We start from the raw sequence: 56,700 nt of genomic DNA, 5'->3' as shown, positions 1-56,700 counted from the left end.
GCCGGTTACCGCATCGGCGAGGTTCCCGGCGTCGACGCCTGCGATGGTGACGCCCTGATGCACTCGCTGATCGAACGCGGCGGCCAAGACCCGGACTGGGTCACCGACGGTCAGCTGGCCGGCAACCCGATCCGGATCCCCGCAGCGCAATACCGGGAATGGTTCGCCACGCTGCCCGCTGAGCTGACCGAGGCGATGATCACCCACTGGGGTCCGCCGCCGGGTGAACTGTTCGTGGACCGCAGCCGTGACGCGGCTGGCGAGATAGTGGTTGCCGCAATGCAATCCGGCAACATCGTGATCCTGGTCCAGCCGCCGCGCGGATTCGGTGAGAACCCGGTGGCCATCTACCACGATCCCGATCTGCCGCCGAGTCACCACTACCTGGCCACCTATCTGTGGCTGCGGCACGGGTTCGGTGCGCACGCCGCCGTGCATCTGGGCAAGCACGGCAATCTGGAGTGGTTGCCCGGCAAGACCGTTGGCATGTCGGCGGCCTGCGGGACCGACGCGGCACTGGGTGATCTGCCGCTGATCTACCCGTTCCTGGTCAACGACCCGGGGGAGGGCACTCAGGCCAAGCGCCGGGCCCACGCCACCCTGGTCGATCACCTGATTCCGCCGATGGCCCGTGCGGAAAGCTACGGCGACATCGCGCGGCTGGAACAACTGCTCGACGAACACGCGAACATCGCCGCACTCGACCCGGGCAAGCTGCCCGCCATCCGCCAGCAGATCTGGACGTTGATGCGCGCGGCGAAGATGGACCACGATCTGGGCCTGGCGCAGCGGCCAGAGGATGACTCCTTCGATGACATGCTCCTGCACGTCGACGGCTGGCTCTGCGAGATCAAGGACGTCCAGATTCGCGACGGCCTGCACATCCTGGGCACCGCGCCGGCCGGTGAGGCCGAGCTCGACCTGGTACTGGCCATCCTGCGGGCACGCCAACTCTTCGCCGGTGAACAGCACCTGCCCGGCCTGCGTCAGGCCCTCGGGCTGGCCGAGGACGGTACCGCCGATCGGGCCGCCGTCGACGAAGCCGAGCAGCAGGCTCGGGCGCTGCTGGCCGGGCTGCAGGCCACCGGCTGGGATGCCGGCCGGGTCGGTGAGCTGACCGACGACGCGGCTGTCGCGGCGATCCTGCGGTTCGCGGCCACGGAGGTGGTACCGCGGCTGGCCGGCACGGCCGCGGAGATCGACCAGATCTTGCGCGCGTTGGACGGCCGGTTCATCGAGGCGGGGCCGTCCGGTTCGCCGCTACGCGGTCTGATCAACGTGCTGCCCACCGGGCGCAACTTCTACTCCGTCGACCCCAAGGCTGTCCCGTCCCGGCTGGCCTGGGACACCGGTGTGGCCATGGCGGATTCGCTGCTCGAACGCTACCGCGCCGACCACGGCGACTGGCCGCGATCCGTCGGGCTGTCGGTGTGGGGCACCTCGGCGATGCGGACCTCGGGCGACGACATCGCCGAAGTCCTTGCGCTGCTGGGCGTCCGGCCGGTGTGGGACGACGCCTCCCGTCGCGTCGTCGACCTGGAGGCCATCTCACTGGCCGAACTGGACCGTCCGCGCATCGACGTGACGGTGCGGATCTCGGGCTTCTTCCGGGACGCCTTCCCGCACGTCGTCACGATGCTCGACGACGCGGTGCGCCTGGTCGCAGGCCTCGACGAGCCGGTCGAGCAGAACTTCGTCCGGGCCCACGCGCAGGTCGACCTCGCCGAACACGGTGACGAAAGGCGCGCCACGACGCGCATTTTCGGCTCAAAGCCGGGCACCTACGGGGCCGGCCTGCTGCAGCTGATCGACAGCCGCAACTGGCGTGACGACGCCGACCTGGCGCAGGTGTACACCGCGTGGGGCGGGTTCGCCTACGGCCGCGGACTCGACGGCAAACCGGCGGGAGACGACATGTCCACCCAGTACCGCCGAATCGTGGTCGCCGCCAAGAACACCGACTCGCGCGAGCATGACATCGCCGACTCCGACGACTACTTCCAGTACCACGGCGGCATGGTCGCGACCGTGCGCGCACTCACCGGGCGGGCGCCCGAGGCCTACATCGGCGACAACACCCGTCCCGACGCCGTGCGCACCCGCACGCTGTCCGAGGAGACCACCCGGGTCTTCCGCGCCCGCGTGGTCAATCCGCGGTGGATGGCCGCGATGCGCAAGCACGGCTACAAGGGTGCCTTCGAGATGGCTGCGACGGTGGACTACCTGTTCGGCTACGACGCCACCGCGGGGGTCATGGCCGACTGGATGTACGAGCAGCTCACCGAGTCCTATGTGCTGGACCCGGAGAACCGCAAGTTCATGAACGAGTCCAATCCCTGGGCGCTGCACGGCATGTCGGAGCGGCTACTCGAGGCTGTCGGGCGCGGCATGTGGGAGAACCCCGATCAGGCGACGCTGGACGGGCTGCGGCAGGTGCTGCTGGAAACTGAGGGTGATCTCGAAGCGCGCTAGATTGGCGAGATGCCGCTTACGTTTGCCGAGGTCGTCCAGGCTAAATACATCACGTTGACCACGTTCACCAAGGACGGGCGGCCCAAGCCGACCCCGGTGTGGGTTGTCCCAGAAGGGGACACCGCGTTGGTGATCAGCGAGAAGAACGCGTGGAAGGTCAAGCGCATCCGCAACACCCCGCGGGTGACCGTCGCGATCTGCGATATGCGGGGCAACGTGAAGAGCGAAGCCGTGGAGGGCGTGGCGAGCGTGCTCGACGAGTCGCAGACCGAACGCGTCTACCAGGCGATCGGCAAGCGCTACGGGATCGTCGGCCACGTCTTCAACTTCTTCAGCAAGCTGCGCGGCGGCACCAACCGCACGATCGGCCTGGAACTGCGGGCTGCTTGACGCGGATGCCCCCCACCTTCCACGACGTCGCGCAGGCGAAGTATCTGTTGCTCACCACGTTCACCAAGGACGGGACTCCCAAGCCGACGGCCGTCTGGGGAGTGCCCGACGGCGACCGTCTGCTGGTCATCACCGACCGGGTGTCCTGGAAGGTCAAGCGGATTCGCAACACCCCGCGGGTCACCATCGCCGAGTCCCATTCGCTCGGTAAGCCCAAGGGTGTGGCGGTGCAGGCGACGGCCCGGGTGCTGCCCGACGCGGAGACCCGCGCCGTCTACAACAAGGTGCTGCGTCGCTACTGGCAGCACTCGTGGTGGTTCTACCTGCACAGCCTGGTCCGGGGCGGTATCGACAAGGTCCACGTCGCCCTCGAGATCACTGCGCACTAGAACTCACAGGCTGCTATCAGGCTGGCCGGAACCCGCCGTCGCGCCGACTCGTTGCCCATGCATGGTGCTGCGGACGTTTTTCGTGTACGCCCTGGTCGAGATCGCGGTTCTGGCTGCCTTGACCTGGTCTGTCGGGCTCGGGTGGACGTTGCTGATCCTGCTCGCCACCTCGGTGGTCGGCGTCGCGCTGGCCGGTTCCCAGGTCAAGCGCCAGATCCTCAAGCTTCAGCGCACCCGCACCGATCCGCACGGCGCCGTCGCCGACGGCATGCTCGTTGCGCTCGGCACCGTTCTGGTTTTCATCCCCGGGCTGGTCAGCACCGCGCTCGGCGCGCTGATGCTGCTCCCGCCGACCCGCAGCGTGGTGCGTCCGGTGGCCGGGGCGCTGCTCACCCGGGGCATCGCCCGCCGGGTCAGCGTCGTGAACCTGACCGCTCCCGGTTATCCCGGCCGCGGCGACTACATCGACGGCGAGATCGTGGAGGACCAGGTCTACGGCCCGGTCCACGACGCCAACATCGTCCGGCGCTACTGACCCCCTCCGGCCACCTCGCCGCTGCGGGGCAGACTGATCCACCGTGACCACACTGCTGCTCGGCGGGCGCATTCACAGCCCGTCGCATCCGGATGCCACCGCGATGGCGGTCCGTGACGGCGTCGTCGCCTGGCTGGGCAGCGACGACGTGGGCCGTTCGCAGTTCGGCAACGCCGAGATCGTCGACCTGCAGGGCGGCTTCGTAGCGCCGGCTTTCGTGGACAGTCACATCCACCTGACGTCAACCGGCCTGCTGATGACCGGGCTGGACCTGACGGCGGCGACCTCCAAGCAGCACTTCCTGCGGATGGTCGCCGAGCATGCCGCGGCCCATCCGGGCCAACCGATCTGGGCACACGGCTGGGATGACACCGGCTGGGCGCGCGACGACGCCCCGAGCACCGCGGAACTCGACGCCGTCACCGGCGCCGTGCCGGCCTATCTCGCCCGCGTCGACGTGCACTCCGCCGTGGCCTCCACGGCACTGCGGGACCTGGTGCCCGGGCTGGCGGCGGTCGCCGGATACGACCCGCACCGTCCGCTGTCGGCCGACGCCCACCACCTGGTCCGAGGCGAGGCCCGCCGACTGCTGACCGCCAGGCAGCGCACCGATGCGCGGCTGGCCGCGCTTGATGCACTGGCCGCCGCGGGAATCGTTGCCGCGCACGAGTGCGCCGGACCCGATATCGGCGGCTTCGACGACTGGCAGGAGCTGCGCACCACCTCCCACGGCGTCGAGATCATCGGCTATTGGGGCGAGGCGGTGTCCAGCGCCGCACAGGCCAGGGCGCTCATCGAGGAGACCGGTGCGCGCGGGCTGGCCGGTGATCTGTTCGTCGACGGCGCGCTCGGCTCGCACACGGCCTGGCTGTGCGAGCCGTACGCCGACGCCCCGGACACCACCGGGAATTGCTACCTGGACGCCGACGGCATCGCCGAGCATCTGATCGCCTGCACAGATGCCGGCGTGACGGCGGGATTCCACGTGATCGGCGACGCCGCGGTGGGTGCCGTGGTCGACGCCGTCACCCGGATTGTCGAGCGGTTCGGGGCGCCTGCGGTGGCCCGCTGCGGGCACCGGCTGGAACACCTGGAGATGGTGACCGCCGAGCAGGCCGCCGTCCTCGGCCAGTGCGGGATCACGGCCAGCATGCAGCCCAATTTCGACGCGCTGTGGGGCGGCCCCACAGGCATGTACGCCCGCCGCCTCGGTTCCGGCAGAGCCGCCCCGCTCAACCCGTTCTCGCTACTAGCATCGGCAGGCGTGCCCATGGCGTTCGGCTCAGATGCTCCGGTGACCAGCATCAATCCCTGGGCCACGGTGCGTGCGGCCAGCCATCATCAGACTCCCGGAAGTGCGATCTCCGTGCGGGCGGCCTTCGCCGCCGCTACCCGAGGTGCCTGGCGGGCCGGCGGCGAGAACGACGGGATCAGCGGCACCCTCGTGCCGGGCGCCCCAGCGTCCTATGCGGTCTGGGAAACGGGTCCGACCGAGGTCGCTGCTCCCGCCGACAGCGTGCAGCGCTGGTCCACCGACGCGCAGTCCCGGGTGCCCGCACTGCCGCGGCTGGATCCCGGTGAGCCGCTGCCGCACTGCCGTCAGACCGTCCATCGCGGTGTCGTCCTCCATGGGTAGCCGGCTGGTGACATGGTTGCGCACCGCACTGCCGCCGCGGATGATGCGGTTGCTGGTCGCGGTGACCGCCGGGTTGTTGCTGTGCATCAGCTTCCCGCCGATCGGCTGGTGGTGGTCGGCAGTGCTGAGCTTCGCGATGTTCAGCTGGGTTCTGGTGCACCCCAGGACGACAGCGGTCGGCGGTCTCGGGTACGGGTTCTTGTTCGGGCTCGCGTTCTACATCCCGCTGATTCCGTGGATCAGCGGGCTGGTGGGCCCGGTGCCGTGGCTGGCGCTGTCCGCGATGGAGGCCTTGTTTCCGGCGCTATTCGGCGTGCTTGCCGTCGTGGTGCGCAAGCTGCCGGGCTGGCCGTTGTGGCTCGCGCTGGTGTGGTCGCTGCAGGAGTGGCTGAAGGCGACGGTGCCATTCGGCGGATTCCCTTGGGGCGTAGTCGGTTTCGGGCAGACCAATGGTCCGTTCCTGTCGCTGGTCCAACTCGGCGGGGTGCCGCTGCTGTCGTTCGGCGTCGTGCTGCTCGGCACGTCGCTGGCCGCGCTGACACTCGAGATCGTGCGCTGGATGCTGCGCGGCGGCACTGAAAAGCCAGCAGAACACGTGTCGCTGCCCGGCGTGCTGCTGCCCGGACTGTGCATCACCGCAGTACTTCTGACCACCGCGGTGGTCGCCCCGCAGGTGCGCCGCGCCGCCGGTGGCGCAGGCAACGAGCCGACGGTCACCGTCGCGGCGATCCAGGGCAATGTGCCGCGACTCGGGCTGGATTTCAACGCTCAGCGTCGCGCCGTCCTGGACAATCACGTCCGCCAGACCGTCCAGCTGGCCGACGAGGTGCACGCGGGCAGGGCGCCGCAGCCGCAGTTCGTGATCTGGCCGGAGAACTCCTCGGACATCGACCCGTACACCAACACAGACGCCGCTGCGCAGATCAGCGTCGCCGCGCAGGCGATCGGTGCGCCTATCCTGGTCGGCACCGTCGCGGCGCGCCCGGACTGGACGCCGGAGAACCCTTTCGCGTCGAACACCGTCGTCGTCTGGGACCCGGTCACCGGGCCGGGGGAGCGGCACGACAAGCAGATCATCCAGCCGTTCGGCGAGTACCTGCCGTGGCGGGGCTTCTTCCGGCATCTGTCGTCGTTCGCCGACCGTGCCGGATACTTCGTGCCCGGTAACGGCTCGGGGGTGGTGCACGCCGCAGGGGTGCCGGTCGGGGTGGCGACCTGCTGGGAGGTCATTTTCGACCGGGCGCTGCGTGAGTCGGTCCTGGACGGCGCACAGGTGCTGGCCGTTCCGACCAACAACGCGACCTTCGACCAGAACATGAGCGAGCAGCTGCTGGCCTTCGCCCGCGCCCGCGCCGTCGAGCACGACCGCTACGTGGTGGTGGCCGGCACCGTCGGGATCAGCGCGGTGATCGCGCCCGATGGGCATGAGCTGAGCCGGACCCAGTTCTTCACGCCGGGCTATCTCGACATGGCCGTACGGCTCAAGACCAGCCTGACGCCGGCCACCCGCTGGGGGCCGTGGGTGCAATGGGTGCTGGTCGGGGCCGCCCTTGCCGTTGTCATGGCCGTCATACTGCACAATGGTTGGTTCATGCGTCCGTTGCGCCGCAGAAAGCGGCAACGGGACGCAAACAGCATGTCCGGGGGCGGAGACGACGGCGATAACCCGCCGGAGCAGGGCGAATCATCCTCAGCTCTGGCCGGACAGCACGACAAAGGAGAGTCATGACCGACCGGGGCAACACGGGCGCCGAGCCGCCCAGCCAGCGCACCCTGGTGATCATCCCCACATTCAACGAGCTGGAGAACCTGCCGCTGATCGTGGGCCGGGTGCACAAGGCCTGCCCGGACGTCCACGTGCTGATCGTCGATGACGGCAGCCCCGACGGCACCGGCGAGCTCGCCGACGAGCTGTCGCTGGCCGACCCGGATCGCGTCCACGTCATGCATCGCACCGCCAAAGACGGCCTCGGTGCGGCCTACCTCGAGGGGTTCGCCTGGGGATTGGGCCGGCAGTACAACGTGCTGGTCGAGATGGATGCCGACGGCAGCCATGCCCCCGAGCAGTTGTATCGGCTCCTGGACGCGATCGACAACGGCGCGGATCTGGCCATCGGATCGCGCTATGTGCCCGGCGGCACGGTGCGCAACTGGCCGCACCGGCGGCTGGTGCTGTCCAAGACCGCCAACACCTATTCGCGGGTCCTACTCGGCGTCGACATCCACGACATCACCGCCGGCTACCGCGCCTACCGGCGCGAGGTACTGGAGAAGATCGACCTGTCGGCCGTCGATTCCAAGGGGTACTGCTTCCAGATCGACCTGACGTGGCGCACGATCAACAGCGGTTTCACGGTCAAAGAGGTGCCGATCACGTTCCGCGAGCGCGAACTCGGGGTGTCGAAGATGAGCGGCTCGAACATCCGCGAAGCGATGGTCAAGGTCGCCCAGTGGGGCATCAGCGGGCGCATGGACCGCGCCCGCGGCGTCGTCCGCTAGATCAGCTGCCGCGACGTTTGGACTTGATCAGGTCCAGACGCTCCTTGAGAAGCTCTTCGAGCTCCTCGACCGAACGCCGTTCCAGCAGCATGTCCCAGTGCGTCCGCGGCGGCTTGACCTTCTTGGGCTCGGGCAGGTCACCGTCGATGAGGGTGCCGTCCAGGCCGTTCTTGCAGGGCCAGGTGCCGGGGATCTCGGCGTCGTCGGCGAACGGAACCTCGAATTCCTCGCCGTTCTCGGTGCGGTACCGCGCGATCTGACGCGGCGCCAAGTCGTGGTTGCGGTCGGTCTCGTAGCTCACGGCTCCGAGCCGGCTGCCTCTCAAGACACGATCAGCCATCGTCAACTCTCCTCAGCGTCTATCTAGGGCCTGGGCCCTCTACGAAGTCCGGATAGTGAACGCAAGACCACACACTGCGGTTCCCGACTCGACCCACCATGATACCGGGATCGCTTCGCCAATCCGTCTACAGTCACAAGGCGTGACGCGTCGTACCCGCTCCCAGTCGTGCCGGTGGTGTGGCCGCGAGGTGGCTGACGCCGGGATGGGGCGCCGCAGGCAGTACTGCAGGCAGTCCTGCCGTCAGCGCGCCTACGAACAGCGGGCCCTGGTCAAGGGCAGCGCGATCCCGGAGGATGCGGTCGTGCTCTCCGCTGACGAGGCCGCTGAGCTGTCCGATCGGGTCTATCAGGTGCGCTGCGCCGCCGAGGATGTCGCGACCGCGGTCGACGAGGGCGCGGCGACCCACGAGCTCCGCGAACTGTGCGACGCGCTGGTCCAGGCCGCCAAGGCCGCCGACGGGTGGCGCTGATGAAGGCATCGGTCGTCGTCGGTCCCGGCACAGCCGAAGTCGTCGATGTCCCGCGCCCCGACGTCGGGCCGGCCGACGTGTTGATCAGGATGCGAGCCTGCGGTGTCTGCGGATCCGACGGCTTCTACATCAGCATCGGCGGCGTGCCACCCCGGCAGGGGCGTATGCCGCTGGGCCACGAACCGGCCGGCGAGATCGTCGAAGTCGGAGCCGACGTCACCGGTCTGGCGGTCGGCGATCACGTCGTCATCAATCCGATGGCCCGGGCCTCCAACATCATCGGCAACGGCGGTGACAGCGGCGCGCTCGCCGACTACCTGCTGATCGAGAACGCCGTCCGCGGCGTCAGCGTGGAGGTCATTCCGGACCACATCCCGTGGGAAGTCGCCGCACTCAACGAACCGATGGCCGTCGCCCGGCACGCCGCCAACCGGTGCAAACCCAGACCGGGGGACAAAGTCGTCATCTTCGGTGCCGGGCCCATCGGCCTCGGTGCGGTCCTGGCCTTCAAGGCGCTCGGAGCGAGCCACATCGTGGTCGCCGACCTGATCCCGGCGCGCCTGGACAAGGCGCTGCAGATCGGTGCCGACGCCGTCATCAACTCCGCCGACGACGACGTGATCGCCAAGCTCGTCGAACTGCACGGCACCGGAGACGCCATGTTCGGCGGCAGGGCCGGGACCCACATCTACCTCGACGCGGCCGGAGTGCCCGCGGTGATCAACACCGCGCTGGCCGCCGCCCAGCGCGGCGCCACCATCGGTGTCGTCGCCGTGCACAAGGAGCCGGTCCCCATCGAATTCATCAATGTGATGAGCAACGAGATCACGATCCTCGGATCCATCGGATATCCCGACGAAATATTCGAGGTGACAAGGGATCTCGTCGAAAACTGGGCGACGTATCGGCTGATAGTCAGCCACACGGTACCCTTCGGCGACGTCGACGAGGCACTGCGGCTGGCGTCCACGCCCGGCGCCGCCGACAAGGTCGTCGTCACCTTTCCCGACGACGCCTGACGGGGCGCACAGCGTTTTCGCAGCTAAGATCGGAACGTGCTCCCGGAGTCACCTCCACAGGTGCCCGCCGAATCGGGCGTTTATCGCTTCGACGACTTCGTGCTGGACACCCCCAATTACGAACTGCGTTCCGGGGACACGGTCGTACGGGTCGAACCGCAGGTCTTCGATGTGCTGGCGCACCTGGTCGCCAATCACCAGCGGGTGGTCACCAAAGAGGAACTGTTCGATTCGGTGTGGGGCGGCAAGTTCGTCGGTGAGGCGGCGCTGACCAGCCGGATCAAGGCCGCTCGCCGTGCACTCGGGGACGACGGGGAGTCCCAGACCTATATCCGGACCGTGCGTGGCCGCGGCTACCGCTTTGTCGGGACGCTGGCGACGTCGGCAGATCCGGTGGTCGCCGCGGCGCCGCCCCAGCACATCTCGTTCTGCCGGGCCGCTGACGGTGTGCGGCTGGCCTATGCGACCGCAGGCGACGGGCCGCCGTTGGTGCGGGCCGCGAACTGGATGACACATCTGGCCTACGACATCGAAAGCCCGGTGTGGCGGCACTGGGTCAGCGACCTGTCTGAAGGTCACACGTTCATCCGCTACGACGAACGCGGGTGCGGACTCTCGGACTGGGAGGTGGGCGAGTTCACCTTCGCCGACTGGGTGGCCGATTTGGAGTCGGTGGTGGATGCCATTGGACTGCAACGCTTTCCGCTGCTCGGGGTGTCACAGGGCGGTGCGGTGGCGATCGAGTACGCGGCGCGGCATCCGGAAAAGGTAAGCCACCTGGTGCTGTGCAGCGCGTATGCGCGCGGGCGCGGCGTGCGCGCGGTCAGCCAGGAGGAACAACGCGCCGCGGCACTGGACCTGGACCTGGCCCGGGTCGGCTGGGGCAAGGACGACCCGGCATTTCGCCAGGTGTTCGCCGCGCAGTTCCTGCCGGACGGGAGCCGCTCGGACTGGGCCGATTTCGACCAGCTGCAGCGGCGCACCACCTCGCCGGAGAACGCCGTGCGGTTCCTCACCGAGTTCGCGGCGATCGATGTCCGCGACGCCGCCAGGCGGGTGCAATGCCCGACGCTGATCATGCATTCGCGCAACGACCACCGGGTGCCGATGCAGTTCGGTGAGGAACTCGCCGAACTGATCGGCGGATCCCGGCTGGTGGCACTCGCCAGCAACAACCACCTGCTGACCGGGGTCGAGCCGGCCTGGCAGGTGTTCTGCGACGAGGTCCGCCGATTCCTGGCGATCTCCCCCTAATCTCCACACATTCTCCAAGTACCTAACCGATCGTTACTCGAAGCTGGTGACATGAGAAAACACCTACGCACCCTGCTGGCCGGCGTGATCGCGACTGTCGCCCTCGGCACCGTCACTGCCTGCTCCGGGGGGTCCACCACGACCGCGAACTCCCCGACACCGTCATCGAGCGCCGCGGTCGTCAAGGATTTCCCGCAGTCGGCGCACTACATCGCCGACATGCCGATGTCCGACGGCAAGACGATGACGATCGGCGTGGCGGTGGAGGGCGACAAGATCGCCGCCTACGCCTGTGACGGCAGCACCGACGAAGCGTGGTTCTTCGGCACGCAGAAGGACGGCGCCCTGGACATCACATCCAAGTACCAGGACACGCTGAAAGCGTCGTTCGACGGATCCGCGGTCGTGGGGCAGCTGACCATGAACGACGTCGACTACACGTTCACCGCGGCTTCGGTGGCTCTGCCGTCGGCCATGTACACCGCGGCGGCCAATGGTGTGCGCGCGTCCTGGGTGGTGAGGCCCGACAACACCATCACCGGCGTGCAGTTCCGGTCGACCGACGAGGACGACACCTCGGACCTCGTACAGGCCAACGAGCAGAAGTTCCGTGACCAGGTGCGCCAGCGCCGTCTGGCCCGACTGCTGCAGCCCGCCCCGCCGCTGGAGTTCGGCACCTGGCGCTCGACCGTCAACGGCGTTCCGGTGACGGCGATCCGGGTCGACGGCGACACGCGGCTGAGCTGATCCCGCTCCGAGTAAGCCCGCCCGGGACACCCGTCCCGGGCGGGCTTCTTTTCGTCACCGCGAATCAAACCCTTAACCCCGTGGCGGTCGATTCCTAGGGTTGGTGGACGCGACGAATCTTGCGATGTCGCACGCCCACAGCCACCTACGTGCCAGCTCGGGGAGACCCACACCGTGACGATGCAAGCCGCGCCGGTCCTGCCGGCGGGACCCCACGCGCCGGCTCAACGCCGGCACCGGAAGTGGACTTTTCTGCGGTGGGGCACCCCGGTGGTTCTGCTGACGTTGTGGCAGCTGGGCAGCGCCCTGGGAATCATCTCCCAGGAAGTCCTGCCCGCTCCCTCGCTGATCGCCGAAGCCGGGCTCGAGCTCATCCGCGACGGCCAGCTCGCCGACGCGCTACAGGTCTCCGGGCTGCGGGTGATCCAAGGGCTCTTGCTGGGCGGTGTGATCGGGATCGGGCTGGGGACCGCGGTCGGTCTGTCGCGCTGGACCGAGGCGACGGTCGACCCGCCGATGCAGATGTTGCGGGCACTGCCGCACCTGGGCTTGATTCCGCTGTTCATCCTGTGGTTCGGGATCGGCGAGCTGCCCAAGGTGCTGTTGGTCGCGCTCGGCGTCAGCTTCCCGCTCTACCTCAACACGTTCTCGGCGATCCGGCAGGTCGATCCGAAGTTGTTCGAAACCGCTGACGTGCTTGGATTTTCATTTCGGCAGCGGTTCAGCCACATCATTTTTCCCAGCGCAGCCCCGCAGGTGCTGGTGGGGCTACGCCAGTCGCTGGCGATCGCCTGGCTGACCTTGATTGTCGCCGAACAGATCAACGCCGACAAAGGCATCGGCTACCTGATCAACAACGCGCGTGACTTCCTGCGCATCGACACCATCATCTTCGGCCTGATCGTCTACGCGCTGCTGGGCATCACGACCGACGCCATCGTCCGCTCGCTTGAGCGCCGAGCCCTGAGGTATCGGTCATGACCGTGACACACGAACACAAGACCGGGTTGGCCGCCGAACTTCGCCACATCGACAAGTGGTACGGCGAGCATCGCGTCCTGGAGGATGTCTCGCTGACCGTCGGCGCCGGCGAGATCGTCGCGCTCGTGGGACGCAGCGGCTCCGGCAAGTCCACCATCCTGCGAGTCCTGGCGAATCTGTCCGAGGATCACAGCGGCGAGCGGGTGGTCGCGGGCGCGCCGGCACTGGCCTTTCAGGAGCCGCGGTTGTTTCCGTGGCGCTCGGTTCGGACGAATGTCGCCTACAGACTGACCCGATTTCGGTTGCCCCGCGATGAGGTGGCGGCGCGGGCCGAGCAGGCGCTGGCCGATGTCGGCCTGGCCGACCGGGCCGGCGCGTGGCCGCTGACGCTGTCGGGCGGCCAGGCGCAGCGGGTATCACTGGCCCGGGCGCTGGTGGCCGAGCCGCAGCTGCTTCTGCTCGACGAGCCCTTCGGTGCATTGGACGCGCTCACCCGGCTGTCCATGCACGCGCTGCTGCTGGAGCTGTGGCGCCGGCACCAGTTCGGCGTGCTGCTGGTCACCCACGACGTGAATGAGGCTGTGGCACTGGCTGATCGAGTACTCGTCCTGGATTCTGGCCGGGTCGTGCATCAGACCGAGATCGCTGATCCACGGTTGCCGACGGGAACCCCGTCGGCAGCCAACGAGAGTCACCGAGTCGAATTGCTCGAGCAACTCGGCGTTCAGATCTGACAGGAGCAGGCTTGTATCCCAGAGTGTTTCACCGTGTGATGGTCTTGTTGGCCGTTCTCGGCCTGCTGACGGGTTGCGTATCGCACCAGGAGAACCCCGGCGCGGCACAGGCGCCGCCGACGGTCGCGCTGACCGAGCTGTCGGACCTGACCTTGCAGGTGGGCGATCAGAAGGGCGGTACCGAATCACTGCTTCGCGCCGCCGGCGCGCTGGACAACCTGCCGTACAAGATCGCCTTCTCCACCTTCACGTCCGGGCCGCCGCAGATCGAGGCCGCAACCGCGGGCAAGATCGACTTCGCCATCACCGGCAACACGCCGCCGATCTTCGGCGCGGCCTCCGGTGCGAAGGTGAAGGTGGTCTCGGCCTACAACGGCGGCGGGATCGGCGACCAGATCCTGGTTGCCGCGGACTCGCCGATCACTTCGGTGGACCAGTTGCGCGGCAAGAGCATCGCGGTCGGCAAGGGCAGCTCCGCGCACGGCAACGTGCTCGGACAGCTGGCCAAAGCGGGGCTGACGCCCGCCGAAGTCAATCTGGTGTTCCTCCAGCCGGCCGACGCGCTGTCGGCGTTTCGGGCCGGTCAGGTCGAGGCGTGGGCCATTTGGGATCCGTTCACAGCGCAGGCCGAGCAGCAGCTGAAGGTACGGTCGATCGCCCAGGCCAAGGGCGTCACGAACGGCTACTGGTTCGGGGTTGCCTCCGATGCCGCACTGGCGGATCCGAAGCGCAACACCGCGCTGGCCGACCTGCTCGTGCGGTTTGCCAAGGCCGCCAAATGGGCTCAGGATCACCCGCAGGACTGGGCCGAAAAGTATGCTGCCGCTGTGGGATTGGATCCCAAGGCCGCCGAGGTGGCGCAGGGCCGGAGCCTGCGGCTGCCGACCGCGCTGAGCGACGAGGTGGTTGCAAGCGAGCAGAAGATCGCGGATCTGTTCGCCAAATCAGGGCAGATCCAGGCTGCCCCCGATTTTTCCAAGTGGGTCGACCGCCGCTACGCCAGCGAGCTGGAGCCCGTTCTCATCAGCTCCAACTAGAGGAGAATCGTTTTGTCTGCCAAGTTCTTCTGGTTCCTGCCCACCAACGGTGACAGCCGGTCGATCGTGGGGGCGTCGCACGCGTCGGCGCACCACACGATTCCCGACGGGTACCGCGCGCCGACCCGGCGGTACCTGGCCGAGGTGGCCAGGGCGGCCGACCGGCTCGGCTTCGAGGGAGTGCTCACACCGACCGGAACATGGTGCGAGGACGCGTGGTTGACGGCGTCGTCGCTGCTGGCCGAGACGGAGCGGCTGAAGTTTCTCGTGGCGTTCCGGCCCGGGCTGGTACCGCCCACCCTTGCCGCGCAGCAGGCGGCGACGTTGCAGCGGTTCTCCGACGGCCGCCTGTTGCTCAATGTGGTCAGCGGTGGCGACGACCTCGAGCAGCGGCGGTTCGGTGACTGGCTCGGCCACGACGAGCGTTACGCGCGCACCGGGGAATTCCTGCAGATCGTCAAATCGGTCTGGAGCCAGGAGTCCTACGACTTCGATGGCGAGTACTACAAGGTCCGCGACGGTCGCGTGTCGCAGCCGCCGAACCCGTTGCCGGAGTTCTACTTTGGCGGGTCATCCGCGGCGGCGCTGCCCATTGCCGCCGAGCACGTGGATGTCTATCTGACGTGGGGTGAGCCGCCGCAGGCCGCAGCGGCCAAGATCAACGAGGTGCGCACGCTGGCGCGGGCGCGCGGTCGCGATCTGCGCTTCGGCATCCGGCTGCACACGATCACCCGCGACACGTCGGAGGCCGCGTGGGCGGTCGCGCAGGAATTGGTGGATGAGCTGACGCCCGATCAGATCGCACAGGCCACCACGCTGCATGCCAGCTCGGAGTCCGAGGGGCAGCGCCGGATGACCGCCCTGCACGGCGGGCGCACCGACAATCTGGAGATCTACCCGAACCTGTGGGCCGGCGTCGGCCTGGTCCGCGGCGGAGCCGGAACGGCGCTGGTCGGCAGCCACCAAGAGGTCGCCAACCTGATCTGGGAGTACCACACGGTCGGGTTCGACGAGTTCATCCTGTCCGGCTATCCGCATCTCGAGGAGGCCTACTGGTTCGCCGAGGGCGTCTTCCCGTTGCTGCGTGCGAAGGGCGTGCTCGCCGCCTGAACGCGGGCGCCGACGCCGAGATCCCGCCATCCGCTACTATCTGCGTATGAATGCAGATAAGCAGCTGGCTGATGACCACGCGCATCTGGTGGTCGAGGTCTTCCGCATGTTGGCCGATGCCACCCGCGTGCAGCTGCTGTGGGCACTGATCGACGGTGAGCTCAGCGTCAACGACCTCGCTGAATGCGTCGCCAAGCCGGCACCGTCGGTATCCCAGCACCTGGCCAAACTTCGCATGGCACGACTGGTCCGCACCCGCCGCGAAGGCACCCAGGTGTTCTATCGACTGGAAAACGACCACGTCCGTCAGCTCGTCACCGACGCGGTCTACAACGCCGAGCACGCGGCAGGCGGGACACCCGCGCACCACCGCGGCGTTCACGAATTGCCGGGCCGGGGGAGCGCCTGATGGGCGCCAGCCACGACCACAGCCACGACCACGATCATCCGAAGGGGTTGCGCGGGGCCATCACAGAGATCTTCGCCCCGCACTCGCATGACGCGGCCGACAGTCTCGACAACGCGCTGGAGGCCAGTGCTGCCGGCATTCGCGCAGTGAAGATCAGTCTCGTGGTGCTGGGTGTCACGGCGCTCGCGCAGATCGTCGTGGTCCTGATCTCCGGGTCGATCGCCTTGGCCGCCGACACCGTTCACAATTTCTCCGACGCCCTGACCGCGATACCGCTGTGGATCGCGTTTGCGGTCAGCACCAAGGCCGCAACCCGTCGCTACACCTACGGCTTCGGGCGCGTCGAAGACCTGGCCGGGATGTTCGTCGTCGCGATGATCAGCGTCTCGGCGATCGTTGCGGGGTACGAAGCCATCGGGCGGTTGATCAATCCGCGACCGATCGAACATCTCGGCTGGGTGGCGCTGGCCGGACTGCTGGGCTTCGTCGGCAACGAATCGGTTGCGCTGTACCGTATTCGGGTCGGACGCCGAATCGGGTCAGCCGCGTTGGTCGCCGACGGGTTGCACGCTCGCACCGACGGCTTCACATCCTTGGCGGTGGTGATCGGTGCGGGCGGTGTCGCCCTCGGCTTCCCGCTGGCCGATCCGATCGTCGGGCTGGTGATCACCGTGGCCATTCTGGCGGTATTGCGCACCGCGGTCCGGGATGTGTTCCGCCGCTTGATGGATGGCGTAGATCCCACGTTCATCGATACCGCAGAGACCACCCTGGCCGCTCGGCCCGGAGTGCGGTCGGTGCGCAGCGTGCGGATGCGCTGGATCGGTCACCGGCTGCACGCCGATGCCGAACTCGACATCGATCCTGATCTCACACTGGCCGAAGCGCACCAAATCGCCCACGGCGCCGAACATGCGCTCAGTCACGCGATCCCGAAACTGGATAACGCTGTGGTGCACGCCTATCCGGCGCATACGCATCAACAAACGTACTGAATGCCGATTCCCGGTGGCGGCGTCACCTGGCGCGCGCAGGCGTAGGCGTCGACTCCGTCGGCGGACAGGCGCACCGCCGACTGCTTGGCGTAGTTGACGCAGACCAACGCATCGGCATCGGTCCGGCACCGGTAGTCGGCGAACGACAGCGAAGTGTCATACGGCAATTCGCGGCCCTGCCCATACGTGAACCGGCCGGGATCGCCGTGCGCCGAACCGACCTGGACTCCTGCGCCGTCGAAATCGACCCAGCCGCCCTTCCACTGTCCGTACACATCGGGCGGGCGTGGCGGCGGATCGGTGAGCTCCACCAGGCAGGCCAACCCCGGCGAGCCATGGTTGGCATCGGTCATGCAGGTTGTGCCGGCCGGTGTCGTGAACGCGATGTCGTCGCCGAGTTCGGTCGTGACCGAGCCGCGCAACGCGATGTGGTACTGAGCGGCGTCGATCGGCGGCCCGGCCTCGATCCACTTGATGGCCTCGGCGATCGGCGCGCCGGCCGCGGGCGCCGGTACCGCGGAGGTGGTCGGCGTGGCGGAGGGCGACGCCGACGATGACGTGGCAGAGCGTGACGGTGTGATCGGAGTCAGTTGGGTCTGCTTCGCCTGGCCGCCTGTCGACCCGGAACATCCCGCGACCAGCAGCGACGCGGTGAGCAACACGGCGATTCGCATCCCGACAGGCTAGCGGCCTTGTCCCGTCCGGGTTGTCAGGCGCGTCGAGGAGCCAGATGTTCGCTACCGTCGTGTGATGCACGAACACACCGTCCGCGCCACCACGGGCAGCGGCGTCGTCGAGGGGTTCACCCGCAGCGGAGTGAACAGGTGGCGTTCGATTCCCTACGCCCGCCCGCCGGTCGGGGCCTTGCGATTCCGCGCGCCGCAACCGCCGCAGCCCTGGCGCGGTGTGCGGTACTGCCACGGCTTCGCCAACTGTGCCCCCCAGCAGCGGCGATACACGATGTTGGGGGTGGGCAAGTATCAGCCGATGGGCGAGGACTGCCTGACGCTCAATGTGGTGACTCCGCAATGGGCGGGCGCCGAGCCCGATCACGAACCGCTGCCGGTGATGTTCTTCATCCACGGCGGTGGCTATCTGATGGGCAGCTCGGCCACCCCGATTTACGACGGCGCCGCACTGGCCCGCCGGGGTTGCGTCTATGTGTCGGTGAATTACCGGCTTGGCGCGCTCGGCTGCGTGGACCTGTCGTCGCTGTCGACGCCGCAGACCCCGATCGACAGCAACCTGTTCCTGCGCGATCTCGTGATGGCGCTGCGCTGGGTGCGTGACAACATCGGCGCGTTCGGTGGCGATCCCGCCAACGTGACGATCTTCGGCGAGAGCGCAGGCGCCCATGCCGTCGCGACGCTCTTGGCCGTTCCGGACGCCGAAGGCCTTTTCGCCCAAGCCATTTCCGAAAGTCCCGCCTCCGGGCTGGTGAGCGGCCCGGAGACCGCCGCCAAGATCGCCGGCAAGTTCGCCACCCTGTTGGGTGCGGGTCCTGACAACGGTGCGGAAACACTGATGCAGGCCCGGCCGCGGGATCTGGTCGACGCGCTGGACACGCTGCTTGCCCGCAGCCTCACCGAGATGGACGGCGCGTTCTCCCTCGGCCCGACCTACGGCGACGAGGTCCTGCCCGATGATCCCGTCGCCGCGATGCGGGCGGGCGCGGCCCACAAGGTGCCGCTGATCGTCGGAACCAATGCCGACGAGGGCCGGCTGTTCACCCGATTCATGAAGCTGCTGCCGACTACCGAATCGGCGATCGAGCGTCTGCTGTCGGGCGCCGATCCGCAAGCGCGGGAACGGATTACCGCCGCCTACCCGGGCTATCCGCGCGCGGATGCCTGCGTGGCGCTCGGTGGCGACTTCGCCTTCGGGACGGCCGCCTGGCAGATCGCCGAGGCGCACACCGCCCATGCACCCACCTACGTGTATCGCTACGACTACGCGCCGCGGACCTTGCACTGGTCGGGTCTGGGCGCCACTCACGCGACCGAGTTGTTGGCCGTCTTCGACATCTACCGCACCCGGTTCGGCTCGGCCCTGACAGCCGCCATGGATCGGCGCTCGGCGCTGACGGTCAGTCGCGACCTGCAGACGAGGTGGCGCGGTTTCAGCCGCACGGGCGTGCCGGGCGACGACTGGCCGCGCTACACCGATCCGGAGCGCCCGGTGCTGGTGTTCGATCGGCGCACCCGGGTCGAGTACGACCCACACGCTCATCGCCGCACAGCGTGGGAAGGGTTCTCGCTCGCGAGCCGCTAGCCTGACCAGGCGCGAGTTGACACCCGTCAAGAAATGGCGGGAAAACCCTTCGTCGGGCCGCTGATCTGTCCTAGGTTGGTCGCGTGCAGACCAATGACATCGTCATCGAACGGCCCAGTGACCTGACCGCGCAGTGGCTCGCCGCCGCCATCGGGGCTCCGGTGACCGGATTCACCATCGACCGTATCGGCACCGGCCAGATGAGCGAGTGCTATCGCGTCGGACTGAGCTGCGACGACGGCGCCGACGGCCCGGCCTCGATGGTTCTCAAGGTCGCCGCCACCGATCCGACGAGCAGGCAGACTGGCCTCGCTCTGGGGCTCTACGAGCGTGAGGTGAAGTTCTACTCCGACATCGCACCGCGCCTTGGCGGCCCGGTCGCCGAGTGCTATCACAGCGCATACGACCCCGAGACGGGCATCTTCTCGCTCCTGCTCGACGACGCGGCTCCCGCCGAGGTCGGTAACGAAATCCAGGGCGCCACAGTCGCAGACGCCGTGTTGGCATTGACCGAGCTGGGCCGTCTGCACGCTCCCGTGATCGGCAGCGATCACCTGGCGCACGCCGACTGGCTTACCCGTGCGGCGCCGCTCAACCAGGCATTGGTCGCTTCGCTGTGGGCCGGGTTCGCCGACCGCTACGCCGATGCGATCACCCCGGATCAGCGGCTGGTGTGCGAGCGGCTGGTGGAGAGCTTCGATGCCTATCTGGCCGAGGAAGCCGTGTCCGACCGGATCAAGGGTCTGGTGCACGGCGACTACCGGTTGGACAACCTGCTGTTCGGCCGGCCCGGGTCGCGGCGTGATCTGACCGTCGTCGACTGGCAGACGGTCACCTGGGGGCCGGCCATGACCGACGTTGCCTACTTCATCGGATGTGCGGTCGCCGTCGAGGACCGACGCGCCCACTACGACGAACTGCTGCGCGCGTATCACCAAGGGCTGGGCCATGATTCGCCGCTGACGCTCGAGGATGTGCGCGACGGTGTGCGCCGCCAGAGTTTTGCCGGCGTGATGATGGCGGTGGTGTCGTCGATGCTCGTCGAGCGTACCGATCGCGGGGACGAGATGTTCTTGACCATGCTCGACCGGCACACGAGTCATGTGCTCGACACCGGGGCCCTGGATATCCTGCCCGCACCCGAGGCGCCGCAGGCATTGATACCCGACCCCGCGGACGAGGGCGCCCACCCGCCGGGCGAGGAGCCGCTCTGGAACGAAAGCTGGTACTGGGATTTCGCCGATCCGGCGCAGGGTGTCGGCGGCTGGATCCGGCTCGGCCTGGTGCCCAATCAGAACGTGGCGTGGATCAATGCGCTGGTGTGCGGGCCCGAAGTGCCGACCGTCGCGTTGGTGAACTTCGAGGCTCCGCTGCCCACCGACCCGGCACTGGCCCGAGCAGACGGTGCCGAACTGCGCCACGGCGCGATCACGCCGCTTGCCACCTACCGCGTCGAAGTCCGCGGCACCGCAGCAGAATACGACGATCCATCAGCTCTGCTGCGTGACGAGCCCGGCCGGCCGGTCGAGCTGGCGATGGACCTCACCTGGACGTCGGTGGGCATTCCGTATGCGTACCGCATCACCACGCGCTACGAAATCCCTTGCACGATAACCGGAACCGTCACGATCGGCGGTCGCGTTCTCGAGTTCGAGGCTGTCCCGGGGCAGCGCGACCACTCCTACGGGGTACGTGACTGGTGGAGTATGGACTGGGTCTGGAGTGCGCTGCACCTCGAGGACGGCACGCATCTGCACGGTGTCGACATCCGCATTCCGGGCATCTCGCCGGTCAGCGTCGGCTACCTCCAGCGCTCCGGCGACCCGGTCACCGAGACGACGAGCGTCACCGCAGATGCGACGTTCGCCGACAACGGATTACCCCTGACCACGACCATCGTCTATGAGCCGGGACCGGTGCAGGCGACGGTCGACGTCCGCGGTCATGCTCCGGTCCGGCTGGTCGGCCCCGACGGCCAGATCAGCCAATTTCCACGGTCCTGGGTCACGGTCGAGACCGCGGACGGCAGAAGCGGTGTCGGCTGGGTGGAGTGGAACCGCAATCTCTGATTCGGAGATCACGGAAATATCAGCCTGCTCTCAGCCGCTCGATTTACGCTGCCGTCAAAGCCGATGTGGGGGTGACACCGTGGCGGACAACCTAGAGCCGAGCAGGGGGTCGGTCTTCGCGCAAGTCATCGTGCTGCCGTTGGGTACCGCCCTGTCCGGCGTGCTCACCTGGTTCCTGTTCGGAAACCTCTACGGCGCATTGGTGTTTGTCGTTCTGTTCGTCATCGGCGCCGTGACCGAGACCGTACGGCAGAGGCGCGCCAAGTCTCAGCTGGACCAAGCCGACGTCGCGATGGGGGACTACATCTCGCGATTGCGGGACGCCGCACACGATTCGGGCGTGGACTTGAATGCGCCGCCGCGGGAAGGCGTCTAAAGTCCCGCCGCGTTGTCGTCGAGGTCGTCGCGGCGCAACGCCATCGGGGTCGTCGCCGGAAGATCGCCTCCGGCGATGACCTGCCGGGTGATCGGCGTGAGTGCCTGGAACAACCGCTCCACCGCCGCATCGTCGAGGGCACTCAACGCACCGAGCGCAAGAGTGTCGGTCCGCAACTCGATGTGCTCCTTCAATGCGCGCCCGGCGTCGGTGAGAGTGCATGTGGGCGTCAGTAATCCGCGCTCCCCGAGCGAGCGAACGCAGGCGTCCCACTCCTCGTCGGAATAGTCCCGGCTGCGTTTGATGAAATCGGCAGGCACCGCCCCGGCGGCGACGTGGAAGACGTTGGACTCACGGCCACTGATGCCCTCGCTCACCAGGGTCGCCACATGGCCGTCCCCGCGATGCTCGCGCAGCAGTGTCGTCGCGTGCCACAGGCTTGTCAGCGGGGTGTCGGGCCACTCCAGCGCCAGGTTGGCCGCGAACAGCGGCCGGCCGTCCGGTGGTGCGTTGCGGGCTGCCACGCCGGCCAGTTCGGCGGCCTCCGCCAGCCCCGGTGTCTCGTCGCTCAGGCCGTAGCCGCGCAGCGCCGCGACCGCGGTGTCCGACCGTACTGCCACCATGTCGGCCGGCGTAGCGATGTCCCAGATCGCCGGCACTGCTTTGCGCACCCGCTCGGCCGAGAAGTTGTAGAAGACCGCGGCCACCACTTCGGCAGGCGCCCGGCCCAGCGGCGCGGACCGGGCGGCGAAGTAGCCGCGCCAGAATCCGACGAACCCCATGGCGTCCAACGCGGTTCGCACGCCCGGAGCGAAGTAGGTGATGCCGTGAACCGGTTCGTAGCGGTCGAAGAAGCGACGCGCCAACTCAGGTGATCTGCTCACCCCTGTAGTCAACCACCACAGCTGAACCCCTCAGTGCACGCCCGCTTGGTATCTTGCACGCGGACGTGCGGAAACCCGCGCCGCCAGGCGAATTCTGGGAGGTCATGATGCGACGGATGATGGTGTTGCCGCGGCTCGGTGCCATGCTCGCAGCCGTTGGCCTTGCCGGTGCGGCGCTGGCCGGCTGCTCGTTCAACGTGAGCACCGGTGTCTCGGTGTCGAAGACGGATCTCGAGAAGGACATCTCCCAGCGCCTGGAGAAGGAGGGCCAGAAGCCGCAGACGGTGACCTGTAAGGACGATCTGAAGGGCGAGGTCGGCAAGACCACGCGCTGCGAGGTGGTGCTGAGCAGCGACAACAGCTTTGAACCCGTTGTCACCGTCACCAAGGTCGAGGGCACTACGGTGAGTTACGACATGGAGCCGGCGCTGTCCAAGGCGCAGCTGGAGAAGGGTGTGTCCACCCTGCTGTCCAACGCCTCCAGCGTCACGGTCGACTCGGTGAATTGCGATGGTGGCTTGGAAGGAAAGCAGGGCACCGAGACTCATTGCGACGTCACGGCCGACGGCGTCACCTCGAAGCGCACCGTCGTCGTCACGCGGGTCGAGGGCCTGATGATGTACTTCAACGTCCTGCCGGTGCTCGAGAAAGCGCAGGTCGAGAGCTCGCTGCTGGATCAGCTCGCCACCCAGTTGGGGAGCAGGCCGGATTCCGCCGACTGCACGGACAACCTGGAGGGCAAGGTCGGCAACTCCATCACCTGCACGGTGGTGGCCGGCTCGGAGACCCAGGATTTCACCTTGACCGTCACCGCTGTCAAAGGTGACCGGATCGACTTCAACTACAAGCCCGCGGCCTGATTCAGCTCGGCCGAGGGGAGAGGTCCTCGGCCAGCGCGGCGGCCGATTCGTCGATGATGGCGCGCATGGCGCGTTCGGCGGCCACCTCATCGCGCAGCCGAACCGCCCGCGCCACCTCGTCGTGCAGTTCGATCGCCTCCGGGTTGGGCCGGGTGGGCATCATGCCGTGATGGGTTCGCCCGGCAAGCACCTCGGCGACAACGTCGTTGAGCGCACGGAACATCTCGTTACCACTGGCCTCCAGCAGGGTGCGGTGAAAGATCTTGTCCGCCAGCAGATATGCTTCCAAATCGCCGGCGCGGCCATGGACCACCATGTCCGAGACGGCGGCGGCCATGATGCGGCACTGATGCGGGTCGGCGCGCCGTGCGGCCAGTGCGGCTGCCGCCGGTTCGAAACCACGTCGCAACTCCGACAACGACATCAGTTGCGCGGCGCGGTCACCGGCGTCCAGCCGCCAACGAATCACCCTGGGGTCGAACACATTCCACTTGGTGGACGGCTGGATCGTGATACCCACCCGCCGCCGGGGAGCGACCATCCGCATGGACTCCAGGACCCGGATGGCTTCGCGGGCCACCGAACGGGACACGCCGTGTTCGGTGCTGACGCCGTCGAGGGTCAGCACCTGGCCGGGTTGGTAGCGCCCCGAGACGATGCCTTCACCCAGCGCGGTGAGCACATTGCTGTGCAACTCGCTCACCATCGGCTCGGACGTCACGGATACATCTTGTCATACGCAGCGCAAATGACATTAAAAACAGATTCAACACGCTAAAACCTTGCAAAGGTAAGACTATTAATGAATGCTGTGTGGCATGGAGCACAGCGGGGTAGACGCAGGCATGGAAGACGGGGCCTCACCCATCGTCGTCATGGGGGTGTCCGGCTCGGGAAAATCGACCGTCGGCGCGGCGCTGGCCCAGCGGCTGCGCGTGCCGTTCGCCGACGCCGATGACTTTCACCCGCCGGCCAATATCGCCAAGATGACCGCAGGACACGCACTGGACGATGACGACCGCTACCCGTGGCTGGAGGCCATCGGCGAGTGGCTCGCCGGGCACAGTGCGGGTGGCGTGATGAGCTGCTCGGCACTCAAACGCAAGTACCGTGACCAACTGAGGCGACACTGCGCCGACGTCAGATTCCTTCACCTGAGTGGAACGCACGACGTCATCGCCCGCCGGCAGGCAAGCAGGCCCGGCCATTTCATGCCCGCGGCCTTGCTCGCTTCGCAATTCGAAACCCTCGAACCCCTCGATGCCGACGAGCACGGCATCAGCATCGACGTCGATCAGAGCATCGATTCGATCGTCGACACCTACGTATCCCGTGTTGAAGGAGATGGACGCCGATGAATCTGCACGCCACCTTATTGGCCGAGGCGCCAAAGCTTGCGACACCGGTGGCGCCGGGTTGGCAGCTCATCCTGGCGTTCCTCGCGGGCATCGCGGTGATCGTCGTCCTGATCACGCTCATTCACCTGCATCCGTTCCTGGCGTTGATTTTTGGTGCGCTGACCGTCGGCATCGTCGCCGGTGAGAACTTGGAGAAGGTGCTGAAATCGTTCTCCGACGGTTTCGGATCCACCGCCGCCGGGGTCGGTATCCTGATCGCCCTCGGCGCGATGTTCGCCAAACTCCTCGCGGATTCCGGCGGCGCCGACGAGATCGTCGACACGATCGTCGGCCACGCGTCCCCGCGCGCCCTGCCGTGGGCGATGGCCTTGGTGGGAGCGATCATCGGCCTGCCGATGTTCTTCGAGATTGGCCTTGTCCTGCTGATGCCGGTCATCTACCTGGTCGCGCGGCGCTCCAACCTCTCGCTGATCACGATCGGAATCCCTGCGCTGGCGGGACTTTCGGCGATGCACGGTTTCGTCCCGCCGCATCCGGGGCCGTTGACCGCGATCAGCCTGCTGCACGCCGACCTGGGCCTGACACTGGCTCTGGGTGTCGCGGTGGCGATTCCGACGATCATCGTAGCCGGACCGTTGTTCGGGAAGCTGGCCGGCCGCTGGGTCGTCGTGGCGGCGCCAGATACCTTCGCGTCCGGGTCGGCAGCGCTGGGGCCCGAAGGTGAGGTGATTCCCGACGAGAACACCGGTGTTCGCCGCCCGTCGTTCTCGATGACCATGTTCAGCGTGCTGCTGCCCGTGGTCCTGATGCTGGGCAAGGCCCTCGTGGACATCTTCATCGACGACGAGAACCAATGGTTCCGAGTCACTTTCGACGTCCTCGGCACCCCACTCGTCGCGCTGCTGATCGCCGTCATCGTCGGCATCTTCACCCTCGGCCGGGGGGCCGGGATGTCCAGGGCAGACGTGATGAAATGCGTGGAGTCGGGTCTGCCCCCGGTGGCGGGCATCATCCTGATCGTCGCCGCGGGTGGCGGCTTCAAGCAGGTCCTGGTTGACAGCGGCATCGGCACACTGCTGGCGGACTGGGCCAAGAGCGCCAACGTCTCCGTGATCTTGCTGGCCTGGGTGCTCGCCGTGCTGATCCGGCTGGCGACCGGCTCCGCGACGGTGGCCACCATCACCGCCTCGGCCCTGGTGCTCGAGTTGGTGAATGGCCTCGGCACGAGCCAGGTGTCGCTGGTCGTGCTTGCCGTCGGGGCCGGCTCGCTGTTCTTCTCGCACGTGAACGACGCCGGATTCTGGTTGGTCAACCAGTACTTCCGGATCACGGTTGGTCAGACCATCAAGACCTGGTCAGTGATGGAGACGATCTTGTCGGTGGCGGGTCTGCTCGTCGTCCTGCTGCTCAGCCTCGTGATCTGACCGCAGTTTTCAGCCCTGGAGGACCTGCGTGCCACCGGCAAGTTCGTCGTGCTTGCCCTGCTTGGTCGGGCTGTTGTTGATCGTCACGCCGATGACGATCTCGGCGACGAACCCGAGCAGCGGGCCCACGAACGGGATGATCGACAGCAGCATGAACGAATTGCGGATGGCCGACTGCTGGGCGGTCGGCTTGGCCGCGCCGCCCGGTCCCTGGACGCGCAACCCGAGGATCTTCTTGCCCGGCGTCCACCCCTGGCTGACTTCGAACCCGACGAAGTAGGCGAACGGGATGAGGGCCAGAACCACGCCCGCGATGAAGCTGTAACTGTCAGAGCCCCAGAACGGCAAGGACACCAGGAACACCACGATGCCGGTGATGATCCAGTCGATGACGCGGGCGCCGAGGCGAATCCACACCCCGCCCGGCTGGCCGGCACCCGGCACCGGCGGCGGGTAGCCGCCGCCGTAACCCGGTCCGCCGAACTGCTGAGGTGGCGGATAGCCGGGCGCACCCTGCGGGGGTGGCGGCGGGTATCCGCCGGCCGGACCTGCCGGTGGCGGCGGGGGGTAACTGGACGGCGGCGGATAGCTGCCGGGCTGGCCGGTCGGCGGCGGAGGGGGATAGCCTCCGGGCGGCCCGTACGCGTTGGGGTCGTAGTCACCCGTGGTCATGATCGCTCCCTCCGCTGAAGTAAGTCCGGCCCAATCTACCTTGGCGCGGTGACTCCGCAGGGGCTTGGCTTCGGCGCGATCGAAACGGCTCAGTGCCTGGCTAACTTCTTAGCTTGTTTCTTCGCTTGCTTACTGGCCTTCTTCGCGCGGGCGCGGGTGGTGTCGACCACATCGCTGCTCTGATCCCTAGCGGCATCGGCAAATTCGGCTCCGCGCTCGCGGGCGACCTCGGCGAGCTCGGCTCCGCGCTCGCGGGCGATCTCGGCGAATTCGGCACCCCGTTTGAGGGCGGTCTCGAGAAGTGGGGCGGTGCGCTCTCCGGCGGCCACCGCCAGTTCGCGGCCGCGCTCCGCGCCGACCTGCAGGCCATGGCCGACTTTCGGGCCCACCTTGTCCAGCAGCTCGCTGTCCAGCAGGCCCTGACTCGATCCGGGCAAACCGCCCGAGACGGCCTCGGTGACCTTGCGAGCGGCGCGACGCCCGCGCCAGCCCAGTGACGGTTTTCCTGCGGTGTCGGCAGAGGCGATGATCAGCCCACCGACCAGGCTGAGATCGGTCAGGAACGCGCGGCGCTTCTCGGCCTTGAGTTGTTGGTCGGGCTCGTCCCAGAACATGTGCGCACCGAGGTTGGCCGGAATCACGGTGCCCGCCAACGCCGCCGAGGCGAGCCGGGGCAATCGTCCGGACGCCAGCAGCAACCCGCCGCCGATCTGGACGGCGGCGTTGATCTTCGCGAACGTCTCGGCGTCGCGGGGCACGCCCGAGCCGACCGGGTCGGGTAGCTTCTGCAACCCTTCGAGAGCGGGCCGGGCGGCTTCGGCGGCCGGCTTCGGGCTTCTCAGTGCCTCGAATCCCTGGCCGATGAATACCGCTGCCAACATGGGCCGGGCAACTCTGCGAATCAACATGGCGGCGGGGTTCCCTACGGACTATGAGGTCAAACCCTTGCGGTCAGCTGCGGAGGTGGCGCATCCACAACGGGTAGGCCACCCACGCACTGAGCATCGCCACGGCGGACACTACGCCGGCGATGACGCCGGCCGATTCGCTGACCACTGCGCCGAACACGACCACGGCAACGCCGGCGAGTGCGGCACCCAGCAGCAGGAGCCCCCACAACGCGAATCGATGGGCGGCCGACACCAGCGGCCGGACCTTGTGCCGACGGAACAACAGCCGGTGCATGCCCACCGGCGCGACCAGAAGCACCGTCGCCGCCAGCGAGCACGTCACCGTGGCGAGATAGGTCGCGTGCAGCCCGGGGCTCAGCTGGGCGAACCGATCTTGGAACGGCAGGGTCAGCAGGAATCCGGTCAGCAACTGGACGCCGGTCTGCGTCACCCGGAGTTCCTGAAGCAGGCTGTACCAATTGCGGTCCAGCCGCTGCGCTTCACTCTCGGACCGGGCCGCGGCATTCCACCGCTGGTCCAGCTCGGGATGGTCGACATCCACCTGGAGGAAATTCCCCGAACCCGACTGCGGAAACATCACCGGGTCGGGCTCGTTGCCCTGACGTCAATGCGCCACATCGAGGGAGTCGGCGCGCTCAGCCTGGGCTTCGGGACCAGGTCCCTCGAACGCGCGCCCGCGCTGCTCGGCCTGTGGAGTGCCGGTGAACAGCGTGGCGTTCGCCCGGCGCCGCCGGGGGGCATTGTCGTGGTTCTGTAGAGCGCCGGACGGTCCACGGAACTCCTCGACCCGCCACCGGGGAAGGGCGCCTGGGCTGGTGTTTTGCAGCCACCGCACCATTCCCTCGCGTACGGCGCATCTGAGATCGAAGAGCGCGCCGGCGTTGCCCGCGCTGACCAGCATCCGCACCCGGACGTATCCGCCCACCGCGTCGGTGACCTGGAGCACGCCGACTCGGCCGTCCCACAGGTCGCTGTCCGACAACAGGCGGTCCAGCTCGGCACGCATGCCGTCCAGCGGGACGGTGAAATCGACGTCGAGTTCGGCGGTACCGAGCAACTCGGTCGCCTGGCGAGTCCAGTTCTGGAACGGGGTCGTCGTGAAATAGGTGCACGGCAGTACCAGACGGCGCTCATCCCAGAGGTGCACGACGACATAGGTCAGCGTGATCTCCTCGATACGACCCCATTCGTCCTCGAGCACCACCACGTCTCCGACGCGAATCGCGTCCGAAAAGGCGATCTGTATGCCGGCGAACGCCGCGCCCAGCGAGGTCTGCGCGGCCAGACCGGCAACCACCGACAGCACGCCTGCCGACGCGAACAGTGTTCGACCGAGGTCGACGAAAGCCGGGAAGGTCATCAACGCTGCCGCGGTGCCGATGACGACCACGATGGCGATCGCGATTCGGCGCAGCAGGGTGACCTGTGTGCGGATCTTTCGGCGGTGGCGATCGGCATCGGTCATCTCGGTGTCCCCACCGCCGAATCGGCTGATGACCCGCCGCTCGGCGACCATGACGAGGCTGCTCACCACCCAGGTGAACGCGGCGATGAGCATGATCAGCAGGAGTTGATGGACATTGTTGCGCCAGAAGGCGTCTTCGTCGGTCACCCGGTCGAACGCGGTGAGCGCCGCGATCATCATCAGCGCGGCGCGCGCGGGTCGGCGGGTGAGGGAAGCCACGTCGCCGAGCAACTCGCTTCGGCGCCCCAGGCGATGCAGCGTCCAGGACAACATCACTCCGGCCAGATATGCCACCGCCAGGGCCCCCGCAACCCAGGCGGCCATGACGGCGAACGTGGTGGCAGAGGTGAATTCGCTGGTTTCAGGCATCAGTCGGTGGAACCCCCGAGATCGGAACATCGTCGATGTATGGCCCTCGTCGGCCTCGATCAGGCGTACCCGTCACGCCCGGACATTACGGGTGCGCCGACTCATTGAGACAGCCATCACACTGCGCGGTGCGGGATCGTCTCAGGTCAGCAGCAGGCGGGCCGAGGCCTCCAGCCTCGCGGCGATCTCGGTATAGGAGGCATATCCCATGCCGGCCCGCACCAGCGCGCCGGCATAGAGCTGTTCAAGAGACTCGACGACGTCCGAATCACTTTGCGTACCAAGGGCAGATGTCAACCGCTGGTGTATTTCGCGGCCGATGCGGAAGCGTAGGTGTTCGACATCGGGATCCTTGCCCAGCAGCGCGGTCGTGACGGCGCCGGCGAGTTCGGGCTCGTCGGCGACCAGTAATGCGATGTGTCGCAGCACGCCCACCACGCGCTCGACCGGGTCAGGAGAATCGTCGGGCGGAACCGGGGTCGAGGCCAGCCTGCGCCAGAACACCTCGGCCACCAGATGTTCTTTGGACGAGAAATATGTGTAGGCCGTCGCCGCGCCGACACCGGCTTCGGCGGCCACCATCCGGATCGTCAGGCCGGAGAATCCCTCTCGGCTCAGCACGTCGACCGCGGCGCGACCCAACCGGTCGACCGTAGCGGCCTGCTTTGCTGTCAACCGGCGTCGCGTCGATTCCCGAGCTACCGGATCAGACACATGTCCGGACGCTACTACAAGCCATCTGTAGCGACAAGGTGCGCGCTGGCCATGGACCATGCATAAGGGTTAGGTTCGGAACATGAGCCGCACCGACACTACCCTCGCCGCGCAAACTTCCCGCCTTTTCGAATTGGCCGAGCAGATCGTGGGCTTCATGCCCGCCGACGAAGGTCGCGCGCTCTACGAGGCGGCCTTGCGCTACCTGGACGCCGGGGTGGCGGTCGAGATCGGTACCTACTGCGGCAAATCCACCGTCATGTTCGGCGCTGCGGCCGCGGCAACCGGCAGTGTGCTCTACACCGTCGACCACCATCACGGATCCGAAGAGCACCAGGCGGGTTGGGAATTCCACGACACGACGATGGTCGATCCGGTCAGCGGTCGATTCGACACCCTGCCCACCTTCCGCCGGACCCTGGACGCTGCCGACCTCGACGACACGATCGTGGCGGTGGTGGGCAAGTCGCCGGTCGTGGCACGCGGGTGGCGGACGCCGCTGCAACTGCTGTTCATCGACGGTGGGCACAGCGAGGCCGCCGCGCAGCAAGACCTCGAAGGCTGGGCCAAATGGGTCGAGGCGGGCGGTGCGCTGGTCATCCACGACGTGTTCCCCGATCCCAGAGACGGTGGCCGCCCGCCGTACAACATCTATTGCCGCGCTGTGGAATCCGGTCATTTCACCGAGGTCGGCTGCACCGGTTCGCTGCGGGTGCTGGAACGCACCGCCGGTTCGGCGGGCGAGGATCCACTCAGCGCCTGACGCATTCACAGTCGTAGTCGCCCTCCAGGCCGCGCGGTAGGTCGGCGGCGCGGAAGATGCCGCTGCCGCCGGTGGTCGCCGACAACGCGTCGGCGGCCAGGATCACCGCGGCGCCGGTCCACGTCGTCCGCTCGACCGGCCAGCGCTTGCCGTCGGCGAACACCAGTCCGGTCCAGTAGGAGCCGTCCTGCTCGCGCAGGTGCTGCATCGCGGCGAACTGGGTGAGCGCCCGCCGCCGATCGCCCATCGTGTCCAGTGCCATGACCAGTTCGCAGGTCTCGGCTCCGGTCACCCAGGGCCGGTCGTCGACGCAGCGGATGCCCAGTCCGTCGACGACGAAATCGTGCCAGCGCTGGGCGATCCGGGCGCGAGCCTGCGAGCCGCGCAGTGCGCCACCGAGAATCGGGTAGTACCAGTCCATCGAATGATGCGGCTTCTCGGTGAAGGCGTCGGGGTGTTCGGCGATCGCGTGGCCGAGGTGGCCCAGCGCCACCTCCCATTCCGGTTGCGGGTCGTCGAGTCTCTCGGCGAGCGCGACCGCACACCGGATGCTGTGGTAGACGCTGGCGCAACCGGTCAGCAGCGCTTCTTCGAGAACGCCCGACGGGCCTTGGGCCCAATAGATTTCACCGGTGCCGGCCTGCATGCCGAGGACAAAATCGATACCGGCCCGAACGGTGGGCCACATGTGCTCGGCGAACCCCAGATCGCCGGTCACCAGGAAGTGATGCCAGACCCCGGCGGCGATGTACGCACAGAAGTTGCTGTCGCTGTTGGCATCCTCGATCACACCGCGTCGATACTGGATCGGCCACGAGCCATCGGCCCGCTGCTCGCGGCGGCACCACTCGTAGGCCGCGCGGGCGGGTTCGAGCAGGCCTGCCGCGGTCATGGCCATCGCACATTCGACGTGGTCCCAGACGTCGGTGTGACCGGTCTCCGACCACGGGATCTCGCCCGAGGACTCCTGCACGGCCGCAATGGATTCCGCCGTCTGGCGGCACTGTTGTGGCGTGAGGATGCCGGCGACGCCGGGCACACCCTCGAGATCAGACAGGCGCGGCATTCGTGATCGGCTTCTCGAAGTAGAGGGCAACGCTCTTACCGACCAGCGGATTGAGGGCTGCTTCGGCCACTCGGGTCAGGGCGGGCCTCGACATCATGTCCCACACCAACAGCTTGTGATACGCCTTGACCGCCGGGTGTTCCGGCTTCTCCACGCCGACAGCACATTTGAGCCACCAGAACGGAGAATGCAGCGCGTGCGCGTGATGGGAGTGGGTGAAGGTGAGACCGCCGCGAACAAGCTTGTCCTGTAACTGATCCGCCTTGTAGATACGGATGTGGCCGCCCTCGTTGGCGTGGTACTCGTCGGAAAGCAGCCAGCAGATCCGCTCGGGCAGCCACCGCGGCACCGTCACCGCCAGCTTGCCGCCCGGCTTGAGAACCCGGATCAGTTCGGCGATCGCGGCGTCGTCTTCAGGGATGTGCTCGAGGATCTCCGAGGCGATCACGCAGTCGAATTCGCCGTCCGGATAGGGCAGTGCCAGCGCATCGCCGACCACGACTTGCGCCTTGGCGGACGCGGGGGCCTCGCCTGCCTGGCCCATCGCCTGCAGCAGTGTGTCGACCTCGGCCAGCCCGGCGGCGTCCTGGTCGAACGCGATGACGTCGGCGCCACGCCGGTATGCCTCGTAACTGTGCCGCCCGGCGCCTGCGCCCACGTCGATGACCTTGGTTCCCGGTCCGACGGCAAGCCGGTCGTAATCGACGGTCAGCATGGTTCGTCCACCGCCTCGACGGAGGTGGTGATGCGCCGGCCGGTGCGTGCGATGGCCTGCTCGTAGACGCGTACGGTCTGCGCGGCCACCGATTCCCAGCTGAACACGTCGAGTGCGCGACGCCGGCCCGCGGTACCGAGCCACTGCCGGCGCGCCGGGGATTCCAGCTGCCTGCCCAGTGCCCCGATCAACTCGTCGACGTCGCCCGGCGTCACCAGGTCCGCGCATTCCCCGTCGGGCCCCAACACCTCGGGCAATGCTCCGGCGCGGCTGGCCACGATCGGTGCACCACTGGCCATCGCCTCCACCGCGGGTAGTGAGAAACCTTCGTAGAGCGACGGGATGCACGCGATTTCGGCAGACGAGAACAAACCTGCCAATTCCTCGTCGGACAGTCCGCTGGAGGTATGCACGATATCGCTGATACCCAGTTCCGCGATCAGCTTCTCGGTCGGGCCGTTGGGCTCGAGCTTGGCCACCAGCTGCAGTTCCAGGTCGTGCTCGGCGCGCAGCCTGGCCACGGCGTGCAGCAGGTGCCCGATGCCCTTGAGCGGACGGTCCGCGCTGGAGATCGCGATGATGCGCCCCGGAACTCGCGGCGCCTCAGACGGCTTGAACAGCTCCGTGTCCACCCCGAGCGGCACGACACGCAGCTGCTGGGGGCTGACCCCGAAGTCATCGGCGATATCGGTGGCCGACGACGTCGACACCGTCAACAGGTCGGGAATGTTCCTGGCGACCTTCTTCTGCATCTGTGCGAAGCCATACCATCTGTGCACCAACGGCTTTCGCCACCACTTGGCGGCAGCCAGATCGAGCACCCGGTCCCGGGTGATCGGATGGTGCACGGTGGCGACAACGGGAAGGCCCATGTCGGCGATGCGCAGTAGGCCGGTACCGAGGCACTGGTTGTCGTGCACGATGTCGAACTCGTCGCGGCGAGCGGCCAGCAGCCGGGCGGCGCGCAGGCTGAAAGTGCGGGGTTCAGGAAAACCCGACGTCCACATGGTGGCCAGCTCGAGCGCGTCGATGCGATCGCGGATCTCGCTGGGGCGGGGCACCCGGAACGGGTCGGGCTCGCGGTAGAGGTCGAGGCTGGGAACCTCGGTCAGCCGAACCCGAGGATCGAGGATCTCGGGGTAGGGCTGGCCGGAGAACACCTCGACGTCGTGGCCCAGTTCCACCAGCCCGCGACTCAAGTGCCGAACGTAGACGCCCTGCCCGCCACAGTGGGTTTTGCTGCGATAGGACAGCAACGCGATCCGCATTTTCACACTCCTGCAACGTCCATGACCGATACGGCCGAACCGCGCGCCGGGCTCGCATATGTCATCGTGTTAACAACCGGACACGGTCAGCGAGCTGTCTGGACATGTGTCTGGACTATAATTCGCTTAGCTACATACTGCAACGTAAGTGCCCGGTCCCACCCTATGTCAGGGACTATCTTCTACGGATATGCACTACAGCTGGGAGACGCTGTCAGAGGGTGTGTACCGATGCCGGTTGCCCTTTCTCGACGTCACTGTCGGATTGGTCGCAGGGGGCGATCGGATCCTGCTGATCGATTGCGGCACAACGCTTTCCGAAGCCGCGCGGATCGCCGATGACATCGGCGACCTCACTGGCGCCGTGGTGACTGACGTCGTCATGACTCACCACCATTTCGACCACATTCTGGGCTCCGCGGGATTCGGTACGGCCGTGCTATACGCACCTGCCGCGGTGGCGGAGGCGCTGACCACCGGAATCGGCGAGGTTCGCGCACATGCGGTGCGCTACGGTGCCGACCCGCAACGGCTGGACCGGGCGATTGCCGGGGTCCGGGCACCGGACCACGTCGTGACCACCACCGACCTGGACCTGGGCGGTCGCAGCGTGCACCTGGAGTCACCCGGGCCCGGCCATACCGACCATGACCTGGTCGTTGTCGTGCCGGCCCGGCCAACAGGCGGCCCTGCGGTGGTGTTCTGTGGCGACCTGGTCGAGGAGTCCGCCGACCCGGCGATCGACGCCGGCTCGGACCTGACGGCCTGGCCGCGAGCGCTGGACCGGATACTGGCACTGGGCGGGCCCGATGCGATCTACGTCCCCGGCCACGGTGCGGTGGTCGACGCCCGATTCGTGTCCGCTCAGCGGGACTGGCTCGCCGCCCGCGGGGATATCTCCGAGGCCTGACTCACCAGCCGGTGGACAGCACCCGGTCGAGCATGTCGACGAAGAAGTCGGCCGATTCGGCGGTGATGCACATCGGGGGTTTGACCTTCAGCACGTTCTGCCGGTCGCCGGTCGGCTGGACAATGACGCCGAGTTCACGCAGCCGTTCGCAGATCGCCGCCGTCTCCTCGACCGCGGGTTCCAGCGTCAGACGGTCGCGCACCAGTTCGACGCCCATGTACAGCCCGCTGCCGTGCACGGTACCGATCAGCTCGTGGCGGGTGGCCAACTCCTCGATGCGGGCCTTCAGGTGGTCGCCCACGGTCAAGGCGTTGCGCTGCAGACCTTCGGACTCCAGCAGGTCGAGCACCGTCAGGCCGACCACGCAGGAGACCGGGCTCCCGCCTGCCGAGGAGAAGAAGTAGCCCTGCGTCCGGTACTTCTCGGCGATCTCGCGGGTGGTGATCACGGCGCCGAGTGGCTGGCCGTTGCCCATGGCCTTGGCGACCGTGACGACGTCGGGCACCACGGCCTGTTGTTCGAAGCTCCAGAACGACCGGCCGGTGCGGCCGTAGCCGACCTGCACCTCGTCGGCGATGGCGAGCCCGCCCGCGCCGCGTACCGCGGTGTAGACGGCCGCGAGATAGCCGTCGGGAAGCGCCATCCCGCCGGCATTGCCGTAGAACGGCTCACAGATGAATGCCGCTGGCGGCTTTCCTTGTGCGGCAAGGTTTTCGATGATCTCGACGGCCTCGGGCGCATACCGGGCCGCGTCCGGTCCGCGATACTCGCCGCGGTAGGAATTGGGGGAGGGGACGGTGTGCACCCAGTCCGGCCGGGTGGCCAGCGCGTTGGGGTTGTCGGCGACCGACGTCGAGATGGCGTCGGTGGCGTAGGTCCAGCCGTGGTAGGCCTCGGCCACCGCGACCACGTCACGGCGGCCGGTCGCGGCCATCGCCAACCGCAATGCCAGGTCGACGGCCTCCGACCCGGAGTTGACCAGAAACACGGTGTCCAGGGGGTCGGGCAGCGTTGCGGCCAGCCGCTCGGAAAGTGCCACCACCGCGCCGTAGTTGAACCGTGAATTGGTGTTGAGCCGTCGCCACTGCCGGGCGACGGCATCCGCCAGCACCGGATGGCCGTGGCCGAGGACCGCGACGTTGTTGACCATGTCGAGGTAGCTACGCGCGTCGTTGTCGAGCATGTGCTCACGCCAGCCCCGTTCGATGCGGGGCGGGTCGAGGTAATAGTGCTCCTGGACGGCGGCGAACGAGTCCGCACGACGGCGCCACAGTCCCTCGCTGGTGTCGCCCGCGAGGGTCGCCGGCGCAAGGCCGAGCAGCGCGCTGGGGTCCTCGACCAGGCTGAGCCAACCCGCGGCGTATTCGGCGCGGACGAAATCAGGTACCACCACTTCGGGCTGTGTGCGGCACTGGATCCACAGATGGCCGTCGGCGGTGCCCAACGGGCTGCCCGCGGCCACACTCTGCCCGGGCCGCAGCTGGTCACTGACCCGCAGAGCTCCCCGCACGTGCAGTGATCCTGCGGTGCCGGTCAGGGTGACACTGTCGTCGGTGACGGCATCCACTACGCCGGCCCACGGCGCGTTGAGCGGCATCGGCGCGCCCGGCCACACATCGACGCCGGTGCCGACTGTGGCCGTGGACAGCGGGCTCAGTGGCGCCGAGCGGGTCAGGCGTGGCTGGCCGAACGTGCTGACGACGGCGTCGGCGCCCTGAATGAGTGCCTGGACGGCCAGGTCGTCCTCGACGCCGTCGGCCAGCCACCGGCCACCGTCCATCGCATCGGATTCCGTGGACAGGTCCAACCGGGTCACGGCAGCCGGGTCCAACCCGCCGAGTAGCGGGGCCTCGACCGCAACCGGATCAGGGGCGTGTGCACCACCGAGCACAGCGCGAATCTGGGCGGTCATGACCTCGCTGGGCACCTCGACGGCGCGTTCGAAGATCCGCCACTCGTAATCCAGGGCGCTGGTGGCGTAGTCGTTGTCGGCATCGATCGAGGCCTGGTGGATACCGCTGACCACGAGGACGGCCGCACGCAGGACGACCAGCGGCCAGAGCGCGTCGATCTCGGCAGGACCCAGCGGGCGCACGGCATGGAACGCGGCGACGGCGGGCAGCGTGGCGGCGGGCTCACCACCTTCATGCCGGAGCAACGAGGACACCGCGATCGCCAGTTCTCCCACGGTCCAGGATCGCGTCAGGTCACCCAGATCGATGATGCCGTCCGGGATTCGGCCGGTCTCCGGTGACGAGCACACCACGTTGTCGTCGGTGAGGTCGCCGTGGATCACCTGGACCGGCAGGTCCTCGGCCAGCTCGGCGACCACCCGCCAGGCCGCGGCGGTCGCAGCCTCGACGGCGTTGCGACGATCAACGTCGGTGACGTGCGTGGCGAGCACCTCGACGGTGCGTTGGGCATGGCGCAGATCCCACTGCAGAACGCGATCGACGCCGGGGTGGTCGAATCCGGCCAGCGCGCGTGCGGTTCGCCCGGCCAGCGCGCCCAGCGCGGCCGCCCGGGCCGGGGTGACGTACTGGTCGCCGCTCATCGTGCCGCCGGGCAGGTGGGCGATGATCCGTGCGTAGAGCACGGTGCCGTCCTCGCCGCGCAGTTCGGCGATGGGTGCGGCGCCGGCCGGGGCGATATTGGTCGCAGTGCGGATATCGGGCTCGGTCGCCGGGATGTGGGCCGCCGCGGCATCCTGGGCTTCGAGCTCGATGCGGGAGAACGCCGGGTTGGCGATCTTGAGCACGCCGACCGGATCACCGTCGGAGCTGCTCAACAAGAAATTCGCATCCTGCTGGCTACCCAGGGCGCACACCTGCGCGTCGACCCCGAACTGGGTCGCGGCGATGTCGCCGGCCTGTGCCGGGGTGATCGCCGGCACTGGTAGTTCCTCGGCTTGGAAGAAGTCGAACAGTGTCATCTCGCTACGAACTGTACTGCGGGTAGACGGCATCGGATCTGTCGTACGGTGGGCAGATGCGGGCGCTGATCATCGTCGACGTACAGAACGATTTCTGCGAAGGAGGATCGCTGGCCGTGACCGGGGCCGCCGCGGTGGTACGCGCGATCAATGCGTTGCTCGCCGGCGACCACGGCTACGACCATGTGGTGGCGACCAAGGACTACCACGTGAACCCGGGCGCTCACTTCGCCGATCAGCCCGACTTCGTCGACACGTGGCCTCGGCACTGCGTGGCGGGAACCACCGGTGCCGACTTCCATCCGGAATTGAACACCGCACCGATCGAAGCGGTGTTCCACAAGGGGGCCTACACCGCGGCCTACAGCGGTTTCGAAGGGGCCACCGACGACACCTCATTGACCGATTGGTTGCATGCCCACGGTGTCGACGAAGTGGACATCGCCGGCATCGCCACCGACTACTGCGTGCGTCAGACGGCGGCCGACGCGACTCGGGCCGGTTTCAAAACCCGTGTGCTGGTGGATCTTACGGCCGGAGTTGCGCCCGGGTCGACGGCCGAGGCGCTGCACGAGATGCGCGGCAACGGCGTCGAATTGGTCCACACCGCATGATGCCGCAGCCGCGCTCGGCCCTCCTCGACGCCGTCGACCGTTCTCCGTTGATGGCGGCCGAGCATGACCGCGCCGGCTGGGTGGGTTTGTTCACCGCCGACGGCCAGGTCGAAGATCCGGTGGGCTCGCGACCGCATGTCGGGGCGCTGCACATCGGCCGGTTCTACGACACGTTCATCGCACCGCGCCAGATCGTCTTTCATCATGGGGCCGACATCGTCTCGGAGACAACGGTTATCCGGGACGTGGTCCTCGAAGTCGGCATGGGACCGGCGGTCAAGATGCGTATCCCGGCGGTGCTGCGCTACGACCTTCGCGACGTGGCGGCGCAGTGGCGGATCGAGCGGCTGCGCGCGTACTGGGAACTGCCCGCGATGGTTGTGCAGTTCGCCGGCAACGGGTTGGCGGCCGGCCCGCAAGCTCTTGAATTGGGCCGTGCGCTCATACGCAACCAGGGATTGCGCGGGTCGCTGGGCTTCGCCACCGGCTTTCGCGGTGCCCGGTTCCGGGGCAAGCGCACGGTGCGGGCCTTCCTCGACGCCGTCGCCGCAGGCGATCAACTGCGGGCCTGGCGGTCATTGGGGCCGGGCGCGTTGATCACCCGTGGTGAGCGAAACCCGATGAAGTTCAGCGCTTTCAGCGACGAGCTGACGGGCACGTCGTGGACCAAGCTGATCGCCGCTGGTTCGTCGGTGACCGCGTCGCTGCGCGGCACCAGGCCGGCGGTGCTGATCGCCGAGCTGGGTTCGGGCGGCGGCGCCATCACTCGACTGCAGTACTTCGCCGAGTAGCCAGCTACATTCGCGCGAAGCGGGCGAGGACGAAGCAATACGCGCCGTAGGCGGCGAAGCCGATCGCAGCCGCAACGAGCAGTGCCCTACCGAAGGGTGCCTCGCCGAGGCTCTTGACCGCGGCGTCCAGCCCGGCGCCCTTCGCGGGATCGGTCGTCACGGTCGCTACCACCAGCAGGATCCCCGCGCCGCCCAACACGATTCCCTTCGCCGTGTAGCCGGCGATGCCCAATGGGGTGATCAGCGGCCCACCCCCGCTGATCGTGAGGTCCTCCTCGAACTTCGTCGACACTCCCTTGTAGACGTGGTAGCCGCCGACGCCGATGATCACCGCCGCAGCGATCAGCAGAACTCCCTTGCCCCAACCGGTTTGGAGCAACCGCGCGGTGAGTCCGGTGTTCTGCTCACTGGTGGATTGCCCACCGCCGTTGGCGAATCGCACCGCGGCGAGTGCGATGCCCGCGTAGATCAGGGCCAGGCCGACGGACTTCGCGCGGTCGAACACGTCATAGGCGCCGTCGTGTTCGCGCCCCGGTTCGGTGGGGTGCGAGCCGATAACCGCCTCGGCAACCCGCCACAGTGCCAGGGCGATCAAACCAGCCGCCGTCAACCACAGGGCGATCTTGCCTCCGGGTTGGGCTGCCAGCGTCGCCAGCGCGCCGGACTGGTCGGCGTTGCCGCCGCCGGAGCCGAACGCCAGCCGCACGATGATGTAGGCGATCAGCAGGTGCAGCACGCCGCTGATGCTGTACCCGGCCCGCGCAGCGAGTTCGAATGGCCTGCTATGTGTGGCCGCCTGCACGGCACCGTGTACCGCATTGTCAGCCATGACCAGTGGACTTCCCACGAAACCCCGCCGGCAAACGCCGGCGGGGTTTCAGAGTCGCGGTTGGTCCGTCAGTAGCTGAATGTCGTTGCCCCGTCGCCGATCCACTCCCACAGCTGAACCGTGCCGCCGGCCTCGGCGCCGGCGATGAAGGTGGCAGTGTCCAGATTCTTGGCCCGCACGCAGAGTGGGCAGACCAGGTAGCGTCCGCCCGCCCGCTCGTAGCGCTCGATGAGTTCGCCCAACGGGGGACAGCCCTCGCAGGCGGTGCCGACACCCACGCCGGGAACAGCAAGGCGGGCAGCCTCTTTCGCGAGAAACATCATCGTCGGGCGGCCCGCCTCGGCGGCGCCCAGCGCCACCAGGAAGGCCACCGTGACGCGTTCGGGATCTTCGAGCCCGGTGGAGAGGCTGATCGCTGCTTTGTTGTTGGTGTTCATGACTTTCCTCCTGTGTGTTGTTTGCTGCTAACCGTCTTGTCCATTGCTGCCGTTGTTGCCATTGCTGGTCTTTCCCGGGCCGCCGGTCCCTCCGGCGCCGCCACTACCGCCCTGGCCGCCATTGCCGCCCTGGCCGCCGTTACCCCCGTAGCTCTTGCCCGTCGTCGTGCCGCCCTGGCCGCCGTTGCCGCCCGTGCCGCCATCGCCCCTGACGCCTCCGGCGCCGCCTTTTCCGCCGTCGCCGCCGATGCCGTCGCCGGTGTTGGAGACACCACCGCCACCGCGTCCGCCGGTGCCACCGGGCGCGGCTGCGCCACCGGTTCCGCCGTCCCCGCCTTTGCCGCCGCTGGCTTGGCCGGACGTGCTCTGGCCGGCGCCGCCGGCGCCGCCTGCGCCGCCGCGGCCGGCGAGACCGCCCCGGCCACCGCCGCCGCCGTAGCCGCCGAACGCGGCACCGGTGTTGGTCGCGGTGTTGCCTCCGCTCCCACCGGTGCCGCCGGTCCCGATGAACCCGGCGTTTCCGCCTTTCCCGCCGTTGCCTCCGATGGCCGTCATCTGGCTCGACGCCTGACCACCGGGGCCGCCGGCGCCGGGCCGGCCCAGTCCTTGGCCATGGCCGCCGGTGCCGCCGTTTCCCGCGTGGACCACAGCCTCACCACCTGCGCCGCCGCCCCGCCCCCCGTTGCCGGCTGGGCCCAGCCATGAGGAGTTCGCTCCACTGCCGCCCTGGCCGCCGTATGCGGTGCCGGTCAGGGTATTTGCATAGCCTCCCGCGCCGCCGTCGCCGGCCTTACCGAACAAGCCTGCGGCGCCCCCGGTTCCGCCAGCCCCGGCGGACGCGTTGCCTTTCTCGGTGAACGCAGCCCCGCCGACGCCACCGGTCCCGCCGGTGCCACCGAGGATGCCGCCGCTGCCGCCCTTTCCTCCTGGGCCGCCCGCTGCGGGGGCGGTGTCGACCTTGACGTCGGTGCCGCCGTTGCCGCCCGCGCCACCGTTGCCGAACAATCCGGCATCACCACCCTTGCCGCCGGCCTGTCCGGGCAGGCCCACCCCGCCGTTGCCGCCGTTACCGAACAGGAGGCCGCCGCGGCCGCCGTCCTGGCCAAGGCCGCCGTTGGCACCGTTGCCGATCAACAACCCGGCGTTCTCGCCGGGCTCGTCGCCGTTGCTGATGAAGAAACCGACGAGGTCCTGCCCGACACCCAGGGCAGATGGCACCGTCGAAGCGGCCCGCTTGGCCTGCCTGTCTGCGGGCTTGTGATCCTTTGCGGCACCGATGATCACAATCGGTGCGGGGTCGGTCTCCGCGTGAGCTGTGGCCGCGCAGGCGGCGCCGACAACAGCGAACGAGCCCGCGGTCAGTGCGATGATGAATGCGTTCGTGGCCATGTTCGTCCTCAGCTGTTCATCAAACGGGTTGTGTAAGGACCGAACTCGGTGGCGATCACCGACACCGAGTCGGCCGGAAATCCGCTACGGCGGGCATGCTCACGGACCACGTCTTCGTCGTCGGCCTCGTGGACGCAGTAGATCTTGTCGGCGGTGACGTAGCTGTTGAGCCATCGGTAGGGCACGCCGAGTGAGGCCATGGCATTGTTCGATTGCCTCGCGAACTCGGCCACTTCGGCTGCGGTGAGATCGCTTGCCCCGGGCATCTCACGCTCGATGATGAATCGTTTCATGCACTTCACGCTCGGCGATCGGCGTGCGACAGACATCGGCAGCCGATGCCCATGTTTGTGCGGGCCCCGGACCTACCTACACCGCGGCGATACCTACCTGGAGATGTGCGCCGGCCCGTAACATCCCGGTGTGGCATTCGCTGAGCGCGAGCACGAGCTGGCAATTCTCGCCGCGTGTGCGGCCGAGGCGAGAGATTCCGGCGGCGCCCTGGTGATCGTCACCGGGGAATCCGGTGCTGGAAAGACGTCGTTCGTCGAGACGTTCCTGCAGCGGGGATCGTCTCGGACCCGGGTGCTGTGGGGCGGATGCGATCCGCTGTCGACTCCGCGGCCATTGGGCCCCATCCACGATCTGGCCGATCAACTCGGCTCCGACACGCGGCAGCTCTTGACCACCGCCGACCACCCGCACGAGATCTTCACCGCCGTCTTCTCCGACCTCAGAGCACAGCCGTCGATCCTGGTGATCGACGACTTGCACTGGGCCGACCAGGCCGTCATCGATCTGCTGCGCTTCATCCTGCGGCGGATCAGGCGCACCCGCTCGCTCGTGATCGGGACGGTACGCGACGACGAAATCGGTTTCAGTCACCCGATGCGCTCGCTGCTCGGTGACGTGGCCCGCTCAGTGTCCGCCACCACGCTGCCGTTGCCGCCACTGAGTCTGGCAGCCGTGACCGATCTCGCCGGTGACGCCGGAGTCGATCCCGTTTGGCTGCATGGCATTACCGGTGGTAACGCGTTCTTCGTCGGGGAGATGCTCGCGCACGGCGGTGACGATCTCCCCACGACGGTGCGTGACGCCATCCTGGCCCGAACCGTCAATCTCGAAGTCGCGGAGTGGGATCTGCTGAATTTGCTGGCCTGTGCACCCGGTGTGATCCCGAACTTTCTGCTCACCGGTCTCGGTGTCACCGTGCCGGCACTCCGCGCACTGGACGAAGCGCGGCTGATCCGGCGCACCGAGCGAGGTGTGGCTTTCCGTCATGACCTGTGTCGGCTGGCGGTCACCAGTGTGATTCCGCCTGGCGCCGAGGCTGAGCTGCACCGCCGGATGATCTCAGCGTACGAGGCTGCCGCCCAACATGATCCAGCGATCCTGACCCACCACGCACTCGGTGCCGGTGACCAGCCACGCACGTTGTCCGCTGCATCCGAGGCCGGGCGGGTCGCGGCACGAGCCGGTGCGCACACCCAGGCGGCCGAGTTCTACCACATCGCGCTCAAACACGGCGGTGCGCTGGCTCCCGAACGCGAGGCCGAGCTGCTGGAGCTGCTGGCGCAGGAGTGCTACCTGATCGATCGCCTCGACGAGGCGACCGAGGCGCGCCGCCGGGCGCTGAGCTTGCGTGCGGAGTTGGAGCAGCCCGCCGCAGTCAGCGCAAATCATCACGCTCTGGCCTTGTACGAGTCATACCAGGCGAATCTTGCGGCGGCCGAGCGCCACGGAGCGCAGGCGGTGGCCACGCTCGTCGAGCCGGGCGGCGGATCCGAGCTCGTGCTGCTCGGTCATGCCCTGACGACGCAGGCGTACTTCGCAATCTCTGCTGGCGACATCGAACGTTCCGAACTGCTGCTGGCGCAGGCGCGCGAGCACGTCGCTGCGGCCGATGATCCCGTGCTCGGTGGCCGGATCGCGATCGTCGAAGGCTACCGCGGCGGGTTGGTGGGCGACGCTGGAGCCCGTGAGGCGATCGTCTCGGGGATCACGGCCGCGACCGAGCACGTGGCCGACGATGTCTACGCCTATGGCTGTTCGATCCTGGCCTTGATCGACATCGAGCAGCGAAATCACGACCAGACCGCGGAACTGCTCGACGTCAGCGTCCCGCTGTGCCTCGAGCGAGACGCTCCGTTCGGTCGGTCGTGGTTGTTCGCGACTCGGGCGAGAATCGCTCTGCTGGTGGGTGATTGGGACGACGCCGTCGCCGACGCGGACACCGTTCTGGCCGGCGTGAGCTGGCCGTTGGTGAGCACCTGGCCGTGGATCGTCCGGGCCCTGATCTCGCTTCGACGTGAAGGTGTCGCCGCATCGGGGCTGGACGAGGCGTGGCAGATCTTCCGCGGATTCGGCGAGCATTTCCAGCTGTTTCCCGCGGCCGCGATCGCCGAGCAAGCCTGGCTGACGGGTAAGGCCGACGACCGGATCGCGGCGTGCCGGACTCTGCTGGACAGCTGCGCCGCCGACGGGATCGCCATGGCGATCGGCGATCTGGCGGTGTGGTTGCACCGACTCGATCCCGGCGTCGACACCGACCGCGCGACGGGGCCGCATCGGCTGTTGCTCGACGGCGAATTCGAAGCAGCGGCTGATGAGTTCCAACGGCGCTCGATGCCGTATGAGGCTGCACTCGCGCTCATCGACGCCGGTGACGCCGAGTTGACGCGGCGCGGTCTGAGTGTGCTCGATCGACTCGGAGCGACGGCCGTGGCCGCCAAGATTCGCCGTGATCTGCGCTTGGGAGGCGCCGGCGTCGTCCCGGGCAAAGGTCGTTCGGCCACGCTCAGCAACCCCGCCGGCCTGACCGCCCGGCAAGTCGAGGTGCTGGGTCTCATCGACCAAGGTTTGACGAATGCCGAACTGGCCGAGCGGCTTTACCTGTCGGTCCGAACAGTGGACCACCATGTGGCCGCGATACTCGGCAAGCTCGGCGTCGCCGGGCGACGGGAGGCTACCAGGAAGGGCCGCGAACTGGGCATCCTGTCGTGACATGAGTCGGCCGTCGGGGACGCAGGCCCGGAATCAGCATCGGCACGCTGTTGCGGTAGACCTGGTAGCGCTCACCGAGCTCTGCCTGCAGATCACGTTCTTCCAGTCGCAGGGCGATCAGGATGTAGCCGGTGGTGCCGATCGCGAACAGAAGATGACCCGCGGTCATGACGGGCGTCGCCCAGAACGCGACCAGAAACCCCAGCATCAGCGGGTGGCGCACCAGCCGGTACAACAGGTTCGCCCGAAAGCCCGTATTGCGGCCCGGTGATCCGCGCCAGGCCGCGAATACTTGACGCAGACCGAACAACTCGAAGTGGTTGATCATGAAGGTGGCGGCTAGGACGGTGACCCAGCCGGCCGCGAACAGCGTCCACAGCGATGCCCGGACTGCCGGCTGGCCGATCTGCCAGATCACTGCGGGCATCGTTCGCCACTGCCAATACAGCAGCAGCAGAACAAGACTCGCCAGCAGGACGTAGGTACTTCGCTCGATCACCGGCGGCACGAATCGGGTCCACCAACGCTTGAAGGCGGGTCTGGCCATCACGCTGTGCTGGACGGCGAACAACCCGAGAAGCGCGGTGTTGATCAGCAAGGCGACACCGAATGGGGCGCCGTCGATACCGCGATCGACGGTGCGCGGCACCACGAGGCCGCCGACGAAACCGATTGCGTAGCAGAAGGCGACGAGGAAGACGAGGTAACTGGCCACCCCGTAACCAACAGCCAGGATGCGGCGGGTCCGCGTCGACGCGGACGGCGAAATGTTTGTCATGATGTCGATCCTTTCGGCCTCGTCCGCGGCGATCATGGGGCAACGGCCTCAACTACTGCGGTTCGGTCAACCCGTGCCGCAGTGCATACATGCTCGCGCCGATGCGGTTGGAGACGCCGATCTTGGCGTAGGTCCGTTCGACGTGATTGCGGGCGGTCTTCTCACTGATCACCAGAAGATCCGCGATCTCTTTGTTGGAGGCGCCGCGAGCCACCAGGCACAGCACCTCGATCTCGCGGGGCGTCAGCCCGTCGGGCCGTGTCCCCGGCCGCCGGGTGCGATGGCCGGCCGCGTGCAGGACCGCTTCGGCGGCGACGTCGTCGAGCTCGCCGCCACGTGCACGGTCCCGGACCCGCCGCGCTGCCGCCGCCGGATCCAGTGCCGCACGGTAAGGACGCGGCTCCAACGCCGATTGATAGGCGACGGCGGCGGCCAACACCCGGTCGGGCATGCCGAGCGCGGCGCCGGGCAGGCTGCGCGGATAGCCGGTGCCGTTGACGCATTCGTGGTGATTGCCGGCGATCTGGGCGACCTGCTCGAGGCCGTTGATCCGGCTCAGGATGCGGGTGGTGAGGTAGGGGTGCAGGCGCATGCGCTCGAACTCGGCCGCCGACAACGTCGAGGGCTTGGACCACACCTGGTTGGAGACGCCGATGCGGCCGAGGTCGTGGACGTGACCGGCCCGCCGGACCAGGGTGACCGCCTCGGCGCGAAGGCCGGCCAACTCCGCCGCGTCGCCGGCCAGCTGCGCGACCGCGCGTGAATGGCCAAGGGTGAAAGGACATTTCAAGTCGACGAAATCGCCAAGGGCTACCAGCATCTCGTCGAGCGGCTGCTGCTGCAGCGGCTGGTGATGATCGGGGGCGCACGCCAGCGCGCTGTCCCACACCTCGCCGGCCTGCGGTCCGGCCAAGATCGCCTCGGCGTCGGCGGTGAAGACCTCGACGACCTTCGGATCGAAGTGGTGGCCGCTACGTTCGCAGACCATGTCCACCGCGGCGCTCACGCCACCGGTGCGGTGGTGCACCTCGGCCATATCGGCGACCTGTGCCACGCGCATCTCGATCGGGATGTCCTCGCCGCGAACGCCGCCGGGCAGACCGCGGCCGTCGTAGCGTTCGAAGCTGAACCCCAGTGCGTCCTGAACTCCGGTACCCAGCCCCATGCGGTCGGCCAGCAGTGCCGCCGAGGTGCAGTGCGAGTGGATCAGCTGGGACATGTTCCCGCGGGCGTTGATGAACAGGGTCGCGATCGCGGTCAGCCGTTGGGCGAGGGGTTCGCCCCGGCCGATGTTGGCGGCCAGGAAGCGGAAGTACGGCAGCCCGGCCCAGTCGACGTGGTACGAGTCGCGGCGCACGGAGATGTCGTCGCCGAACCACTGTGCGAATTCATGCGAGTCGGCGTGACAGCCGATCCACATGACCAGCGTCGCGTAGTACACACAATCGCGTTGATCGCGGTCGAGGCCCAGCCGGTCGGCGATCCGCGTTCCGATCAGCGCGGCACGCAGCATGTGCTCGGCGGGCTGCCCCAGGCCGAGGTCGATCGCCACCGAGAGCGCGGCCAGCAATTCGGCGCGGCTCGGTGCGCGGGGCGAGGGACCTCCGGGGGTCCTCGGCACTGCCACGTGCTCGATTGTGCTCCCTAACATGCGGCTTCGGGCATCGTTGGCGCGGTGTGCCGGGCCGAGATGTGGCGGTGCGGATCGAAGCTGTCGAACCGAGCTGTGCCGATCACGCACAGCCCCCGCTGCGGGAGACGGAAATCGGCCAGCCGGTCCTGCGTGGCCAGCGGGGCGAGGGCCCCGAGGTTCATTCCGCGCAACACCGCCCGCGACTCGCGTACCGCCCAGATCTGGCGTGGCGCGACGCGGAACCCCTGACCGTTGGGGACATGACCAGTCAGCCGCATCTCGCCCGTTCCCAGCAGCGGCCCGGCCATCCGGCCCATCGCGGCCAGAACCGGTCTGCTCGCCCAGGCCCGCTCGGGCAGTGCCCGGCCCAGCCGGCTGACCGTCCGGGTGGTCACCGTGCTGGCCATGCCGACGGTCCACCGCAGCAGCCCGGGAATGGCGATCGTCAACGACCAGGGATCGGCCCACGTCGTCGCGATCGCGCACTGCACTGCCGGAATCGTTGTCGCCGAACTGAAATAGCGGGCGCAGCTCTGCTCGGCGGGCGTGGTCGCATAGAACGTCCAGCGACCGTCGGGGTCGCGATGCCAGACCGAGCGGTAGGCGGGGGAGAACGAGGACGCTCCGAAGTCGCGGTAGGCCAGATAGTGCCCGGTGTCGAACGGCAGGCCCATGATGCCGAAACCGCCGACCCGGTCGTCGGTGCCGGCCGGCAGGTTCGCATGGTCGGTGACGGCGCGGACCGCGCTCTGGGGGGTGCTGATGGTTGTCATGGCCCCATGCTGGCTTCGCACAGCGGGGCCGGGCATGGGGCAGCTGCCCCACATCTACTGTGGCTTGCGCAGGGTCTCCCAGTCGTGCTCGGCGTCGAGCTGGTCGATCAGGCGACGGGTGCGTTCCTTGAGCAGCATGGTCATCCCGATACCGATGAGGATTGCGACCACCAGTGCGACCCAGGAGAACCGCGAGAGCCACTTCTCGGCGGCGATACCGAGGTAGTAGACCACCGCGGTGGTGCCGCCGGCCCAGCAGATGGCGCCGGATGCGTTGGCGGCCAGGAACTGCGGGTACCGCATATGCAGCGCACCGGCGAGTGGTCCGGCCAGGATGCGCAGTAGTGCGATGAAGCGCCCGAAGAACACCGCCCACACACCCCACCGGGCGAACAACTGCTTGGCCAGCGCCACGTGGCCCGGGCCGAAGTGTTTGGGGAAGCGTTTGCCGAGCCGCTCGAACAATCCCATCCCGAACCTGCGGCCGATCGTGTACCCGATCGTGTCGCCGACGATGGCGCCGACGGTGGCTGCCGCGCCCACCCACACCGGGCTGATGTCCAGGGTGTGCCGGGAGGCCAGCAGTGCCGCACTCACCAGCGCGATCTCGCCGGGCAACGGGATGCCCAGACTCTCTATGCCGATGATCAACCCGACGACCAGGTACACCGCCAGCGGCGGGATGGATTCCAGTATCGAGTCGACCGTCACCCGCCAAGGATGCCGTATCGACGGCACTTAGGCGGCAGTTACCACCGGTGCTCGCGTGTCGACCTCAGCCGTCGCGCTTGCGGCGATAGAGCGTTCCAAGGCCCAACAGGATCAGGCTGATCACCAGGATCGCGGTGGCCAGCACGTTGATCTGAGGTGGCACAGCTGCTTTCACCGCAGCGTTCACGTACAGCGGGTACGTCACCGTCGAGCCGCTGACGAAGTACGTGATGATGAAATCGTCCAGCGACAGCGCGAACGACAGCATCGCGGCAGCGACGATGCCCGGCACGATCAGCGGCAGGGTCACCTTGAAGAAGGTCCGGGTGGGGCCCGAACCCAGATCCAGGGAAGCGTCTTCGAGTGTCCAGTCGAAGCCACGGATCCGGGCCCGCACGGTCATCGCGATGAAGCTGATCTCGAATGCCACGTGCGCGATCACGATCGTGGCGTATCCGGTGGCCCAGCCCAGGTCGAGGAACAGCGTCAGCAGCGACGCACCCATGACGACCTCGGGTGAGGTCAACGGCAGCACCAGGAAGGTGTCCACCGTCTTGCTGCCGCGGAACCGTTGGCGCACAAGGGCAATGGCCACCAGCGTGCCGAAGACAACCGAGATCGCTGTCGACACCGCGGCGACGTTCAGGCTCAGCTTCAATGCCTCGGTCAGGGCGGGGTATTTGAACGGGTCGGCCCAGTTGTCGAGCGTGAACCCCTGCCAGGTGTAGTTGAACTTGCCGGCCGGCTTGTTGAACGAGAAGACGATGATCACCAGGATCGGCAGGAATAGGTAGAACAGCACCAGGCCGGCGATGACCCGCAGCGCCACGTCGCCGAGCTTGAACGTTCCCCGGATGTTGCGGCCCGGCTTGGCCAGCCCGCCATGATCGATCGTCTGGGCGATCGCCGCGCCGGCCTCGGTCGTCATACGAGATCCTCCGTGCCCAGCGCCTTCGTGTAGAGCAGGACGCCGATCAGGATCAGCGCCATCAGCACGAAGCTCAGCGCGGCGGCGGCCGGGTAATCCTTGACCACCAGGAACTGTTTCTGGATGACGTTGCCGATCATCCTGGTTTGGGTACTGCCCAGATAGTCGGCGTTGATGAAGTCACCGACCGACGGTATGAAGACCAGCATGCTGCCGGCGAGCACACCGGGCATCGCCAGCGGCATGATCACCTTGCCGAACATTCTGCGGTTGGTGGCATACAGATCTCGGGACGCCTCCAGCAGGCGAGCGTCGATCTTCTCCAGGCTGACGTACAACGGCAGGATCATGAAGATGATCCAGTTGTAGGTCAGGCCGCCGATGACCGCCCAGCCGGTCGACAGCAGGCGCCCTTCGGACGGCAGCAACCCGACCGTGCCGAGCGCGTGAACCACCCAGCCGTCGTCGGCCAGGATCGTCTTCCACGCCAGGGTGCGGATCAGGAAGGTCACGAAGAACGGCAGGATCACCAGGCCGAGCAGCAGATTCTTGTACCTGCCCGCCTTGAACGCGATCACATAAGCCAGCGGGAAAGCCAGCAGAATACACAGCACAGTGGCGGCCAGCGCATAGCCGAACGAGCGCATGATCTGCTCGCGGTAAGTGCTCAGCGCCTCACCGTAATTCGCGAAATCCCAGGCGAACGTGAGCTCCGGCAGATAGATCGAGCCGCCCATCTCCGACAGTGAGGTCCGGAACAGCGATACGAACGGCACCACGTAGAAGACCCCGAGATACGCAAGCGCGGGCAGGATCATCAGGTAGGGAGCGATCTTGCTCCGCTGCCGGTTGCTACTGGCTACTCCCGCCATGCGTCAGCCGCCGGTGACTTCGGCGTACGCCTTGTTGAACTCGTCGGTCTGCTCGTCGGTGAGCGCGGCCCAGGTCTTCAACTTGTCCAGGGTCTCCTTCGGCGGGTTGATCAACGGGTTGGCGGCCAGCCCCGGATCGATCTTGTTGAGCTCGTCGGTCATGTCCGACAGCACCGGCACATATTGGGTGTGCGCGATCAGCTTGGCGTAGTTGGCCCGGTCGTATACGTAGTTGATCCACGTCTCGGCGGCCTTCTGGTTCTGGGTGGTGTACGGGATCACCATCGTGTCGATGAACGTCGTCCCGCCGGAGTCGGGCACCACGAACTTCAGATCCGGGTTGTCCTTTTGCAGCTGGACGACGTCACCCGAATATGCCTGGGCGATCACGACATTGCCGGAAGCCAGGTCGTCGGCGTAGTCGTTGCCGGTGAACCGCCGGATCTGGCCCGCGTCCTTCTGCTGCTTGATCACGCCGACCGCCTTGTTCACGGCGTCGGAGGTGGGGTCCTCCACCGAGCCGCCCGTGGCGAGCATGATCATGCCGAGGCCGTCCTGAGTGTCGGCCAGCAGGCTGATCTTGCCCTTGAACGCCGGATCCCACAGGTCGTCGATCTTGGTGATGTCGCGATTGGTCGCCGCGCGGTTGTAGGCCAGGCCCACCATGCCGGACATGTACGGCGCGCTGAACTTTCGGCCCGGGTCGGCCTTGGCGTTGAGCAGATCGGTCCGCATGTTCTTCTTGTTGGTCCAACGGCTTTCACCGATGGGGTTGAGCCAGCCCAGCCCGTTGAGCCGGGCGGCGAGGAACTGGGTGGGGACCACCAGGTCGGCGCCGATGTCCTGCTTGCGTGACAGCGGCTCCTTGTTCTTGGCGAACCACTCCTCGTTGTCGTTGAAGTCCTCTTTGTAGTCCACCGTCAGGCCGGTCGCGGTCTGGAAGGCGGCGACGAAACCGTCGGCCATGTACAGCGGCCAGTTCGAGATCCGCAGCTTTCCGGTGGCGGGGGAGCCGTCGTCGGCAGGGGCCGCAGGCGAGCTGGAACTGCTCTTGTTGTCGGACTTTCCACAAGCGGCGAGGAAGGACGGTCCCAGGACGAGCGCGGCCGCGGCAGCGGCACCGCCACCGATGAACCGGCGTCGGGAGGACAGCGAAGCGAGGATCCGGGGGTCGATCTCTGTGGCCATGTGCCGTGGTGCCTTTCGTAGGGGGAAGTTGGGTCGATGAACGGGCGTGGCGCGGCGTCGATCCGGTTTACGAATCGTCGAGCATCTCTTCGAGGTCTTCGGTGGTCGGGATGTCGGCCGCGGGCAAGACCAACGACGCGTCGGGTGACCAGGCCACGAAGACATCGTCCCCGGGGCGCAGCATGGGCAGGTTCTGCTCGGGTCCGACGTGGGCCAGGATCGGGGAGTTGTCGGCGGCAGCCATCGACAAGCGCAGTACCGGACCCTGGAAGGTCAGGTCGACGACCTTGGCGGCGACGGTCGCGAAGTCTCCGGTGGGCTGGTCCATCGACACCCGGACCCGTTCGGGGCGGACCATCAGCGTGGCCTGCCCGCCGGGCTCGATCGTGGTGTCGCCGGGCCTGGCCTTGAGCGTGGTGCCCAGCACCTCCACCTCGACATAATCGCGGTTGGTGCGGCCGGTTTGGCGGCCGTGCCACAGGTTGGCCTGACCGATGAAGCCGGCAACGAACACGGTGGCGGGCCGATCGTAGATATCGGTCGGGGTGCCGATCTGCTCGACATTGCCCTGGTTCATGACCGCGATCCGGTCGCTCATCGTGAGCGCTTCCTCCTGGTCGTGCGTCACATAGACGAACGTGATGCCGACTTCGCGCTGGATGCGCTTGAGCTCGAACTGCATGACGTGGCGCAGCTTGAGGTCCAGGGCGCCGAGCGGCTCGTCGAGCAGTAGCGCGCTGGGGTAGTTGACCAGCGCGCGGGCCAGGGCGACGCGCTGCTGCTGCCCGCCGGAGAGTTGGGCAGGCTTGCGCTGGGCGAAGTCGGTGAGCCGAACGACCTCGAGCATCTCGTCGACGCTCTTCTTGACGGTGGCCTTGTCTTTCTTCTGGCTGCGCGGGCCGTAGGCGACGTTGTCCCACACCGTCATATGGGGGAACAGGGCGTAGTGCTGGAAGACGGTGTTGACGTTGCGCTTGTGCGGTGGCACCCGCGACACGTCGACGCCTTCAAGCCGAATCGCGCCCTCGGTGGGCTGTTCGAAGCCGGCGATCATGCGCAGGGTGGTCGTCTTCCCGCAGCCGGACGGGCCGAGCATGGAGAAGAATTCGCCGGCCCCGATGGAGAAGTCGGCGTCGGTGACGGCGACGTAGTCCTCGAAGCGTTTGACGACGTGGTCGATCTCGATCACGGGCGCGCCGGTGGCGCGCTTGGATCCGGGTTTTCCGGTGGTCTGCTGGGTGGCGGTGGCGCCGGTGTCGGTCAGGGCCCGTCCTCCTCGTAGTCCCGCGGGCCGACGAGAAGTAGCAGCCTGTCGACCCCGCTCCTAAACGATTGCGGATTTGCGTGCTCTTCGCAACCGATTCCGCAACGAAATATGAATTCTTCGATGGAATCGCTCGTTATGACCCGGGTCGAGGCACGGCTTTCGACACGGACCCGGTTGGCTCGAGGTCGTCCTTGGACGGATCGTATCGCCGTTCAGGCCGTCGCGAGCCCTCGTGCGATAACCAGCCGCTGAATTTGGTTGGTTCCTTCGAAGATCTGGGTGATCTTGGCTTCGCGCATGTAGCGCTCGACGCGGAAGTCGCGGGTGTAGCCGACACCACCGAGCACCTGGACGGCATCGGTGGTCACCTTCATGGCGGCGTCCGTGGCCACCAGCTTGGCGACGCTGGCCTGCTGCGAGTAGGGCAGGCCGGCGTCCCGCCGCCGAGCGGCATCCAGATAGGTGGCCCGCGCGCTCGCCACCGCGGCGGCCATGTCGGCGAGCAGGAATCCCAGGCCCTGGTGATCAATGATCTTGCGGCCGAACGTCGTTCGGTCGTTGGCGTAGGCGCACGCCTCGTCGAGGGCGGCCTGTGCGATTCCTACTGCCACGGCCGCGATGCCGAGCCGGCCCGAGTCCAGCGCGCTGAACGCGATCTGCAGGCCCTGACCCTCGGCGCCGATCCGGCGCCCGGCGTCGATGACCGCGTTGTCGTAGAACGCCGATGTCGTGGGAACGGCGGCCAGTCCCATCTTTTCCTCGGGCTTGCCGAAGCTCAGACCCGGCAGATCCGCAGGCACCAGGAAGCAGGAGATGCCGCGGCCACCCTCGCCCGTCCTCGCGAACAGGGTGTAGAAATCGGCCCGCCCGCCGTGGGTGATCCAGGCCTTCGAACCGTTGATGACGTATCCGGGAGCCGCCTCGGCGGCGGAAAACACAGCTTTGCACTGCAATGCGGCGGCATCCGACCCGGCCTGCGGTTCGGACAGGCTGTAGGCGCCGATCTGCTCACCCGACAGCATGCCGGGTAGCCAGCGTTCGCGCTGTCCGTCGGTGCCGAACGCCAGCAGCGGGTGGCACGACAGGCTGTGCACGCTCACCGCGACCGCCACTGCGGCCCAGCGCGCGGCGATCTCCTCGAGAACTTGCAAGTACACCTCGAAGGGCTGACCGCCGCCGCCCCACTCCTGCGGCTGCGGCAGGCTCAACAGCCCCGCCGCACCGAGTTGGGCGAACACCCCTTCGGGATAGGTCTCCGCGCGCTCGTGCTCGTCGACGATCGGGCTGAGCACTTTGTCGCCGATGTCGCGGGTCAGCGCGATGAGATCCGCGGCGTCCTGGTCGGGGAGGAGTCGGTCGACGGGCATGAGCGGGGCCTCTCGATTGATACTCAGAATAGTACTGACTTACATCTATCAGTACTATTCGGGGATGGCCACCCGCACCTCCCCGGCGGCGTTCGGGACCCGGCGCCGCGGCGAGCTGTTCGACGCACTGCTGTCGCTCTTTCTCGCCGAGGGGTTCGCCCACCTGACCCTCGACGACATCGCCGCACGGTTGCGCTGTTCGAAGGGGACGCTCTATACGCTGGCCGGCAGTAAGGAGCAGCTGGTTCACGCAGTCACCGTGTACTTCTTCCGGCGTGCCACCGACGACGTGGAACACACGGTCTCAGAGGTCGATGGCGCGCGTGAGCGGATCACCGCTTACCTCACCGCGGTCGGCACCGCGCTCGAAGTCGCCTCCGATCGGTTCATGGCCGACCTGGACGCGTTCGCGCCGGCCCGGGCGGTCTATGAACAGAACACCGCGATCGCGGCCCGCCGGGTCAGCGAACTGATCGCCGAAGGGGTTGCCGCACAAGAGTTCCGGGACGTGCATGCCGCATTCGCCGCGGATCTGGCCGCAGCCATGATGGTGCGCATCCAGCAGGGGACCGTGCGGTCCGCGACCGGGCTGGACGACGCGGCCGCCTACCGCGAGCTGGCCGCCATCCTGACCGCAGGCATCTCTGCCTGACTCACATGTGGGCGCCGCCGTCGATGCGGACCTCGGTGCCCGACACGAAGTACGCATCCGGGCTGCCCAGCATCGCGACAACATTGGCCACGGCATCCGGCTTCGCGAATATCTCGCCCTTTGGAAACGGCAGCAGGGGTGCGACCCGGCCGAACAGGCTGTAGTCGACATCATCGGGCAGTCCGGGGCCGACGCTCTGCTTGGACTCGCCGGTGCCGTCGGTCATCCCCGACGAGATCGATCCGGGCTGCACCGAGTTGAAACGGATGCCGTCCGTGGCGAACTCGGCGGCCAACGCATGCGTCATGGCCTGCACGCCGCCCTTCGACGCGGCATAGGCCGACATATAAGGATGAGCGAAAGCGGCCGATGTCGAGCTGAAATTCACGACGGCCGGGGCAGATCCCGCGCGCAGAGCCGGAATTGACTGCCGCGTCACGAGGAACGTGCCGACGAGGTTGACCCGCAGTACCTGCTCGAAAGCCGCAAGCGTGGTGTCGAGGAAGTGATCCGACCGCAGGATGCCCGCGACGTTCACCAGCGTGTCGAGGCCGCCGAGCGTGGAGATCGCTTCATCGACACCGGTTTTCACCGACTCCTCGCTGCCGACGTCGATGACCACCGTGCTCAGCCGGTCACCGGCGCCGGCGGCCTTGGCCGTGGTGTCCGCCAGGCCCGACTCGCTGATATCGGCGGCCACCACACGACCACCTTCGGCGAGAATGCGCAGTACACAGGCCTGCCCGATGCCGGAGCCGCCGCCGGTGATCAGTACTCGACGATCGGTGTAACGCTGCAAGATCGACATCGCGGGTCGGCTCCTTTGTGGGGTCGGGGACAGCGGCCTCGATCATTGTGGGCCGCGGTCCCCGGGGCGCGGAGTCGATCCCGCTGACCGGAATCCAGGCTGTCCCAAATCGAGTCGACGTCTGGGCCGCATAATCGAGACACTTGAGCTCAAGTCGTCTCGAAGCGACACGACGAAACACCGACACCACCAGTCACAGGTCCCGATTGCCGAGATTCGCTACCGCGCGGGCGCTAAGTGCACTAATCTGCGTTGGCGTCGTTGAAACACGTTCCAGTTTTGGACCGGTTTGTGCCATGGCGCTGGGGCGATGACCGCGACGATGTTGGAGGTTCAGAAGACACCCATGGCAAATCGGACAGCAGATCGTTGGTCACCGGGCATCGCGTTGAGCGGTATGTCGGGGCCGATGCAGGCTATTGGTGGTTTGTTTGCGATGTCGGCTGATGCGGTGCGGTTTGTGTTTCGGAAGCCGTTTCGAGGTTGCCCCGGTCTTCGTGGAATTTGAGGTGGCGGTCCCTCACCTGATGCCCGCCAGATGGTAGGTCTTCGGGTGAACGACCAAGTACACCTCGAAGAAGGAGTAAGGGACCGCCATGAAGACCGTACCTACT

At 67.3% G+C, this 56,700-nt stretch carries 56 protein-coding genes and 1 pseudogene (1 of these 57 only partly in view); 30 read left to right on the top strand and 27 right to left on the bottom strand.

All coding sequences use genetic code 11. The features are described from left to right. The 7 genes from cobN to HPC46_RS10850 form a co-directional block, all read left to right on the top strand. On the top strand, positions 1–2,472 hold the 3' portion of the coding sequence (gene cobN / locus HPC46_RS10880; RefSeq protein ID WP_325096625.1) for a cobaltochelatase subunit CobN. Its footprint begins 1,101 nt before the window's first position; only the last 2,472 of its 3,573 coding nucleotides appear in the window; its start codon lies off the left edge, out of view; the stop codon is at positions 2,470–2,472. A 9-nt stretch (positions 2,473–2,481) separates the two neighbouring features. Beyond that, the gene (locus HPC46_RS10875) at positions 2,482–2,862 is read left to right on the top strand and encodes a PPOX class F420-dependent oxidoreductase (RefSeq protein WP_005144357.1); all 381 of its coding nucleotides are present in this window, start codon (positions 2,482–2,484) and stop codon (positions 2,860–2,862) included. 5 nt (positions 2,863–2,867) lie between these two features. After that, the gene (locus HPC46_RS10870) at positions 2,868–3,251 is read left to right on the top strand and encodes a PPOX class F420-dependent oxidoreductase (RefSeq protein ID WP_179469613.1); all 384 of its coding nucleotides are present in this window, start codon (positions 2,868–2,870) and stop codon (positions 3,249–3,251) included. A 61-nt stretch (positions 3,252–3,312) separates the two neighbouring features. Then, on the top strand, positions 3,313–3,786 hold the full coding sequence (locus HPC46_RS10865; RefSeq protein WP_179469611.1) for an FxsA family protein: 474 nt from the start codon (positions 3,313–3,315) through the stop codon (positions 3,784–3,786). A 43-nt stretch (positions 3,787–3,829) separates the two neighbouring features. Further along, on the top strand, positions 3,830–5,422 hold the full coding sequence (locus tag HPC46_RS10860; protein WP_179469609.1) for an amidohydrolase: 1,593 nt from the start codon (positions 3,830–3,832) through the stop codon (positions 5,420–5,422). Beyond that, a complete protein-coding gene (gene lnt / locus HPC46_RS10855; RefSeq protein ID WP_179469806.1) occupies positions 5,415–7,151 on the top strand; it encodes an apolipoprotein N-acyltransferase in 1,737 nt (578 codons plus the stop codon). The genes HPC46_RS10860 and lnt overlap by 8 nt, the downstream gene beginning before the upstream one ends. Next, a complete protein-coding gene (locus tag HPC46_RS10850) occupies positions 7,148–7,921 on the top strand; it encodes a polyprenol monophosphomannose synthase (RefSeq protein ID WP_179469607.1) in 774 nt (257 codons plus the stop codon). Before lnt ends, HPC46_RS10850 begins: the two co-directional genes overlap by 4 nt. Position 7,922: 1 nt before the next feature. On the opposite strand, the gene HPC46_RS10845 is transcribed toward HPC46_RS10850, so the two are convergent. Further along, complete coding sequence (locus tag HPC46_RS10845) at positions 7,923–8,261, bottom strand: RNA polymerase-binding protein RbpA (RefSeq protein WP_005144352.1); 339 nt, start codon at positions 8,259–8,261, stop codon at positions 7,923–7,925. 142 nt (positions 8,262–8,403) lie between these two features. On the opposite strand from HPC46_RS10845, the gene HPC46_RS10840 reads away from it, so the two are divergent. The 10 genes from HPC46_RS10840 (at position 8,404) to HPC46_RS10795 (ending at position 17,019) form a co-directional block, all read left to right on the top strand. Next, the gene (locus HPC46_RS10840; protein WP_179469606.1) at positions 8,404–8,733 is read left to right on the top strand and encodes a hypothetical protein; all 330 of its coding nucleotides are present in this window, start codon (positions 8,404–8,406) and stop codon (positions 8,731–8,733) included. After that, the gene (locus HPC46_RS10835; RefSeq protein ID WP_179469604.1) at positions 8,733–9,752 is read left to right on the top strand and encodes a zinc-dependent alcohol dehydrogenase; all 1,020 of its coding nucleotides are present in this window, start codon (positions 8,733–8,735) and stop codon (positions 9,750–9,752) included. The genes HPC46_RS10840 and HPC46_RS10835 overlap by 1 nt, the downstream gene beginning before the upstream one ends. Positions 9,753–9,788: 36 nt before the next feature. After that, positions 9,789–11,006: an alpha/beta hydrolase gene (locus HPC46_RS10830; protein ID WP_325096624.1), complete on the top strand. Its 1,218-nt coding sequence runs from the start codon at positions 9,789–9,791 to the stop codon at positions 11,004–11,006. Between the two features lie 51 nt (positions 11,007–11,057). After that, positions 11,058–11,753 (top strand): hypothetical protein, encoded by a 696-nt coding sequence (locus tag HPC46_RS10825; RefSeq protein WP_179469602.1) that lies wholly within the window; start codon positions 11,058–11,060, stop codon positions 11,751–11,753. Positions 11,754–11,933: 180 nt separating this feature from the next. Beyond that, the gene (locus HPC46_RS10820; RefSeq protein WP_233716366.1) at positions 11,934–12,734 is read left to right on the top strand and encodes an ABC transporter permease; all 801 of its coding nucleotides are present in this window, start codon (positions 11,934–11,936) and stop codon (positions 12,732–12,734) included. After that, positions 12,731–13,468, top strand: coding sequence for an ABC transporter ATP-binding protein (locus HPC46_RS10815; protein WP_179469600.1), 738 nt, complete (start codon positions 12,731–12,733; stop codon positions 13,466–13,468). Before HPC46_RS10820 ends, HPC46_RS10815 begins: the two co-directional genes overlap by 4 nt. Before the next feature lie 38 nt (positions 13,469–13,506). Next, a complete protein-coding gene (locus HPC46_RS10810; RefSeq protein WP_179469800.1) occupies positions 13,507–14,505 on the top strand; it encodes an ABC transporter substrate-binding protein in 999 nt (332 codons plus the stop codon). 12 nt (positions 14,506–14,517) lie between these two features. Continuing rightward, entirely contained in the window at positions 14,518–15,615 is a 1,098-nt protein-coding gene (locus HPC46_RS10805; RefSeq protein ID WP_179469598.1) for an LLM class flavin-dependent oxidoreductase, read from the top strand. 46 nt (positions 15,616–15,661) lie between these two features. Next, entirely contained in the window at positions 15,662–16,024 is a 363-nt protein-coding gene (locus tag HPC46_RS10800; RefSeq protein WP_179469596.1) for an ArsR/SmtB family transcription factor, read from the top strand. Further along, positions 16,024–17,019, top strand: a complete 996-nt coding sequence (locus HPC46_RS10795) for a cation diffusion facilitator family transporter (RefSeq protein WP_179469594.1) — start codon at positions 16,024–16,026, stop codon at positions 17,017–17,019. The genes HPC46_RS10800 and HPC46_RS10795 overlap by 1 nt, the downstream gene beginning before the upstream one ends. Here the strand turns inward: HPC46_RS10795 and HPC46_RS10790 are convergent. Then, complete coding sequence (locus HPC46_RS10790; RefSeq protein ID WP_179469592.1) at positions 17,004–17,693, bottom strand: hypothetical protein; 690 nt, start codon at positions 17,691–17,693, stop codon at positions 17,004–17,006. The genes HPC46_RS10795 and HPC46_RS10790 overlap by 16 nt on opposite strands. Positions 17,694–17,769: 76 nt before the next feature. On the opposite strand from HPC46_RS10790, the gene HPC46_RS10785 reads away from it, so the two are divergent. The 3 genes from HPC46_RS10785 to HPC46_RS10775 all read left to right on the top strand — a co-directional run bounded on the left by HPC46_RS10785 (position 17,770) and on the right by HPC46_RS10775 (position 21,735). Then, on the top strand, positions 17,770–19,290 hold the full coding sequence (locus HPC46_RS10785; protein ID WP_179469590.1) for a carboxylesterase/lipase family protein: 1,521 nt from the start codon (positions 17,770–17,772) through the stop codon (positions 19,288–19,290). An 83-nt stretch (positions 19,291–19,373) separates the two neighbouring features. Beyond that, the gene (locus tag HPC46_RS10780) at positions 19,374–21,359 is read left to right on the top strand and encodes a DUF7064 domain-containing protein (protein WP_179469588.1); all 1,986 of its coding nucleotides are present in this window, start codon (positions 19,374–19,376) and stop codon (positions 21,357–21,359) included. 79 nt (positions 21,360–21,438) lie between these two features. Next, positions 21,439–21,735 carry a hypothetical protein gene (locus tag HPC46_RS10775; protein ID WP_179469586.1) on the top strand — a complete coding sequence of 99 codons (297 nt, stop codon included), beginning with the start codon at positions 21,439–21,441 and terminating at the stop codon, positions 21,733–21,735. Here the strand turns inward: HPC46_RS10775 and HPC46_RS10770 are convergent. Continuing rightward, positions 21,732–22,619: an SCO6745 family protein gene (locus HPC46_RS10770; protein WP_179469584.1), complete on the bottom strand. Its 888-nt coding sequence runs from the start codon at positions 22,617–22,619 to the stop codon at positions 21,732–21,734. The two genes, HPC46_RS10775 and HPC46_RS10770, sit on opposite strands and share 4 nt — an antisense overlap. A 65-nt stretch (positions 22,620–22,684) precedes the next feature. Between HPC46_RS10770 and HPC46_RS10765 the strand changes: the two genes are divergently transcribed. Continuing rightward, the gene (locus tag HPC46_RS10765; RefSeq protein WP_325096623.1) at positions 22,685–23,479 is read left to right on the top strand and encodes a DUF4333 domain-containing protein; all 795 of its coding nucleotides are present in this window, start codon (positions 22,685–22,687) and stop codon (positions 23,477–23,479) included. A gap of 1 nt (position 23,480) precedes the next feature. Here the strand turns inward: HPC46_RS10765 and HPC46_RS10760 are convergent, their stop codons facing one another. Beyond that, positions 23,481–24,185, bottom strand: coding sequence for a FadR/GntR family transcriptional regulator (locus HPC46_RS10760; protein ID WP_179469796.1), 705 nt, complete (start codon positions 24,183–24,185; stop codon positions 23,481–23,483). 112 nt (positions 24,186–24,297) lie between these two features. Between HPC46_RS10760 and HPC46_RS10755 the strand changes: the two genes are divergently transcribed. Further along, entirely contained in the window at positions 24,298–24,837 is a 540-nt protein-coding gene (locus HPC46_RS10755; protein ID WP_233716360.1) for a gluconokinase, read from the top strand. Further along, complete coding sequence (locus HPC46_RS10750; RefSeq protein ID WP_179469580.1) at positions 24,834–26,261, top strand: GntP family permease; 1,428 nt, start codon at positions 24,834–24,836, stop codon at positions 26,259–26,261. Before HPC46_RS10755 ends, HPC46_RS10750 begins: the two co-directional genes overlap by 4 nt. Before the next feature lie 9 nt (positions 26,262–26,270). On the opposite strand, the gene HPC46_RS10745 is transcribed toward HPC46_RS10750, so the two are convergent. The 5 genes from HPC46_RS10745 to HPC46_RS10725 form a co-directional block, all read right to left on the bottom strand. Then, positions 26,271–26,933, bottom strand: a complete 663-nt coding sequence (locus HPC46_RS10745; RefSeq protein WP_179469578.1) for an RDD family protein — start codon at positions 26,931–26,933, stop codon at positions 26,271–26,273. Between the two features lie 89 nt (positions 26,934–27,022). Then, positions 27,023–27,841 (bottom strand): DoxX family protein, encoded by an 819-nt coding sequence (locus HPC46_RS10740; RefSeq protein ID WP_179469576.1) that lies wholly within the window; start codon positions 27,839–27,841, stop codon positions 27,023–27,025. Positions 27,842–27,884: 43 nt separating this feature from the next. Further along, positions 27,885–28,385: a DUF6328 family protein gene (locus HPC46_RS10735; protein ID WP_179469794.1), complete on the bottom strand. Its 501-nt coding sequence runs from the start codon at positions 28,383–28,385 to the stop codon at positions 27,885–27,887. A gap of 63 nt (positions 28,386–28,448) precedes the next feature. After that, positions 28,449–29,678, bottom strand: a complete 1,230-nt coding sequence (locus tag HPC46_RS10730; RefSeq protein ID WP_179469574.1) for a mechanosensitive ion channel family protein — start codon at positions 29,676–29,678, stop codon at positions 28,449–28,451. A gap of 141 nt (positions 29,679–29,819) precedes the next feature. Next, positions 29,820–30,392: a TetR family transcriptional regulator gene (locus HPC46_RS10725; RefSeq protein WP_179469572.1), complete on the bottom strand. Its 573-nt coding sequence runs from the start codon at positions 30,390–30,392 to the stop codon at positions 29,820–29,822. Between the two features lie 82 nt (positions 30,393–30,474). On the opposite strand from HPC46_RS10725, the gene HPC46_RS10720 reads away from it, so the two are divergent. Continuing rightward, positions 30,475–31,155 (top strand): class I SAM-dependent methyltransferase, encoded by a 681-nt coding sequence (locus HPC46_RS10720; protein ID WP_179469570.1) that lies wholly within the window; start codon positions 30,475–30,477, stop codon positions 31,153–31,155. On the opposite strand, the gene HPC46_RS10715 is transcribed toward HPC46_RS10720, so the two are convergent. From HPC46_RS10715 to HPC46_RS10705, 3 genes are read right to left on the bottom strand one after another with little or no spacing between them, the layout of a single operon-like run. Next, a complete protein-coding gene (locus HPC46_RS10715) occupies positions 31,145–32,221 on the bottom strand; it encodes an MMP endo-(1,4)-3-O-methyl-alpha-D-mannosidase (RefSeq protein ID WP_179469568.1) in 1,077 nt (358 codons plus the stop codon). The two genes, HPC46_RS10720 and HPC46_RS10715, sit on opposite strands and share 11 nt — an antisense overlap. Beyond that, positions 32,205–32,936: a class I SAM-dependent methyltransferase gene (locus HPC46_RS10710; protein ID WP_179469566.1), complete on the bottom strand. Its 732-nt coding sequence runs from the start codon at positions 32,934–32,936 to the stop codon at positions 32,205–32,207. Before HPC46_RS10710 ends, HPC46_RS10715 begins: the two co-directional genes overlap by 17 nt. Then, positions 32,930–34,204: an MMP alpha-(1->4)-mannosyltransferase gene (locus HPC46_RS10705; protein WP_179469563.1), complete on the bottom strand. Its 1,275-nt coding sequence runs from the start codon at positions 34,202–34,204 to the stop codon at positions 32,930–32,932. The genes HPC46_RS10710 and HPC46_RS10705 overlap by 7 nt, the downstream gene beginning before the upstream one ends. Positions 34,205–34,394: 190 nt before the next feature. Between HPC46_RS10705 and HPC46_RS10700 the strand changes: the two genes are divergently transcribed. Continuing rightward, positions 34,395–35,114, top strand: a complete 720-nt coding sequence (locus HPC46_RS10700; RefSeq protein ID WP_179469561.1) for an MBL fold metallo-hydrolase — start codon at positions 34,395–34,397, stop codon at positions 35,112–35,114. 1 nt (position 35,115) lies between these two features. Here the strand turns inward: HPC46_RS10700 and HPC46_RS10695 are convergent, their stop codons facing one another. Next, entirely contained in the window at positions 35,116–38,046 is a 2,931-nt protein-coding gene (locus HPC46_RS10695; RefSeq protein WP_179469559.1) for an aminotransferase, read from the bottom strand. Positions 38,047–38,102: 56 nt separating this feature from the next. Here HPC46_RS10695 and HPC46_RS10690 point away from each other — a divergent pair, with 56 nt between their 5' ends. Together HPC46_RS10690 and HPC46_RS10685 are read left to right on the top strand one after the other, a co-directional pair. Continuing rightward, the gene (locus tag HPC46_RS10690) at positions 38,103–38,660 is read left to right on the top strand and encodes a nicotinamidase (RefSeq protein ID WP_179469557.1); all 558 of its coding nucleotides are present in this window, start codon (positions 38,103–38,105) and stop codon (positions 38,658–38,660) included. Beyond that, positions 38,657–39,451 (top strand): ketosteroid isomerase family protein, encoded by a 795-nt coding sequence (locus HPC46_RS10685; RefSeq protein ID WP_179469555.1) that lies wholly within the window; start codon positions 38,657–38,659, stop codon positions 39,449–39,451. Before HPC46_RS10690 ends, HPC46_RS10685 begins: the two co-directional genes overlap by 4 nt. Positions 39,452–39,455: 4 nt before the next feature. On the opposite strand, the gene HPC46_RS10680 is transcribed toward HPC46_RS10685, so the two are convergent. From HPC46_RS10680 to HPC46_RS10665, 4 genes are all read right to left on the bottom strand, one after another. Further along, positions 39,456–40,280, bottom strand: a complete 825-nt coding sequence (locus HPC46_RS10680) for a DUF1206 domain-containing protein (protein WP_179469553.1) — start codon at positions 40,278–40,280, stop codon at positions 39,456–39,458. Between the two features lie 68 nt (positions 40,281–40,348). Continuing rightward, positions 40,349–40,717 (bottom strand): DsrE family protein, encoded by a 369-nt coding sequence (locus HPC46_RS10675; RefSeq protein WP_179469551.1) that lies wholly within the window; start codon positions 40,715–40,717, stop codon positions 40,349–40,351. A 27-nt stretch (positions 40,718–40,744) separates the two neighbouring features. Further along, positions 40,745–42,106, bottom strand: a complete 1,362-nt coding sequence (locus HPC46_RS10670; protein WP_179469549.1) for a PGRS repeat-containing protein — start codon at positions 42,104–42,106, stop codon at positions 40,745–40,747. 8 nt (positions 42,107–42,114) lie between these two features. Next, positions 42,115–42,399 (bottom strand): DUF4242 domain-containing protein, encoded by a 285-nt coding sequence (locus HPC46_RS10665; RefSeq protein ID WP_005144299.1) that lies wholly within the window; start codon positions 42,397–42,399, stop codon positions 42,115–42,117. Positions 42,400–42,529: 130 nt separating this feature from the next. Between HPC46_RS10665 and HPC46_RS35755 the strand changes: the two genes are divergently transcribed. Next, complete coding sequence (locus tag HPC46_RS35755) at positions 42,530–45,109, top strand: AAA family ATPase (RefSeq protein WP_179469547.1); 2,580 nt, start codon at positions 42,530–42,532, stop codon at positions 45,107–45,109. Here HPC46_RS35755 and mddA read toward each other — a convergent pair. The 9 genes from mddA to HPC46_RS10615 form a co-directional block, all read right to left on the bottom strand. Then, positions 45,072–45,887: a methanethiol S-methyltransferase gene (gene mddA / locus HPC46_RS10655; RefSeq protein ID WP_179469545.1), complete on the bottom strand. Its 816-nt coding sequence runs from the start codon at positions 45,885–45,887 to the stop codon at positions 45,072–45,074. The genes HPC46_RS35755 and mddA overlap by 38 nt on opposite strands. A gap of 52 nt (positions 45,888–45,939) precedes the next feature. Beyond that, positions 45,940–47,508: an HD domain-containing phosphohydrolase gene (locus HPC46_RS10650; protein WP_325096630.1), complete on the bottom strand. Its 1,569-nt coding sequence runs from the start codon at positions 47,506–47,508 to the stop codon at positions 45,940–45,942. A 23-nt stretch (positions 47,509–47,531) separates the two neighbouring features. Then, on the bottom strand, positions 47,532–48,293 hold the full coding sequence (locus HPC46_RS10645; protein WP_179469541.1) for a hypothetical protein: 762 nt from the start codon (positions 48,291–48,293) through the stop codon (positions 47,532–47,534). Between the two features lie 54 nt (positions 48,294–48,347). Further along, positions 48,348–49,004, bottom strand: a complete 657-nt coding sequence (locus HPC46_RS10640; RefSeq protein ID WP_179469539.1) for a DedA family protein — start codon at positions 49,002–49,004, stop codon at positions 48,348–48,350. Between the two features lie 64 nt (positions 49,005–49,068). Next, positions 49,069–49,932 carry an ABC transporter permease gene (locus HPC46_RS10635; protein ID WP_179469537.1) on the bottom strand — a complete coding sequence of 288 codons (864 nt, stop codon included), beginning with the start codon at positions 49,930–49,932 and terminating at the stop codon, positions 49,069–49,071. Next, the gene (locus tag HPC46_RS10630) at positions 49,929–50,804 is read right to left on the bottom strand and encodes an ABC transporter permease (RefSeq protein WP_179469535.1); all 876 of its coding nucleotides are present in this window, start codon (positions 50,802–50,804) and stop codon (positions 49,929–49,931) included. The genes HPC46_RS10635 and HPC46_RS10630 overlap by 4 nt, the downstream gene beginning before the upstream one ends. A 3-nt stretch (positions 50,805–50,807) precedes the next feature. Then, positions 50,808–51,992 (bottom strand): polyamine ABC transporter substrate-binding protein, encoded by a 1,185-nt coding sequence (locus HPC46_RS10625; protein ID WP_179469533.1) that lies wholly within the window; start codon positions 51,990–51,992, stop codon positions 50,808–50,810. Between the two features lie 67 nt (positions 51,993–52,059). Continuing rightward, positions 52,060–53,181, bottom strand: a complete 1,122-nt coding sequence (locus tag HPC46_RS10620; RefSeq protein ID WP_179469531.1) for an ABC transporter ATP-binding protein — start codon at positions 53,179–53,181, stop codon at positions 52,060–52,062. A 290-nt stretch (positions 53,182–53,471) separates the two neighbouring features. Continuing rightward, positions 53,472–54,626, bottom strand: a complete 1,155-nt coding sequence (locus HPC46_RS10615) for an acyl-CoA dehydrogenase family protein (RefSeq protein WP_179469529.1) — start codon at positions 54,624–54,626, stop codon at positions 53,472–53,474. Between the two features lie 64 nt (positions 54,627–54,690). On the opposite strand from HPC46_RS10615, the gene HPC46_RS10610 reads away from it, so the two are divergent. Then, complete coding sequence (locus tag HPC46_RS10610; RefSeq protein WP_179469527.1) at positions 54,691–55,278, top strand: TetR/AcrR family transcriptional regulator; 588 nt, start codon at positions 54,691–54,693, stop codon at positions 55,276–55,278. 1 nt (position 55,279) lies between these two features. On the opposite strand, the gene HPC46_RS10605 is transcribed toward HPC46_RS10610, so the two are convergent. Next, positions 55,280–56,086 carry an SDR family NAD(P)-dependent oxidoreductase gene (locus HPC46_RS10605; protein ID WP_179469525.1) on the bottom strand — a complete coding sequence of 269 codons (807 nt, stop codon included), beginning with the start codon at positions 56,084–56,086 and terminating at the stop codon, positions 55,280–55,282. Between the two features lie 346 nt (positions 56,087–56,432). Here HPC46_RS10605 and HPC46_RS34935 point away from each other — a divergent pair. Next, positions 56,433–56,567: pseudogene (locus HPC46_RS34935) on the top strand (ABC transporter permease); the annotation flags it as partial. Positions 56,568–56,700 lie beyond the last annotated feature (133 nt).

This window comes from Mycolicibacterium vinylchloridicum (genome assembly GCF_013404075.1).
In the GTDB taxonomy this organism is placed as follows: Bacteria; Actinomycetota; Actinomycetes; order Mycobacteriales; family Mycobacteriaceae; genus Mycobacterium; species Mycobacterium vinylchloridicum.
This window is presented reverse-complemented; position numbering and strand designations above follow the sequence as displayed.

Bases quoted from the DNA above. Each gene is read 5' to 3' on its own strand.
- HPC46_RS10875 (WP_005144357.1), top strand. From the start codon at position 2,482: ATGCCGCTTACGTTTGCCGAGGTCGTCCAGGCTAAATACATCACGTTG.
- HPC46_RS10870 (WP_179469613.1), top strand. From the start codon at position 2,868: ATGCCCCCCACCTTCCACGACGTCGCGCAGGCGAAGTATCTGTTGCTC.
- HPC46_RS10865 (WP_179469611.1), top strand. From the start codon at position 3,313: ATGGTGCTGCGGACGTTTTTCGTGTACGCCCTGGTCGAGATCGCGGTT.
- lnt (WP_179469806.1), top strand. From the start codon at position 5,415: ATGGGTAGCCGGCTGGTGACATGGTTGCGCACCGCACTGCCGCCGCGG.
- HPC46_RS10850 (WP_179469607.1), top strand. From the start codon at position 7,148: ATGACCGACCGGGGCAACACGGGCGCCGAGCCGCCCAGCCAGCGCACC.
- HPC46_RS10845 (WP_005144352.1), bottom strand. From the start codon at position 8,261: ATGGCTGATCGTGTCTTGAGAGGCAGCCGGCTCGGAGCCGTGAGCTAC.
- HPC46_RS10835 (WP_179469604.1), top strand. From the start codon at position 8,733: ATGAAGGCATCGGTCGTCGTCGGTCCCGGCACAGCCGAAGTCGTCGAT.
- HPC46_RS10825 (WP_179469602.1), top strand. From the start codon at position 11,058: ATGAGAAAACACCTACGCACCCTGCTGGCCGGCGTGATCGCGACTGTC.
- HPC46_RS10820 (WP_233716366.1), top strand. From the start codon at position 11,934: ATGCAAGCCGCGCCGGTCCTGCCGGCGGGACCCCACGCGCCGGCTCAA.
- HPC46_RS10815 (WP_179469600.1), top strand. From the start codon at position 12,731: ATGACCGTGACACACGAACACAAGACCGGGTTGGCCGCCGAACTTCGC.
- HPC46_RS10810 (WP_179469800.1), top strand. From the start codon at position 13,507: ATGGTCTTGTTGGCCGTTCTCGGCCTGCTGACGGGTTGCGTATCGCAC.
- HPC46_RS10800 (WP_179469596.1), top strand. From the start codon at position 15,662: ATGAATGCAGATAAGCAGCTGGCTGATGACCACGCGCATCTGGTGGTC.
- HPC46_RS10795 (WP_179469594.1), top strand. From the start codon at position 16,024: ATGGGCGCCAGCCACGACCACAGCCACGACCACGATCATCCGAAGGGG.
- HPC46_RS10790 (WP_179469592.1), bottom strand. From the start codon at position 17,693: ATGCGAATCGCCGTGTTGCTCACCGCGTCGCTGCTGGTCGCGGGATGT.
- HPC46_RS10785 (WP_179469590.1), top strand. From the start codon at position 17,770: ATGCACGAACACACCGTCCGCGCCACCACGGGCAGCGGCGTCGTCGAG.
- HPC46_RS10760 (WP_179469796.1), bottom strand. From the start codon at position 24,185: ATGGTGAGCGAGTTGCACAGCAATGTGCTCACCGCGCTGGGTGAAGGC.
- HPC46_RS10755 (WP_233716360.1), top strand. From the start codon at position 24,298: ATGGAGCACAGCGGGGTAGACGCAGGCATGGAAGACGGGGCCTCACCC.
- HPC46_RS10750 (WP_179469580.1), top strand. From the start codon at position 24,834: ATGAATCTGCACGCCACCTTATTGGCCGAGGCGCCAAAGCTTGCGACA.
- HPC46_RS10745 (WP_179469578.1), bottom strand. From the start codon at position 26,933: ATGACCACGGGTGACTACGACCCCAACGCGTACGGGCCGCCCGGAGGC.
- HPC46_RS10740 (WP_179469576.1), bottom strand. From the start codon at position 27,841: ATGTTGATTCGCAGAGTTGCCCGGCCCATGTTGGCAGCGGTATTCATC.
- HPC46_RS10730 (WP_179469574.1), bottom strand. From the start codon at position 29,678: ATGCCTGAAACCAGCGAATTCACCTCTGCCACCACGTTCGCCGTCATG.
- HPC46_RS10720 (WP_179469570.1), top strand. From the start codon at position 30,475: ATGAGCCGCACCGACACTACCCTCGCCGCGCAAACTTCCCGCCTTTTC.
- HPC46_RS10715 (WP_179469568.1), bottom strand. From the start codon at position 32,221: ATGCCGCGCCTGTCTGATCTCGAGGGTGTGCCCGGCGTCGCCGGCATC.
- HPC46_RS10710 (WP_179469566.1), bottom strand. From the start codon at position 32,936: ATGCTGACCGTCGATTACGACCGGCTTGCCGTCGGACCGGGAACCAAG.
- HPC46_RS10705 (WP_179469563.1), bottom strand. From the start codon at position 34,204: ATGCGGATCGCGTTGCTGTCCTATCGCAGCAAAACCCACTGTGGCGGG.
- HPC46_RS10700 (WP_179469561.1), top strand. From the start codon at position 34,395: ATGCACTACAGCTGGGAGACGCTGTCAGAGGGTGTGTACCGATGCCGG.
- HPC46_RS10695 (WP_179469559.1), bottom strand. From the start codon at position 38,046: ATGACACTGTTCGACTTCTTCCAAGCCGAGGAACTACCAGTGCCGGCG.
- HPC46_RS10690 (WP_179469557.1), top strand. From the start codon at position 38,103: ATGCGGGCGCTGATCATCGTCGACGTACAGAACGATTTCTGCGAAGGA.
- HPC46_RS10685 (WP_179469555.1), top strand. From the start codon at position 38,657: ATGATGCCGCAGCCGCGCTCGGCCCTCCTCGACGCCGTCGACCGTTCT.
- HPC46_RS10680 (WP_179469553.1), bottom strand. From the start codon at position 40,280: ATGGCTGACAATGCGGTACACGGTGCCGTGCAGGCGGCCACACATAGC.
- HPC46_RS10675 (WP_179469551.1), bottom strand. From the start codon at position 40,717: ATGAACACCAACAACAAAGCAGCGATCAGCCTCTCCACCGGGCTCGAA.
- HPC46_RS10670 (WP_179469549.1), bottom strand. From the start codon at position 42,106: ATGGCCACGAACGCATTCATCATCGCACTGACCGCGGGCTCGTTCGCT.
- HPC46_RS10665 (WP_005144299.1), bottom strand. From the start codon at position 42,399: ATGAAACGATTCATCATCGAGCGTGAGATGCCCGGGGCAAGCGATCTC.
- mddA (WP_179469545.1), bottom strand. From the start codon at position 45,887: ATGACAAACATTTCGCCGTCCGCGTCGACGCGGACCCGCCGCATCCTG.
- HPC46_RS10645 (WP_179469541.1), bottom strand. From the start codon at position 48,293: ATGACAACCATCAGCACCCCCCAGAGCGCGGTCCGCGCCGTCACCGAC.
- HPC46_RS10635 (WP_179469537.1), bottom strand. From the start codon at position 49,932: ATGACGACCGAGGCCGGCGCGGCGATCGCCCAGACGATCGATCATGGC.
- HPC46_RS10630 (WP_179469535.1), bottom strand. From the start codon at position 50,804: ATGGCGGGAGTAGCCAGTAGCAACCGGCAGCGGAGCAAGATCGCTCCC.
- HPC46_RS10625 (WP_179469533.1), bottom strand. From the start codon at position 51,992: ATGGCCACAGAGATCGACCCCCGGATCCTCGCTTCGCTGTCCTCCCGA.
- HPC46_RS10615 (WP_179469529.1), bottom strand. From the start codon at position 54,626: ATGCCCGTCGACCGACTCCTCCCCGACCAGGACGCCGCGGATCTCATC.
- HPC46_RS10610 (WP_179469527.1), top strand. From the start codon at position 54,691: ATGGCCACCCGCACCTCCCCGGCGGCGTTCGGGACCCGGCGCCGCGGC.
- HPC46_RS10605 (WP_179469525.1), bottom strand. From the start codon at position 56,086: ATGTCGATCTTGCAGCGTTACACCGATCGTCGAGTACTGATCACCGGC.